At 63.7% G+C, this 56,884-nt stretch carries 55 protein-coding genes, 1 tRNA gene and 3 pseudogenes (2 of these 59 cut by a window edge); 45 read left to right on the forward strand and 14 right to left on the reverse strand.

The genetic code is table 11. The features are described 5' to 3' along the window. From RE429_RS29415 to RE429_RS29445, 7 genes are all read left to right on the forward strand, one after another. Positions 1 to 29, forward strand: the 3' portion of a protein-coding gene (locus RE429_RS29415) for an acyl-CoA dehydrogenase family protein (protein WP_414476488.1). Its footprint begins 1,051 nt before the window's first position; the window shows 29 of its 1,080 coding nt (coding positions 1,052–1,080); its start codon lies beyond the left edge, outside the window; its stop codon occupies positions 27 to 29. 41 nt (positions 30 to 70) lie between these two features. Next, positions 71 to 457, forward strand: a complete 387-nt coding sequence (locus RE429_RS29420; RefSeq protein WP_414476347.1) for a PaaI family thioesterase — start codon at positions 71 to 73, stop codon at positions 455 to 457. Next, positions 454 to 2,292, forward strand: a complete 1,839-nt coding sequence (locus tag RE429_RS29425) for an enoyl-CoA hydratase-related protein (protein WP_414476348.1) — start codon at positions 454 to 456, stop codon at positions 2,290 to 2,292. Before RE429_RS29420 ends, RE429_RS29425 begins: the two co-directional genes overlap by 4 nt. A gap of 104 nt (positions 2,293 to 2,396) precedes the next feature. Continuing rightward, positions 2,397 to 2,891 (forward strand): ATP-binding cassette domain-containing protein, encoded by a 495-nt coding sequence (locus tag RE429_RS29430; protein WP_414476349.1) that lies wholly within the window; start codon positions 2,397 to 2,399, stop codon positions 2,889 to 2,891. Beyond that, a complete protein-coding gene (locus RE429_RS29435) occupies positions 2,888 to 3,493 on the forward strand; it encodes a hypothetical protein (RefSeq protein WP_414476351.1) in 606 nt (201 codons plus the stop codon). The genes RE429_RS29430 and RE429_RS29435 overlap by 4 nt, the downstream gene beginning before the upstream one ends. 16 nt (positions 3,494 to 3,509) lie before the next feature. After that, entirely contained in the window at positions 3,510 to 5,150 is a 1,641-nt protein-coding gene (locus RE429_RS29440; protein WP_414476352.1) for an amidohydrolase, read from the forward strand. 50 nt (positions 5,151 to 5,200) lie between these two features. Further along, on the forward strand, positions 5,201 to 6,145 hold the full coding sequence (locus RE429_RS29445) for a CobW family GTP-binding protein (protein WP_414476353.1): 945 nt from the start codon (positions 5,201 to 5,203) through the stop codon (positions 6,143 to 6,145). Positions 6,146 to 6,170: 25 nt separating this feature from the next. On the opposite strand, the gene RE429_RS29450 is transcribed toward RE429_RS29445, so the two are convergent. Then, on the reverse strand, positions 6,171 to 6,923 hold the full coding sequence (locus tag RE429_RS29450) for an IclR family transcriptional regulator (RefSeq protein ID WP_414476354.1): 753 nt from the start codon (positions 6,921 to 6,923) through the stop codon (positions 6,171 to 6,173). Positions 6,924 to 7,115: 192 nt separating this feature from the next. Between RE429_RS29450 and RE429_RS29455 the strand changes: the two genes are divergently transcribed. The 17 genes and pseudogenes from RE429_RS29455 (at position 7,116) to RE429_RS29535 (ending at position 26,647) form a co-directional block, all read left to right on the forward strand. Next, positions 7,116 to 8,489 (forward strand): aspartate aminotransferase family protein, encoded by a 1,374-nt coding sequence (locus tag RE429_RS29455; protein WP_414476355.1) that lies wholly within the window; start codon positions 7,116 to 7,118, stop codon positions 8,487 to 8,489. Positions 8,490 to 8,556: 67 nt separating this feature from the next. Then, positions 8,557 to 9,984 (forward strand): NAD-dependent succinate-semialdehyde dehydrogenase, encoded by a 1,428-nt coding sequence (locus RE429_RS29460; RefSeq protein WP_414476356.1) that lies wholly within the window; start codon positions 8,557 to 8,559, stop codon positions 9,982 to 9,984. 89 nt (positions 9,985 to 10,073) lie between these two features. Further along, entirely contained in the window at positions 10,074 to 11,255 is a 1,182-nt protein-coding gene (locus RE429_RS29465) for a CaiB/BaiF CoA transferase family protein (protein ID WP_414476357.1), read from the forward strand. 29 nt (positions 11,256 to 11,284) lie between these two features. Beyond that, complete coding sequence (locus tag RE429_RS29470; protein ID WP_414476359.1) at positions 11,285 to 11,869, forward strand: cysteine dioxygenase; 585 nt, start codon at positions 11,285 to 11,287, stop codon at positions 11,867 to 11,869. Next, positions 11,866 to 12,657: an enoyl-CoA hydratase/isomerase family protein gene (locus tag RE429_RS29475; RefSeq protein ID WP_414476360.1), complete on the forward strand. Its 792-nt coding sequence runs from the start codon at positions 11,866 to 11,868 to the stop codon at positions 12,655 to 12,657. The genes RE429_RS29470 and RE429_RS29475 overlap by 4 nt, the downstream gene beginning before the upstream one ends. A gap of 29 nt (positions 12,658 to 12,686) precedes the next feature. Beyond that, on the forward strand, positions 12,687 to 14,786 hold the full coding sequence (locus RE429_RS29480) for an acetate--CoA ligase family protein (RefSeq protein ID WP_414476361.1): 2,100 nt from the start codon (positions 12,687 to 12,689) through the stop codon (positions 14,784 to 14,786). A 47-nt stretch (positions 14,787 to 14,833) separates the two neighbouring features. Further along, positions 14,834 to 15,571: an enoyl-CoA hydratase/isomerase family protein gene (locus tag RE429_RS29485; protein WP_414476362.1), complete on the forward strand. Its 738-nt coding sequence runs from the start codon at positions 14,834 to 14,836 to the stop codon at positions 15,569 to 15,571. 130 nt (positions 15,572 to 15,701) lie between these two features. After that, positions 15,702 to 16,739, forward strand: a complete 1,038-nt coding sequence (locus RE429_RS29490) for a histone deacetylase family protein (RefSeq protein ID WP_414476364.1) — start codon at positions 15,702 to 15,704, stop codon at positions 16,737 to 16,739. Positions 16,740 to 16,772: 33 nt separating this feature from the next. After that, complete coding sequence (locus RE429_RS29495) at positions 16,773 to 18,347, forward strand: ABC transporter substrate-binding protein (protein WP_414476365.1); 1,575 nt, start codon at positions 16,773 to 16,775, stop codon at positions 18,345 to 18,347. Between the two features lie 63 nt (positions 18,348 to 18,410). Then, a complete protein-coding gene (locus RE429_RS29500) occupies positions 18,411 to 19,388 on the forward strand; it encodes an ABC transporter permease (protein WP_414476366.1) in 978 nt (325 codons plus the stop codon). Continuing rightward, positions 19,385 to 20,224, forward strand: a complete 840-nt coding sequence (locus RE429_RS29505) for an ABC transporter permease (RefSeq protein WP_414476367.1) — start codon at positions 19,385 to 19,387, stop codon at positions 20,222 to 20,224. Before RE429_RS29500 ends, RE429_RS29505 begins: the two co-directional genes overlap by 4 nt. Then, positions 20,221 to 21,870 carry a dipeptide ABC transporter ATP-binding protein gene (locus RE429_RS29510; protein WP_414476368.1) on the forward strand — a complete coding sequence of 550 codons (1,650 nt, stop codon included), beginning with the start codon at positions 20,221 to 20,223 and terminating at the stop codon, positions 21,868 to 21,870. Before RE429_RS29505 ends, RE429_RS29510 begins: the two co-directional genes overlap by 4 nt. 125 nt (positions 21,871 to 21,995) lie before the next feature. Then, complete coding sequence (locus RE429_RS29515) at positions 21,996 to 24,290, forward strand: molybdopterin guanine dinucleotide-containing S/N-oxide reductase (protein WP_414476369.1); 2,295 nt, start codon at positions 21,996 to 21,998, stop codon at positions 24,288 to 24,290. 242 nt (positions 24,291 to 24,532) lie between these two features. Beyond that, positions 24,533 to 24,751 (forward strand): annotated as a pseudogene (locus tag RE429_RS29520) (IS110 family transposase); the annotation flags it as partial. A 106-nt stretch (positions 24,752 to 24,857) separates the two neighbouring features. Further along, positions 24,858 to 25,794: pseudogene (gene panC / locus RE429_RS29525) on the forward strand (pantoate--beta-alanine ligase). After that, positions 25,791 to 26,423 (forward strand): hypothetical protein, encoded by a 633-nt coding sequence (locus RE429_RS29530; protein ID WP_414476370.1) that lies wholly within the window; start codon positions 25,791 to 25,793, stop codon positions 26,421 to 26,423. Before panC ends, RE429_RS29530 begins: the two are co-directional and overlap by 4 nt. Continuing rightward, entirely contained in the window at positions 26,420 to 26,647 is a 228-nt protein-coding gene (locus RE429_RS29535) for a hypothetical protein (RefSeq protein ID WP_414476371.1), read from the forward strand. The genes RE429_RS29530 and RE429_RS29535 overlap by 4 nt, the downstream gene beginning before the upstream one ends. 776 nt (positions 26,648 to 27,423) lie before the next feature. Here RE429_RS29535 and nadC read toward each other — a convergent pair. From nadC to RE429_RS29555, 4 genes are all read right to left on the reverse strand, one after another. Next, positions 27,424 to 28,299 carry a carboxylating nicotinate-nucleotide diphosphorylase gene (nadC, locus tag RE429_RS29540; RefSeq protein ID WP_414476372.1) on the reverse strand — a complete coding sequence of 292 codons (876 nt, stop codon included), beginning with the start codon at positions 28,297 to 28,299 and terminating at the stop codon, positions 27,424 to 27,426. Beyond that, a complete protein-coding gene (locus tag RE429_RS29545; protein ID WP_414476373.1) occupies positions 28,296 to 29,897 on the reverse strand; it encodes an L-aspartate oxidase in 1,602 nt (533 codons plus the stop codon). The genes nadC and RE429_RS29545 overlap by 4 nt, the downstream gene beginning before the upstream one ends. A 9-nt stretch (positions 29,898 to 29,906) precedes the next feature. After that, positions 29,907 to 30,905: a quinolinate synthase NadA gene (nadA, locus tag RE429_RS29550; RefSeq protein ID WP_414476374.1), complete on the reverse strand. Its 999-nt coding sequence runs from the start codon at positions 30,903 to 30,905 to the stop codon at positions 29,907 to 29,909. A 158-nt stretch (positions 30,906 to 31,063) separates the two neighbouring features. Next, complete coding sequence (locus RE429_RS29555) at positions 31,064 to 32,053, reverse strand: NUDIX hydrolase (RefSeq protein WP_414476375.1); 990 nt, start codon at positions 32,051 to 32,053, stop codon at positions 31,064 to 31,066. Positions 32,054 to 32,684: 631 nt separating this feature from the next. Between RE429_RS29555 and msuE the strand changes: the two genes are divergently transcribed. The 14 genes and pseudogenes from msuE (at position 32,685) to RE429_RS29625 (ending at position 43,095) form a co-directional block, all read left to right on the forward strand. Beyond that, positions 32,685 to 33,293, forward strand: coding sequence for an FMN reductase (gene msuE / locus RE429_RS29560; RefSeq protein WP_414476376.1), 609 nt, complete (start codon positions 32,685 to 32,687; stop codon positions 33,291 to 33,293). Further along, positions 33,290 to 34,096 carry an ABC transporter permease subunit gene (locus RE429_RS29565; protein WP_414476377.1) on the forward strand — a complete coding sequence of 269 codons (807 nt, stop codon included), beginning with the start codon at positions 33,290 to 33,292 and terminating at the stop codon, positions 34,094 to 34,096. Before msuE ends, RE429_RS29565 begins: the two co-directional genes overlap by 4 nt. A 3-nt stretch (positions 34,097 to 34,099) precedes the next feature. Further along, positions 34,100 to 34,951: an ABC transporter ATP-binding protein gene (locus RE429_RS29570; protein WP_414476378.1), complete on the forward strand. Its 852-nt coding sequence runs from the start codon at positions 34,100 to 34,102 to the stop codon at positions 34,949 to 34,951. Between the two features lie 15 nt (positions 34,952 to 34,966). Further along, on the forward strand, positions 34,967 to 36,070 hold the full coding sequence (locus RE429_RS29575) for an LLM class flavin-dependent oxidoreductase (RefSeq protein WP_414476379.1): 1,104 nt from the start codon (positions 34,967 to 34,969) through the stop codon (positions 36,068 to 36,070). Positions 36,071 to 36,082: 12 nt separating this feature from the next. Beyond that, positions 36,083 to 37,042: an ABC transporter substrate-binding protein gene (locus RE429_RS29580; RefSeq protein WP_414476380.1), complete on the forward strand. Its 960-nt coding sequence runs from the start codon at positions 36,083 to 36,085 to the stop codon at positions 37,040 to 37,042. Positions 37,043 to 37,146: 104 nt separating this feature from the next. Next, entirely contained in the window at positions 37,147 to 37,653 is a 507-nt protein-coding gene (locus RE429_RS29585; RefSeq protein WP_414476381.1) for a cupin domain-containing protein, read from the forward strand. 109 nt (positions 37,654 to 37,762) lie between these two features. Further along, positions 37,763 to 38,335 carry a HupE/UreJ family protein gene (locus RE429_RS29590; RefSeq protein WP_414476382.1) on the forward strand — a complete coding sequence of 191 codons (573 nt, stop codon included), beginning with the start codon at positions 37,763 to 37,765 and terminating at the stop codon, positions 38,333 to 38,335. Positions 38,336 to 38,494: 159 nt separating this feature from the next. Then, on the forward strand, positions 38,495 to 39,904 hold the full coding sequence (locus RE429_RS29595) for an LLM class flavin-dependent oxidoreductase (RefSeq protein ID WP_414476383.1): 1,410 nt from the start codon (positions 38,495 to 38,497) through the stop codon (positions 39,902 to 39,904). 42 nt (positions 39,905 to 39,946) lie between these two features. Beyond that, complete coding sequence (locus tag RE429_RS29600; protein ID WP_414476384.1) at positions 39,947 to 40,777, forward strand: MetQ/NlpA family ABC transporter substrate-binding protein; 831 nt, start codon at positions 39,947 to 39,949, stop codon at positions 40,775 to 40,777. An 18-nt stretch (positions 40,778 to 40,795) separates the two neighbouring features. Beyond that, positions 40,796 to 41,081, forward strand: a pseudogene (locus RE429_RS29605) (GTP cyclohydrolase); the annotation flags it as partial. 288 nt (positions 41,082 to 41,369) lie between these two features. Beyond that, the gene (locus RE429_RS29610) at positions 41,370 to 41,825 is read left to right on the forward strand and encodes an HU family DNA-binding protein (protein ID WP_414476385.1); all 456 of its coding nucleotides are present in this window, start codon (positions 41,370 to 41,372) and stop codon (positions 41,823 to 41,825) included. 315 nt (positions 41,826 to 42,140) lie between these two features. Then, positions 42,141 to 42,216 (forward strand) — tRNA-Ile (locus RE429_RS29615). Between the two features lie 40 nt (positions 42,217 to 42,256). Continuing rightward, a complete protein-coding gene (locus RE429_RS29620) occupies positions 42,257 to 42,733 on the forward strand; it encodes a hypothetical protein (RefSeq protein WP_414476386.1) in 477 nt (158 codons plus the stop codon). A 128-nt stretch (positions 42,734 to 42,861) separates the two neighbouring features. Further along, complete coding sequence (locus RE429_RS29625) at positions 42,862 to 43,095, forward strand: hypothetical protein (protein WP_414476387.1); 234 nt, start codon at positions 42,862 to 42,864, stop codon at positions 43,093 to 43,095. Between the two features lie 90 nt (positions 43,096 to 43,185). On the opposite strand, the gene RE429_RS29630 is transcribed toward RE429_RS29625, so the two are convergent. After that, positions 43,186 to 43,677, reverse strand: a complete 492-nt coding sequence (locus RE429_RS29630; protein ID WP_414476389.1) for a flavodoxin family protein — start codon at positions 43,675 to 43,677, stop codon at positions 43,186 to 43,188. Between the two features lie 196 nt (positions 43,678 to 43,873). On the opposite strand from RE429_RS29630, the gene minD reads away from it, so the two are divergent. After that, the gene (minD, locus tag RE429_RS29635; RefSeq protein ID WP_414476390.1) at positions 43,874 to 44,737 is read left to right on the forward strand and encodes a septum site-determining protein MinD; all 864 of its coding nucleotides are present in this window, start codon (positions 43,874 to 43,876) and stop codon (positions 44,735 to 44,737) included. Between the two features lie 881 nt (positions 44,738 to 45,618). Here the strand turns inward: minD and RE429_RS29640 are convergent. After that, positions 45,619 to 47,922: a 2OG-Fe(II) oxygenase gene (locus RE429_RS29640; RefSeq protein ID WP_414476391.1), complete on the reverse strand. Its 2,304-nt coding sequence runs from the start codon at positions 47,920 to 47,922 to the stop codon at positions 45,619 to 45,621. 250 nt (positions 47,923 to 48,172) lie between these two features. Between RE429_RS29640 and RE429_RS29645 the strand changes: the two genes are divergently transcribed. From RE429_RS29645 to RE429_RS29670, 6 genes are all read left to right on the forward strand, one after another. Next, on the forward strand, positions 48,173 to 48,805 hold the full coding sequence (locus RE429_RS29645) for a hypothetical protein (protein WP_414476392.1): 633 nt from the start codon (positions 48,173 to 48,175) through the stop codon (positions 48,803 to 48,805). A 13-nt stretch (positions 48,806 to 48,818) separates the two neighbouring features. After that, the gene (locus tag RE429_RS29650) at positions 48,819 to 49,073 is read left to right on the forward strand and encodes a WGR domain-containing protein (protein ID WP_414476393.1); all 255 of its coding nucleotides are present in this window, start codon (positions 48,819 to 48,821) and stop codon (positions 49,071 to 49,073) included. 49 nt (positions 49,074 to 49,122) lie between these two features. Continuing rightward, entirely contained in the window at positions 49,123 to 49,350 is a 228-nt protein-coding gene (locus RE429_RS29655; protein WP_414476395.1) for a hypothetical protein, read from the forward strand. Between the two features lie 253 nt (positions 49,351 to 49,603). Then, entirely contained in the window at positions 49,604 to 50,503 is a 900-nt protein-coding gene (locus tag RE429_RS29660; RefSeq protein WP_414476396.1) for a DNA/RNA non-specific endonuclease, read from the forward strand. After that, on the forward strand, positions 50,500 to 50,754 hold the full coding sequence (locus tag RE429_RS29665; RefSeq protein WP_414476398.1) for a hypothetical protein: 255 nt from the start codon (positions 50,500 to 50,502) through the stop codon (positions 50,752 to 50,754). Before RE429_RS29660 ends, RE429_RS29665 begins: the two co-directional genes overlap by 4 nt. A gap of 71 nt (positions 50,755 to 50,825) precedes the next feature. Beyond that, a complete protein-coding gene (locus RE429_RS29670; protein ID WP_414476400.1) occupies positions 50,826 to 51,089 on the forward strand; it encodes an excalibur calcium-binding domain-containing protein in 264 nt (87 codons plus the stop codon). Between the two features lie 344 nt (positions 51,090 to 51,433). Here RE429_RS29670 and RE429_RS29675 read toward each other — a convergent pair whose 3' ends face one another. The 7 genes from RE429_RS29675 to RE429_RS29705 all read right to left on the reverse strand — a co-directional run. Next, complete coding sequence (locus RE429_RS29675; RefSeq protein ID WP_414476102.1) at positions 51,434 to 51,682, reverse strand: hypothetical protein; 249 nt, start codon at positions 51,680 to 51,682, stop codon at positions 51,434 to 51,436. A gap of 18 nt (positions 51,683 to 51,700) precedes the next feature. Then, positions 51,701 to 53,388 (reverse strand): IS66 family transposase gene (gene tnpC / locus RE429_RS29680; protein WP_414476101.1). Its coding sequence is split into 2 segments (ribosomal slippage): positions 51,701 to 52,486 and positions 52,489 to 53,388, totalling 1,686 coding nucleotides; the frame shifts between segments, so codons are not numbered across the junction. Between the two features lie 45 nt (positions 53,389 to 53,433). Further along, on the reverse strand, positions 53,434 to 53,781 hold the full coding sequence (tnpB, locus tag RE429_RS29685; protein WP_414470660.1) for an IS66 family insertion sequence element accessory protein TnpB: 348 nt from the start codon (positions 53,779 to 53,781) through the stop codon (positions 53,434 to 53,436). Continuing rightward, positions 53,778 to 54,203 (reverse strand): IS66-like element accessory protein TnpA, encoded by a 426-nt coding sequence (tnpA, locus tag RE429_RS29690; RefSeq protein ID WP_414476486.1) that lies wholly within the window; start codon positions 54,201 to 54,203, stop codon positions 53,778 to 53,780. The genes tnpB and tnpA overlap by 4 nt, the downstream gene beginning before the upstream one ends. 238 nt (positions 54,204 to 54,441) lie before the next feature. Further along, positions 54,442 to 55,248 (reverse strand): ABC transporter ATP-binding protein, encoded by an 807-nt coding sequence (locus tag RE429_RS29695; RefSeq protein ID WP_414476402.1) that lies wholly within the window; start codon positions 55,246 to 55,248, stop codon positions 54,442 to 54,444. Then, the gene (locus RE429_RS29700) at positions 55,245 to 56,306 is read right to left on the reverse strand and encodes a dihydrodipicolinate synthase family protein (RefSeq protein WP_414476404.1); all 1,062 of its coding nucleotides are present in this window, start codon (positions 56,304 to 56,306) and stop codon (positions 55,245 to 55,247) included. Before RE429_RS29700 ends, RE429_RS29695 begins: the two co-directional genes overlap by 4 nt. Before the next feature lie 29 nt (positions 56,307 to 56,335). After that, positions 56,336 to 56,884 carry the 3' portion of a GNAT family N-acetyltransferase gene (locus RE429_RS29705; RefSeq protein ID WP_414476406.1) on the reverse strand. It continues 237 nt past the right edge of the window, so only the last 549 of its 786 coding nucleotides appear in the window; its start codon lies off the right edge, out of view; the stop codon is at positions 56,336 to 56,338.

Raw genomic sequence — 56,884 nt, forward strand, 5'->3', positions numbered from 1 at the left:
CCGCCATGCCGCGAAAGGCCGGGGCGTGACGGTGGGCCCGGGGCACGATCGGGCAGCCGACGCGGCCGACATGCTGCCTGTGGATCACTCAGGCGCACGCGCCCTTGTCGGCTACCGCTCGACTATGTCCCAGGGCGAAGGCGGCGAATGCACCCTGTCCGTCGAGCCGCGGCATCTCAACAGGATGGGCGTCCTGCACGGGGGCTTCGTCTCCATGCTGCTCGACAATAGCTGCGGCGTCGCCGTGCGCAACGCGCTTGGCAATCCCGACGCCGCGCTGGTCACTGCCACGCTGACCGTGAACTTCATCGCCGGCGCGCGTGGCGGCCGGGTCACTGCGACCGGCCATGTCACTGGCGGCGGCCACAGCCTGAAGTTCGCTGAGGCGAAGCTGCACGATCAGGACGGCCGCCTGCTCGCGACCGCCATCGCCACGTTCAAGATCATCCGCAAATGACGAAAGGCAACGCAGCGACCATGGCGGAGCCTGTCCATGACCCCGTATCGGCCGATCTTGCCGGCCGGACCCTTGTGCTGACGCTGAAGACGCCCGGAAAGCCCAATGTGCCCGGCGTGCCGATGTATCGCCGGCTGACGGCACTGCTCGGCGACGCGCGAAGCGATCCCGACATCGCCAATGTCATTCTTCAGGGTGCGGAGGGCTCCTTCTGCGCCGTAGACGATTTGCGCATCCTGTCCGAGGGGGGCCCGCTTTCCGTGTCGCAGCGCGGGGAAGGCATCGAGGAGCTGCACCGGCTGGTGCGACTGCTTCGGGCATTTCCCAAGCCGGTGATCGCCGCGATCGAGGGCGGCGCCGTCGGCGCCGGGGCCTCGCTCGCTTTTGCCGCCGACATGATCGTCGCCGCCGAAAACAGCTACTTTGCGCTCTCCAACGCGAAGGCCGGCCAGGTGCCGGATGGCGGCGTCACGGGTTTCCTCGACCCAGCGCTGCCACCGCAATCCGCCGCCGAAATGGCCCTGCTGGGCGAGCGCGTCCCAGCGGCCAGGCTGGCCGCCATGGGCGTGGTCAATCGTCTGGCCCCGGCAGGGCGCGCGCTTGACACGGCCCTCGATCTGGCGGCCGAAACGGCGCGCGGGGCGAGAGAGGCGCAATCGGGAATGCTGGCGCTGCTCGATGCGGCGGGCCGGGGGGATCTTGAGGCGCAGCTCGACCGCGAGAAACGCGCCATAACCCGCGCGCTCGGATTCGTTGAAGCCGCCGCCGGAATTGCCGCCTCCAAGGAGAAATGCGTACCGACTTTTCCGACCCCGGCTGCGTCCGAACCGCCAAGCCGGGCGGCGGTCGAAACCGATGTGACGCGACTGTTCGGCACCCGCCTCCCCATCGTCGCCGGTGGCCTGATGTGGCTTGCCGATGCCGGCTATGTCGCTGCGGCCGCCAAAGCGGGCATCACAGGCTTCATCACCGCCGCAAGTTTCGCCGATCCCGGCGCTCTGCGCGCCGAGATCCGGCGCTGCCGCGACATGGCGGACGGCCTGCCCTTCGGCGTGAACATTTCCATGCTGCCCAAGCTGGTCGAGGGCGAGCGCACCCGGCAAATCTTCGAGCTGGTGGCAGAGGAAGGCGTCGCCTTCATCGAAACCTCCGGGCGCAGCCCAGAAACCTATCTGCCGATCGCCCGTGCTGCCGGCATCAAGGTCCTGCACAAGGTGTCGAGCCTGCGCCATGCCGTGAAAGCCCAGAGCATTGGAGTGGACGCCGTTTCCATCGTCGGCGCGGAATGCGGCGGCCATCCCGGCGTCGAGATGATCGGCAGCATGGTGAATGCCGGCCTCGCCGCCTCACGTCTCACGATTCCATGGCTGATTGGCGGCGGCATCGGCACGGGCGCGCAGGTGGCGGCCGTGCTGGCGATGGGCGGGGCGGGCGTGGTGATCGGTACGCGCTTCCTTGTTGCCGACGAGGTCCGGGCTCATCCGGATTACAAGCAGGCGCTGATCGACGCTACGGAACGGGATACGGAGCTGGGCATGCACACAGTGCGCAACACCGTCCGGGCGCTGGCCAACGATACGATGCGGGAGCTGCGCCAGATCGAGACGGAACGACCCGATGTGACCATTCAGGATCTGCTGCCGCTGGTGAGCGGCAAGATTGCACGCCAGGCTTATGAGACGGGTGATATCACCCGCGGCGTCCTGTCGGCGGGCCAAAGCCTGGGCGCCATCACTGGAACCGCTCCGCTGAGCGGCATCGTGGGCGAGCTCGAAGAGGATATGGTTGCCGCGCTGCGGCGCGCAGGCGGGCTGCTTTCGGCTTCCACGTCCTGATCCGCTTTTCAGACGCGCATAGCCTTGGACTTGCTTCAGACATGGGACTGCTTGCGAATTCATCGTGCTGGGATGGGAGGCATCATGAGGTTGGTGTTTGCGCCATGACGGCCTGCCTGCGCCAGGTGCGCGGCAATGAACGCGCGATGACCGCCCATGAGCCGATGACCTCGCTCAATCCGGTGTTCCGGATCGGCGAGCGGATCGTCGCCCCCCTGCTTCAGCACCGAAAGGCGCGCAACCGTGCCGAGGCGCGCGAGCTGGAGCCTATGCTCATGGTGCAGCTACCGTCGCCAAAACGGCGCGTGGACGCCTATCTGCACCACTTGTCGGGAGGAATGCGCCAGCGCGTCATGATCGCCATGGCGCTGGCTCGCGAGCCAGTCCTGCTGATCGCGGGCCTTCCGAGGGCGTGCGACGCGACCGTGCAGGCGCAGAGCTTCGATCTTTTGCACGACCTGAAGAAGGCCATGACCTCGATCGTGCTCATCACCGACGATATGGGCACGATTGCGGAGATGGCCGGCACTGTTGCAATGGCGCATGCCGAGCGGCAGCGCACGGCCTGCTGGCTGATGGAGGAGGGGGGCGGGGCATGAGCACCCCGGCAAAAAAGGAAGTGCCGCGCGTCGAACATATGCATGGACGCTTTGACATCGGCCGCAAGGGCCTGCTCGCCAAGCCGTCGCTGGCCTCTGCGGTGGACGGGGTCAGCGTCCACACAGGCAAGGGCACGACCTTCGGCATCGCCCCCGCGCTGTCCCGCCAACCCGACTTCATCATTCGCGACGAGCCCGTATCGGCGCCCGATGTCGCGATCCGGGCGAAGATACTCAATCTCCTGCGCCGGCTGCAGGACGAGTTCGGCCTGATCGATCTCTTCATCGCGCCCAATCTCGGCGGCGCCCAGCATATAGGCGGCGAGGTCGCCGAGATGTATCTCGGCACGATCGTCGAGCAGGCGGACCGCGTCCGGCTGTTTTCGCGCCTGCGCCGTCCCTGTCCCCATGTGTCGATCTCGGCCGTTCCGCGCATCCGCGGCGGCCGCGAGCGCGTGCCGCTGCCCTACGCCCAGCCGGTTTGCCGCAGCCGGGCGCAGGAACTGCGCCCCAAGATGGGCGGGCGCAGGGCCGCCTGCCACCTGATCGGCGACGGCGGCGGCGCCCCTCACGAGAAAGAGCCCGCGGCTCTATCCATCTGACGGGAGTTTCAAGGCTATGACCCAGACCACGACGATCTACCGCGCACGGCGCATCCGCACGATGAACCCGTCGAACCCAGTTGCAAGCCACGTAGCGGTGCGGGCGGGCCGGATCGTCGGCGCGGGCAGCCTTGAGGAACTGAAGACCATCGGTCCCTTCGTGCTCGACGATCGGTTCGCTGACAAGGTGCTGCTCCCGGGTTTCGTGGAGGGGCACTGCCATGTCAGCGAGGGCGCCTTCTGGCGCTATGTCTATTGCGGCTATTTCGACCGTAGCGACCCGGACGGGAAAATCTGGGAGGGCCTGAAATCGCTCGATGCCGTCGTGGCCCGGCTCCGCGACCGCGCAGGCGAGCTTGGCGACAGGCCCGCCCCCATCCTCGGCTGGAGCTTCGATCCGCTCTATTTCGGCAGCGAGCGCTGCACGCGCGCCGATCTGGATCGCGCTTCGGCAATCCGTCCAGTCGGCATCCTGCACGCCAGCGGCCATATCATGAACGTGAATACGCCGGCGCTTCAGGCGGCGGGGCTTATGCGCGAGGGAATCCGCCATGACGGCATCCCGCTTGGCGCCGACGGCCTGCCGACGGGCGAGATGAAGGGTCCGGAAGCGGTCGGCCTGGTCAGTTCGCATGTCGGCTTCGACCGCAACGTCATGTCGACCGACGAGGCCGCCATCCTTGCCTTCTCTCGCCTGTGCGTGCGCAGCGGTGTCACCACCGCGACGGACTTGGCTGCGCCGCTTCCGCCCGAGGCTGTTGAAATACTGCTGCGGGTGACCGGCCGGGCCGATTTTCCGACGCGGATTGTTCCCTTGCGGCGCTTCGGTACAAGCACGCCAGCCGAACTGATCGAAGCGGCGGTCGGCTTGCGCAGCCGCGCCACCGACCAGTTGCGCCTTGGCGCGGTCAAGATCCATGTCGATGGTTCGATCCAGGGCTTTTCGGCGCGGCTGCGCCAGCCCGGTTATCACAATGGCGCGCCCAACGGCATGTGGTACACGACACCGGAGCATCTTGAAGAGGCGTTGAGCCTGGCTCTCCGACACGACATATTGGTCCATCTCCACACCAATGGCGACGAAGCGACCGAACTGGTGCTCGACAAGCTGGAACTCGCCCTTCGCCGGCATCCGAGCCCGGACCACCGCTTCACGCTTCAACATTGCCAGCTTGCCGACACCGCACAGTTTCGGCGCATGAGGCGGCTGGGCTTATGCGTCAATCTGTTCTCCAATCACCTCTACTACTGGGGTGAGCAGCATTATGCGCAGACGGTCGGCCCCGAACGAGCAAGAAGGATGAATGCCTGCGCAACGGCGCTGCGCGAAGGGGTCCCGATGGCGATCCATTCGGATGCGCCGGTGACGCCGCTCGGGCCGCTCTTCACCGCCCAATGCGCAATGCTGCGCGAAACGCCGACCGGCCGCGTGCTGGGCGAGCATGAACGCATCGGCCGGGAAGAAGCGCTCCATGCCATAACGCTCGGCGCCGCCTTCACCCTGAAGCTCGACGGGGAGATCGGCTCCATCGAAGCCGGCAAGAAGGCGGACTTCGCGGTCCTCGAACAGGATCCGATGGAACCGGACGGGCAGCGGCTCAGCGATATAGCCGTGTGGGGAGTGGTGCAGGGAGGGCGCGTTCTCGCGGCCGCTTGATCGGTCGCGTGCGCAATGCAATATCGGCCTGCCGCGGCCCACAAGCCGCAATGCAGCTCCGGATCAAGGGCTTCGCCATGTCCACACTGCCCGTTATCGTCATCGGCGGCTATCTTGGCGCCGGCAAGACGACGCTGATCAACCGGCTGCTGCGCAACGCAGCTGGGCGGCGAATCGCGGTCCTGGTCAACGAATTCGGTGAATTGGCGATCGACGCCGATCTGATCGAGGGTGAGGAGGACGGCGTCATCGGCATCGCGGGCGGGTGCGTTTGCTGTTCCTATGGCTCCGATCTGGTCGAGGGGCTGCGGGCATTGCAGCAAAAATTCAAGCCGAATATCCTTCTGATAGAGGCGAGCGGCGTCGGCCTGCCGGCCGCCATCGCGCAGACCGTGGAACTGGTGCCGGGCTATCGCGTGCGCGGCGTTGTCGTTTTGCTGGATGCCGGGCGCATCCTGGCCCAGGCCGCCGATCTCTATCTGGCTGATACGGTGCGAAACCAAGCGCGCGCGGCCGATCTTCTGTTGCTCAACAAGGCGGACGTGGTTGACGGCGACACGCTGGACTGGGTGCGCCTCTGGGCCGCGGAACATTGCCCCGGCGTTCCCGTCGTCGAAACGACGGACACGGATATTCCAGTGGCGCTTCTGCTGGATGGCGGGCCCTCCGGCGACATGTGGCGGCAGGTCGGCGCGCATGGAGCGCATGGCGCGCATATCCGCCATTTCAGCCAAGCTTGCCGGCTGGCCTTTCCCATCGAGCCCGAGACGCTGGCGCGCGAACTGGCGAAGCCGGACCTCCAGCTGGCCCGCGCGAAGGGCATCGCCACGGCAGCGTCAGGCCAGCGATGCGTCATCCAGGTGACCGAGGGCCGCTGGCAGATCGCGCCGGCCACGAAGGCGCCGCAGGTGCCGGACGGCCTGGTTTGCATTCGCCGCGATGAACCGCCGGATCCGGACGAGATCGAGCGGCGCATCCATTTGGCGCGGACATAGAGCAATTCCCGGCGGCCGAACCGCTTTACGCGCCCCGATAGCCGATTCTGCCGGATATTTCGCGGCCGGCCCGCATCACCATTTCCGCAAGCGCCTCGCAGCGACCTTCCTGGTCGAAATGAAATTCCGGGCCGGAAACGCCGATCGCCGCGATGACGTTGGAGGAGGCCCCGCGGATCGCCGTAGCGATGCCCCAGACATTGTCGCGCCATTCGCCGCGATTGAGGGTGTAGCCGCGCTGGCGCGACGTCATCAGCTCGCGCCGCAACTCTTCCGGATCGACAATGGTATTTTTGGAATGGCGATTGAGATGAGCCAGGATCGGCCTGAGCTCGTCTTCCGGTAAATAGCAGAGCATCGCCTTGCCGGTCGCGACGCAATAGGCCGGCGCCCGGCCGCCTATGCGCGTATAGGCGCCGATCGCCGCCGGACTGTCGATCTTGTCGATGTAGATCACCTCGCCGTTTTCAAGGACGGACAGGTGAACCGACTCGCGCGCCTCATTGGCCAGCCGGCGAAGCACGTCGGAAGCATGCGTCCGGATATCCATCCGCCCGACGATGGCGGAGCCGAGTTCCCACAGTTTCAGGCTCGGACCGTATTCGCGCGATTTCGGATCCTGACGCAGATAGCCGGCATGTTCGAGAGTCTTCAGCACGCGGTGAGCGTTGCTTTTGGTGAGGTCGAGCTCTGCGGCGATATCGGTGATGCGAACGCCGCCTTCGCGCGCAGCGACGTGTTCCAGCACATTCAGCCCCTTCAGCAAGGTCTTGTCCATCTAGGTTCTCCCCGGTCTTGCAAACACGGATCGTCATATTCCCAAAGTGAGACTTGACATCGGGCATGTCCGATGGTCATCGTATCATCATTCGGCATCAAGTTCTGAATAATAGGATTACCTCTGATCGAGGCCGAAAGAAAGAAAAATCTTACCCTTCGGACTGCCACTGAAGGGCCTTGAGGAACCACGATGAACGCGCGCAGCAATTCCAACTCCGTCAACGATATCGCAAGTCTCATCCACCCCTATTCCAACTTGGCGCGCCATGGCGAAGTTGGGCCGGTGATCATGACGCGCGGCGACGGCGTGTTCGTCGAGGACGATCAGGGCCGCCGCTATCTGGAGGGCATGTCCGGCCTGTGGTCTGCCTCGCTCGGCTTCAGCGAGCGCCGTCTGGTCGATGCCGCGATGCGCCAGCTGGAAAAGCTGCCCTATTATCATCTGTTCAATCATCGCTCGGTGGAGCCGTCGATCGAGCTTGCCGAGCGGCTGCTCGACATCGCGCCCAAGGGCCTCGGCAAGGTGTTGTTCGCCAATTCTGGCTCCGAGGCGAACGACCAGGCGATCAAGCTGGTCTGGTATTACAACAATGCGCTGGGACGGCAGCAGAAGAAGAAGATCATCTCGCGCTGGCGCGGCTATCATGGCGTGACCATTGCCGCAGGCAGCCTGACTGGGCTGCCCGCCAACCATGCCGATTTCGATCTGCCGATCGCCAATATCCTGCATACGGACGCCCCGAGCCATTTCCACAATGCGCTGCCCGGCGAGAGCACCACGGAATTCGCCGCCCGCCTGGTGAACAATCTCGAGCAGCTCATCCTGAAAGAGGGGCCGGAAACAGTTGCGGCCTTCATCGCCGAGCCGGTATGCGGTTCGGGCGGGGTGATCGTGCCGCCGGAGGGCTATTTCGCCGGCGTCCAGAAGGTCCTGAAGAAATACGACATATTGTTTATCGCCGACGAGGTGATCTGCGGTTTCGGCCGAACCGGCAACATGTTCGGCTGCAAAACCTACGATATCAGGCCCGACATCATGACGGTGGCCAAGGCGCTTTCCTCATCCTACCTGCCGATTTCGGCGACAATCGTCAGCGACGAGATCCACGCCGCTATGATCGAGCAGAGCCGCAAGCTTGGCGGCTTCGCGCATGGCGTGACCTATTCGGGCCATCCCGTCTGCGCCGCCGTCGCGGTCGAGACCCTCAAGATCTATGAGGAGCGCGACATTGTCGGCCATGTCCGCCAAGTGTCGAAGCGGTTCCAGCAGCGCCTCCAGGCGATGGCCGAGCGGCCCTATGTCGGCGAGGCGCGCGGCATCGGTCTCATCGGCGCAGTCGAGCTCGTCAGCGACAAGAAGGCCAAGACGCCGTTCGATCCGAAACTGGCGATCGGCGCGGGCCTGCAGGCCAAAGCCATGGAAAACGGCGTGATCGTGCGGGCGCTCCGCGAATGCATCGCTTTCTGTCCGCCGCTCATCATCGACGAGGCACAGATCGACATGCTGTTCGACGGCATCGAGAAGGCGTTTGACGCTTTCGAGCGCACGATGCAGGCGGCTTGACGCCTGCGCGCGCACCTTACCGGCAAAAGCGCCGATAGCTCCCAAGCAGTGCGGAAGGAACGACCGAATGGTTGAGCATGGACTCTTTATCGACGGAAGCTGGCGCAGAGGCGGCGACCGCGCCCTGGTCGAGGTTCTGGACCCCGCCACCGAAACCGTCGTCGCGACCGTGCCAGCGGCGACGACGGCTGATCTGGACGAGGCGCTGCAGGCGGCTGAGCGCAGCTTTCCCGCATGGGCGGCGCGCCCGGCGATAGACCGCGCGAAGATCCTGCACGATGCGGCGTCCGCGCTGCGCAGCCTCCGGAACGACATCGCCGCCATTCTGACCCGCGAGCAGGGCAAGCCGTTGGCAGAGGCCGCCGGCGAGGTGGCCAATGCCGCCGACATCATGGACTGGTTTGCCGAAGAGGCGCGCCGCTCCTACGGCCGCATCATTCCGGCGCGGGGAGCCGGTGTCAGCCAGCAGGCGTTGCGCGAGCCGGTTGGTCCGGTCGCGGCCTTCAGCCCCTGGAATTTCCCTGTGTCGCAGGCGGTGCGCAAGATCGGCGCGGCGCTTGCCGCCGGGTGCACCATCATCATCAAGGGCCCAGAGGAAGCGCCGGGCGCCGTTTGCGAGGTTGCGCGCATTCTGTCCGAGGCCGGCGTTCCGGCGGGCGCGCTCAACCTGGTTTTCGGCGATCCGCCCGCGATCTCGTCTCACCTGATCCCGGCTCCGCAGATCCGTAAAGTGTCTTTCACCGGCTCCGTTGCGGTCGGCAAGCAGCTTGCGGCGCTGGCTGGCCTGCATATGAAGCGCACCACGATGGAGCTTGGCGGCCATGCGCCGGTCATCGTGTTCGACGATGTCGAACTCAGCAAGGTCGCCACGCAGCTCGCCACTTACAAATACCGTAATGGCGGTCAGGTCTGCATCTCGCCGACCCGCTTCTTCGTGCATGAAAAAGCCTATGACGGATTTTTGGAGGCTTTCGTTGCCAAGGCGAAGTCCATCCGCGTCGGAGCGGGTGCCAGCGATATCGACATGGGCCCGCTGGCGACCCGACGCCGCGTAGAGGCCGTCGACGGCCTGATCCGTGAGGCCGTGCAGGACGGCGCGAAGCTTCACGCCGGCGGCCAGCGTCTCAACAATGTCGGTTATTTCTATGCCCCGACGGTGCTCGGGGACGTGCCGGCGCAAAGCCGCATCATGAATGAGGAGCCCTTCGGTCCGGTGGCGCTGATCAACCGGTTCGAGGACGAGGAAGAGGTCATCGCGCGCGCCAACGCCACGCCGTACGGACTTGCCGGCTATGCCTTCACGGAGTCCTCGCGCCGCGCCGCTCTCGTCAGCGCGCGCGTCAGAGTCGGCATGATGTCGATCAATCATCTCGGGCTCGGCCCGATCGAGACGCCCTTCGGCGGCGTCGGCGACAGCGGCCATGGGCGCGAAGGCGGCTCAGAAGGGCTGGACGCTTATCTTGAGACCAAATTCGTCAGCCATTTCGCGGGCTGACCGCTTTGGCCGGAATCCGATGCGGGGCCGGCAAGGCGGCCTGGAAGGGCCGCGGGCCGCGCAGCAAAGCAACACTGCAGAATAGGGACTTGGAGAGGAAATTGACAGATAGCAAACCCAGCGCGACCGCACCGCTTGCCGGCATACGGGTCGTCGAGTTTTGCCATGTAGCCGCCGGCCCCTTCTGTTCCATGCTTCTGGCAGACATGGGCGCCGACGTTATCAAGATCGAGTCGCCGGGCGGGGACACGATGCGGCAATGGCCGCCGCTTACCGAAGGTTTCAGCGAAAACTTCGCCTCTTTGAACCGCAACAAGCGCTCGATTGCGCTGAACCTGAAAGATCCGGCCGACAACGCGGCCGCAGTCAAGTTGGTCGAAAGTGCCGACGTGGTGGTCGAGAACAACCGGCCGGGCGCGATGAAGCGTCTCAACCTAGGCTATGAGCGCTTCGCCGCAACCTCGCCGAAGCTGATCTATTGCTCGCTTTCCGCATTCGGCCAGCAAGGGCCGCGTTCTTCCGAGGGTGGCTTCGACCTCACCGTGCAGGCCATGTCGGGCATCATGAGCGTGACGGGGGAGGCGGACGGCGAGCCGGTCAAATGCGGCATCCCGATCTCGGATTTCGCAACCGGCCTCTATGGCGCCTTCGCGATCAGCTCGCTTCTGGCGCGCGTGCGCGCCGGCGGCAAAGGCGGGCATATCGACGTCTCGATGCTCGGCGCCAGCCTGGCGGTGGGCGCATTGCAGACGAGCGAATATTTCGGCAGCGGCAAGGACCCGCGCGCATTGGGGGCGGCCCATCCGCGCAACGCCCCCTATCAGGCCTTCAGCGCGTCCGACGGAAATTTCGTCCTCGCCGCCGGCAATGACGGGCTTTGGAAATCCGTCTGCGAGGTCGTGGGCAGGATGGACCTTTTCGAGGATGCGCGCTTCCGCTCCACCATCGATCGCGCCCGGCACCAGGAAGCCTTGGCGATCATCCTCAATGGTGAGTTCGCGCGCGAAACGGTAGACAGCGTTCTGGACAAGCTCCGTCGGGCCGGCGTTCCCTGCAGCAGCATCAACACCTATTCACAGGCGCTAAACGATCCGCAGGTCGCCTTCATGGGATTTGTCGAGGCGCTCGAATTGCCGAACGGAGCCATGACGCAAACCTTTGGCAGTCCCATCCGCATCGACGGCGAGGCGCCGAAGATCTACCGGCGTCCCCCCTTGCTGGGCGAGCACGGGGACAGCGTGCTGGGCCCGCTCTCTGCGGCCGCCAAATAGACCTAACGACAATGAATGAAGGTGACGCAATGAGCGCTAACCCTGCGAGACTGAGAACCTTTCTGGCGCAGATGAGCAAGCTGATGGAAGAGGCCGGCAATGACGAGGCCGTCCTACTCAATCGCGGCAAGGAACATCTCGAGGCGCTGGTGGCGCACGACGACTGGCTGCCGGAGCAGTATGCCAAGCCGAATCCGGATCGCTACCAGCAATATCTTCTCTATTGCGATCCGCAGGAGCGCTTCTGCGTGGTCAGCTTCGTCTGGGGGCCGGGCCAGGAAACGCCGATCCACAACCACACGACATGGGGTCTTGTCGGCATGCTGCGCGGGTCTGAGATCTCGCAGTCCTATTCGATGCAGGACGACAGGCCGGTCGCCGGTGAAACCGAGCGGCTCGATCCGGGCGAGGTCGTCATGGTTTCTCCCGATATCGGCGACATCCACAAGGTCTGGAACGCCCGCGAGAACGAGGCCTCGATCAGCATCCATGTCTATGGCGGCGATATCGGGGCGATTTCGCGGAACGTCTTCCCGCCCGAAGGCGGCATGAAGACCTTCATCTCGGGCTATTCCAACACAGTCCTGCCCAATGTCTGGGGCGTCCAGGCGTGAGCAAGCCGCTTGTCGTCAGCGAGCGCGGCGGCCGTTGCAACCTGGTGCTGACGCGCTCCGAGCGCGGCAACAGCCTGTCGGTCGATCTCGTGGAGGCCATGCATGAGGCGCTCGACAGCACAGCGCGCAACGGCGTCAAGCTGTTGGTCATCGAGGGAGAAGGTCGCAATTTCTGCACCGGCTTCGATCTCGCCGGGTTGGAGGATACGGCCGATGGGGAGCTTCTTGCGCGCTTTGTGCGCATAGAGGAGCTTTTGGCGCGCATCTGGTCGGCGCCCTTCACGACGCTGGCGGTGGCGCATGGCCGCACCTTCGGCGCGGGGGCCGACCTGTTCGCCGCCTGTTCGGTGCGGTTGGCCTTGCCGGATGCGAGCTTCAGCTTCCCCGGCGCCGCCTTCGGCCTGGTTCTGGGCACGAGACGGCTGGCGCAGCGCATCGGCGAGGACGCGGCCCTCTCGGTCATCACCGGAGGCGACGTCATCGATGCCGAGCGGGCGGCAAGGCTCGGTCTGGCGACCCGTATCGTCCAGCCGGAGGATCTGGACGCGGCACTGGCAAGCATCGAGCGCGCCGCGGTGCGGCTCGACGCCCATACGATCGCCGCCCTCAGGCAGGCAGCCGGCGGAAGCGGGATCGACCTTGATCGCGATCTCGCCGCGCTGGTGCGCTCTGCCGCCCGGCCGGGACTCGTGCAGCGGATCATCGCCTATCGCGCAAAGGCGCAGGACAAGAGCAAGACAGACCGGGCTGCGGCCGCGGCCACATCCCAGGAAGGGGCAGTTCGATGAATGCAGTTTCGCCAATCGCGAATGCTGGAGTGATTCTGGCGCCGCAATCCGTTGCCGTCATAGGCGCATCGGAAGACCTGACCAAGTTCGGCGGGCGCATCTATAAGAATCTGGTCCATCACGGCTTCAAGGGCCAGATCTACCCGATCAATCCGAAGCGCGAGCAGTTGCTCGGCATCAAATGCTATCCGGCAATCGGCGCCACGCCGACGCCGCCCGACATGGCCGTGATGGCGGTGCCGCGTGATGCGGTCAAGGAAGCGGTCGCGGCCTGCGCCGCCGCTGGCACCAAGGCCGCGATCGTCATCACCTCCAAATTCTCCGACGCCGGACCCGAAGGCGCGGCACTCGAACGCGAGATGGTTTCCGTCGCCAATGCCGCGGGAATGCGCATCATCGGCCCGAACTGCCTTGGCATCATCAGCCCGGCCAACGATCTCGTGCTTTGCGCGTCACCGGCGCTTTTCGTCGATAGCATGCCGAAAGGCGACATAGGTTTCGTCAGCCAGAGCGGTGCGCTGATGGCGACGATTTTCGACCGCGCAATGGCGCGCGGCATCGGCTTTTCGCATTGCTTCTCCATCGGCAACCAGGCCGACATGGACATGTGCGACTTCGTCGACTACCTGATTGCCGACGAGCGCACGCATGTCATCTGCACCTATGTTGAAGGCATCAAGGATGCGCGCCGCTTCATGGAGACCGCGCGCCGGGCCTATGCCGCCGGCAAGCCCTGGCTTGCCGTAAAGGCGGGCCGTACGGAGTTCGGCGCGGCGGCCGCCTTCTCGCACACGGCAAGCCTTGCAGGCAGCTATGAGGCCTTCGCGGCGGCCTGCCGCGACTGCGGCGTGCTGACCATGGACGACCCGGACGCCATGATGCTGCTGGCTGCGTCGCTCGGGCGTTTCCCGAAGGCCCGGCCGAACAGCGTCGCCATCGTCACGACCTCCGGTGGCGGCGGCGCCATTGCCGCCGATCGGCTGACCGACCGCGCCATTCCGCTGGCTTCGTTCTCCGACGCGGCGAAGGCGGACCTCGCCGAGCACTATGCCGACAATGTCGCGGGCGCCAATCCGATCGATATGGGAACCGCCAAGCAGGGAGGGTCGATGGTCGTCGGCGGCGTGACGATCAAGACTGTCATCAAGGACACGGCCACCGACCTCATCCTATCGGCGATAACCACGGCTCCCGATGTGGAGCTGTTGTGCCGCAAACTCGACGAAGGAACCAAGGAGGCCGCCGCCGAGGGCTTCTCCAAGCCGCACATTCTCGTGCTGCAGCAGGGCCATTCGGCGGATGCCGCGCGCGCCTTCCTGCGCAGAGAGGGCATCGTCTACACCGACAGCCTGGACGATGCGATCCGCGCGATCGAAGCCTGGCGCAGGATGGCGGATGCGGCGCCGACGGAGCCGCCTGCGCGGCCCGCGGGCGTGCCGGACGATGCGCTGACGGCCGATCTCAAGGGCAGTGTCGGTGAAGCCGATACCAAGGCGATCCTTGCGGCGCATCGCATCTCCACCAATCGTGGCGAAGTCGTTTCCGGCCCCGAGCAGGCCGAAGCAATGGCCGCAAAGCTGGAAAAGCCCTTTGTCGTCAAGGTCGTTTCGCCCGATATTGTCCACAAATCGGATGTCGGCGGCGTAGTGCTCGGGCTTGAAACCCCGCAGGCGGTGGCAAGCGCCGTCAGCGCCATGGCCAGCTCCATCGCCAGGCTGAAGCCGGATGCCAAGATCGAGGGCTATCTCGTTCAGGAAATGCGTTCGGGCAAGGCCGAGCTGCTGATCGGCGCGCGCAACGACCCACAATTCGGACCGATGGTGATCGTCGGTGCCGGCGGCGTGCTGGTGGAATTGCTGAAGGACGTTTCGGTGGCACTCGCCCCGGTTTCGCCGGCCAAGGCACGGACGATGATCGAAAGCCTGCAGATCGCTAAGCTGATGCGTGGCTTCCGCGGCGGCGCCGTGCTGGATATCGAGGCCGCGGCGGACATCATCTCGCGGGTGAGCTGGATGGCCCACGATATCGGCCCGCGCTTCAAGGAGCTCGACATCAATCCGCTGCTGGTCGGCGAGGCCGGTAAGGGCTGCGTCGCGGTGGACGGCCGCATGTTGCTCGAGGATGACTGACGACACAGTGCGTCGCCGATAAAGACGAAATTCAAGGGAGAAATGGAATGTCCGCGCTCGAGGTCCGCAACGACGGCAAGACGACAATCTTCACGATCAATCGTCCCGAAAAGATGAACGCGATCAATGCCGAGGTCGCCAACGAGCTCCAGCGCCGCTTTGAGGAATTCGACCGGTCCGATCAGGCCGTCGCGATCATCACCGGCAGCGGTGACCGTGCCTTCTGCGCGGGTGCCGATGTGACCGACCTGCCTGAATTGTGGCGGTGCATCCCCACGATCGGCATCGTCACAGAAAAGCCGATCATCTGCGCCGTCCATGGCTGGTGCGTCGGCGGCGCGCTGGTGATGGCGGCGATGGCAGATCTGTGTGTCGTTTCCGAAGACGCGCGCTTCTCCTATCCCGAGGGCAAGGTCGGGCTCACCGGCGGCATGATCGCCACGCTTGCCGCGCGCATTCCCCACAAGCTGGCCATGGAGATCATGCTGCTTGGACGGCCCGTATCGGGACGGCGCGCCTATGAAATAGGCCTCGCCAACGAGGTTGTCGCGAACGGCAAGCATCTGGAGGCGGCGCTGGCGATGGCGCGCGAGCTTGAGGACATGGCGCCACTGGTGCTGAAGACGCTCAAGCGTTTTGTGGTCGAGCATACGCTGGTGCAGACGCCATCGGAGAAGCTTGGACGCTATGCCCGCGACCTCGGGGTCGTGCGCGCCAGCAGTGATCTCAAGGAAGGCGTCGCAGCCTTCAAGGAGAAGCGCAAGCCGGTTTTCACCGGACGTTGAGAGGCAACGGGCGCAGCGTAGAAACCACCCAAAAGCCGCAATGCGCGCTTGACGGGTCTTTGTGGACGTGGTCCACTGTTCCAAAATTTAATCTTGCATTCTAAATAATGGGACACAGAGGGAGGTTAGAGTGCGAGCCATATATTCCGAAACGCACAACCTGCACGCGCCATCGGAGATTGTCGTTCGGGGCAAGGTATCGCCGAATCTGGAAGTGCCCGGCCGCGTTGCCCATCTTCTCGACGCGCTCAAGGCCGGCGGCCACGAAATCGTGGCGCCGCGCGATTTCGGCATGGAGCCAATCCTGGCCATTCACGACCGGGCTTATGTGGAGTTCCTGCAAAGCGCCTATGAACGCTGGCACCAGGCCTTCCCCAAGGGCAAGGCCGGACCTTACGCCTGCGCTCATGCCTCGGCCAATCGCCATCGCGCAGCGCTGCCGGCCAGCATTCAGGGGCAGGTCGGCTATTATCTGTCGGGCGGCTCGGCACCGATCGACGCCGGCACCTTCGAGGCCTCGGTCGCCTCAGCGCATTGCGCGCTCGAGGCCGCGGCGCTGCTCGAAGAAGGGCATTACGACGCCTATGCGCTTTGCCGTCCTCCTGGCCATCATGCCTATGCCGACATGGCGGGTGGCTTCTGCTATCTCAACAATGCCGCCATCGCCGCCCAGGCGCTGCTTGCAAAGCACAAGCGCGTGGCGATCCTCGATTTCGACGTCCATCACGGCAACGGAACGCAGGACATCTTCTACGATCGCGACGACGTTCACTTTGTCTCGATCCATGCCGACCCGCATCAGGTCTTTCCCTTCTATGCCGGCTATGCCGACGAGAGGGGCGAAGGAGCCGGCGAGGGCTTCAACCTCAATCTGCCGGTCCTGGTCGGCTCCGCTGATCCCGTCTATCTCGAAGCCATCGAGGCCGGCGTGAAATCGGTCAAGGAATCGGGCGCGACAGCCCTTGTTGTGTCGGTCGGGTTCGACGCCTTCAAGGGTGATCCTTCGGCCGAGATGAATGTATCGACGCAGGGCTTCGCCGAGATCGGGCGCCTGCTTGGCTGCGCCAGCCTGCCGACGGCCCTCATCCAGGAAGGCGGCTATCTCGTCGCCGACCTCGGCCTCAATCTCGGTGCCTTCATGGATGGCTTCACGTCGGCGCGCAGATAAGTCCAAACACCGCAAAAGCCAGAGAGACACACGATGACCAAAGCGTCCTTGCTACTCGGATTGATACTGTCCGCCATTTCAGGCATCGTCCTGGCGCAGGAGCCGGAGCGCGGTGGCACTCTCAACATGGTGGTGCAACCCGAACCGCCCACGGTGATGCTCGGCCTCAACAAGCTCGGCCCGGTTTCCTTCGTGGGCAGCAAGATCTATGAGGGCCTGATCAGCCTAACGCCCGACATGAAGCCGCTGCCCGGCCTTGCCGAATCCTGGGAAATTTCCGAGGACGGCCTGAACTACACCTTCCATCTGCGCCAAGGCGTGAAATGGCATGACGGCAAGCCCTTCACCAGCGCCGACGTGGTCTATTCCTTCTCCACCTTCCTGCCGGAAGCCTTCGCGCGCACGCGCTCGGTCATGGCGCGGACCGAATCGATTACCGCACCGGACGACCACACGGTCGTCTTCAAGCTGAAGGCCCCCTATGCCGCCTTCATGATGATCTTCGAGGTAAGTGGCGGTACGATCGTTCCGGCCCATATCTATGAAGGCACGAAGATCTTCGAGAACCCCGCCAACGAAAAGCCGGTCGGAACCGGGCCGTTCCGCTTTGAGAAATGGGCCAAGGGCCGTTACATCCATCTCGTCCGCAACGATGACTATTGGGGCAAGGGGCTGCCCTATCTCGACGCGATCTATTTCCACATCATTCCCGACGCCAACAGCCGCGCCATCGCCTTCGAACAGGGCCAGGTTGATGTGCTGCGCGGCGGCGACGTCGAGAATTTCGAGGTGCGCCGTCTCGCCGAGACGCCGGGCGTCGCGGTGAGCGAGGCTGGCTGGGAGTTCTACGATCCGCTTGCGATCATCAACGTCAATCTCCACAAGCCGCCGCTCGACAATCTGAAGGTGCGCCAGGCAATCTCCTACGCGCTCGACCGGCAGTTCATGATCAACGCCATTTTTGGCGGCTTCGGCAAGCCCGCCTATGGTCCGATGACGGAGCGCACCCCCTTCTATGACGGATCGGTGCTCACCAACTATGCCTTCGATCTCGACAAGGCCAAGGCGCTGATGGCCGAATCCGGCCTGAAGCCGGACGCCAACGGCGTCTATGCGAGGCTGGACCTGATGCCGCTGCCCTACGGCGAAACCTGGCAGCGCCAAGCCGAGTATCTGCGCCAGCAGCTGAATGAAATCGGCATCGCCACCAATGTCGTGTCGGTCGACGTGCCGGGCTGGCAAGAACGCACCACGACCGGCAAATTCGATATCACCACCAACTTCATCTATCTGCTGGGTGATCCTGCGATGGGCGTGTCGCAGACCTATGTCTCCGACAACCGGAACCGGGGCACGGCCACGAATGTGGACGGCTATGTGAATCCGGAGATCGACAAGCTGTTCGCGGAAGGAGCGGCGGCGAACGATCCCGCTGCGCGGCAGAAGATCTATTCGGAGGCACAGAAGGTGATTTCCGCCGATGTGCCGGTGATTTGGTCGCACCAGATGTCGTTCCCGACCGTATACCGGTCCAAGCTCAAGAACCTCATCACCACAGGGCTTGGCCTGAACGCGAACTTCGCCGACGTCTGGATCGCGAAGGAGTAAAAGCCGAAGGGCTTGCGGCCCTGCCGCAAGCCTGTCCGACTTACCCATCCTCCAGGGGAACCCATGGCTCAGATACGTTTCCTACTGCTGCGCTTCATGAAGGCGATCTTCGTGTTGCTGGCGGTGACGATTTTCAGCTTCGCGCTCATTCGCGCGGCGCCCGGCGACCCGGCAATGATCATTGCCGGCGACCAGGGCGCAGTGGATGCGGAGTTCCTCGACAGTGTACGCACCCGTTACGGCCTGGACCGGCCGGTCTATGAGCAGCTCGCCCTCTATATAGGGCAGGTGGCGCGGCTCGATTTCGGGACCTCCTATCGGTTCAACCGGCCAGTGATAGAGCTGATCGCCGAACGCCTGCCGGCGACTCTGCTTTTGACCATGTCGGCCTTCGGTATCGCAGTGGCCGCGGGCGTCGGTCTTGGCGCATTTGCCGCGCGGCATGTCGGGAAATGGCAGGATGCGCTCATCACCATATTCGCGCTGCTGTTCTTTGCCCTGCCGCTGTTCTGGGTCGGCCTGATGGGTATTCTGGTGTTCTCGGTCTGGCTCGGCTGGCTTCCGGCCTTTGGCATGTCCACAGTCGGCGGAGCCCTGTCGCCATGGGGGCAGGCGATGGATGTCGCTCTCCATCTCGTGCTGCCCGCAATGACGCTGGCGCTGGTCTATCTAGCGACCTATACGCGCATGACCAGGGCTTCGGTCCTCGAAGTCATGAACCTCGATTTTGTCCGCACCGCCCGCGCCAAGGGCTTACCGGCAGGCCGAATATGGCGGCGGCATATCCTGAAGAACGCGATGCTGCCGATTATCACGCTGGCAAGCCTGCAAGCAGGCCACCTTGTCGGCGGAGCAGTGCTGACGGAAACCGTCTTCGCATGGCCCGGCATCGGCCGGCTGGCCTTCGACGCGCTGCTGCAGCGCGACTACAACCTGCTTCTAGCGATCTTCATCATCGCATCGGCCCTTGTCGTGCTCTTCAACTTCATCGCCGACATCCTCTATAGCCTTGCCGATCCCCGCATTGAGGTGACGACATGACGGATTTCCTCAAATCCTTCGCCGGGAGCCGTGCGGGCATGATCGGCGCGATCATGCTGCTGGCGCTCATCCTGATGGCGCTGTTTGCCGATCTGCTCTATCCGGGCAACCCGTGGCGCATGGCCGGCGCGCCGAACCTGCCTCCGCTGTCGCCTGGTTATCTATTCGGCACCGACCAGCTTGGCCGCGATCTTGCCGCTGGCATCGTGCATGGCGCACGCATGTCGCTCATTATCGGCTTCGTCTCCACCGTCGTATCGCTGGTGGTCGGTGTCATCGTCGGCGCGGTCTCCGGATATTTTTCCGGCTGGATCGACGACATGCTGATGCGTCTTACGGAATTCTTCCAGACTATCCCATCCTTCATGCTGGCCATCGTTCTGGTCGCGATCTTCTCGCCGTCGCTCGGCTCGATCGTTTCGGCGATCGCGATCGTCAGCTGGCCGCCAGTCGCGCGACTGGTGCGGGCGGAGTTCCTGTCCCTGCGCAGCCGCGATTTCGTGAAGGCGGCGCGCATCAGCGGCAGTTCGCATTTCAACATCATCTTCCACCAGATTCTGCCCAATGCCTTCTCGCCCGTCATCGTCATGGCCTCGCTGATGGTCGCGGCGGCGATCCTGATCGAATCCGGCCTTTCCTTCCTCGGGCTCGGAGATCGCAACTTCATCACTTGGGGCTTCATGATCGGCGCCGGCCGCACCATGATCCGTCATGCCTGGTGGCTGAGTGCCATTCCCGGCTTCGCGATCTTCACGACGGTGCTGGCCCTCAACCTTTTCGGGCAGGGCCTGAGCGACGTTCTCAACCCCAGACTATCGCGGAGAGTGCGGGCATGAACGCCAACGCGGATGTCATCGTCGAGATCCGCGATCTCGACATAGCCTTGCCGGCCGGTGCCGACCGGCCGCTAGCGGTCAGGAACCTGTCCGTCGAGCTGCGCCAGAACGAGATCCTGTGCGTCGTCGGCGAATCGGGCTCAGGCAAGTCGTTGCTCGCTGGTGCGATCATGGGACTGCTGCCGGCCGGCGTGCATGTCGCGGGCGGCTCGATCCGCTATGACGGCCACGAACTCTCGACGCTAGACGAGGCCGGCTTCCGCTCGATCCGGGGCCGGCGCATCGCCATGATCTTCCAGGAGCCAATGACGGCGCTCAATCCCGTGCTGACCGTGCATGAGCAGATCGACGAGGTGTTGCAAGCCCATGGCATGACAGAGAGGGCAAAGCGGCAGCAGCGCATTCTGGAATTGCTGGAGGCAACCGGCCTTCCTGATCCCGCCAGCTTGCAGCATGCTTATCCTTTCAGGCTCTCGGGCGGCCAGAGGCAGCGCGTCATGATCGCCATGGCGCTGGCCCTTCAGCCGGACGTGCTGATTGCGGACGAGCCCACCACTGCGCTCGACGTGACAACGCAGAAGCAGATCCTCGCGCTGTTGCGCGAGGTGCAGCAGCGCAGCAACCTGGCTGTCCTGTTCATCACGCATGATTTCGGCGTCGTCGCCGATATCGCTACCCGCGTGGCGGTGATGCAGCACGGCGAACTGGTTGAATATGGCGGCGCGCGCGACGTGCTTGACCGGCCGCAGCATCCCTACACGCAGCGGCTAATCGATGCCGTGCGCGGCCTCTCACGCGAGCCGCTGGCTCCGCACGAGGCCTCGACCGCGACGGTTCTCGACGTCGCCAATGCCACGAAGACCTATATCACGCGCGTGAGCCTGTTCTCCTCGCAGATGCGCGAAGTCCACGCCCTGAAGAATGTCAATTTGAAGCTCGAGCATGGCGAGACTGTCGGGCTGGTCGGAGAATCCGGTTCCGGAAAATCCACCCTCGGCCAGGTCGTGGTGCAATTGCTCAAGGCGGATGCCGGGGTGATCCGGTTCAACGGCGAAGATCTCTCGACCATGAATCGCAAGCGCTTCGCCGAGGTGAGGCCGCGCATCCAGATGATATTCCAGGACCCCTATGCCTCGCTCAATCCGCGCCACAAGATCGGAAGGGTGCTGACCGAAAGCCAGGTGTTGCACGGCGCGACGAAGCAAGAGGCGCTGAAGCGAGCCGAGAGGATGCTCGAAATGGTCAGTCTCGATCGCAGCGCATTGGGGCGCTTCCCACATGAATTCTCCGGTGGCCAGCGTCAGCGCATCGGCATTGCCCGCGCGCTCGTCATGGAGCCGCAGCTGATCGTCGCCGATGAGCCGGTGTCGGCACTGGATGTGTCGATCCAGGCGCAGGTGCTGGACCTGCTTCTCGAGCTTCGCCGCAAGCTCAAGCTGTCGATGCTGTTCATCACCCATGATTTGCGCGTGGCGGCGCAGCTCTGCGACCGCATCGCGGTAATGCGCAAGGGCGAGATTGTCGAGCTTGGCGCAAGCGAAAGCGTGCTGCGCAATCCGCAGCATGATTACACCAAGCTGCTGCTGCATTCCATGCCAGGGCATGACTGGCTCGCGGGAGCGGGCACCAAGGCAAGCGCGACTTAGGGCAATTTCAGGGAATCTGTCCGGAATTGCGTTGAAACGAGGGATCGGAGCGGCTCGACGATTCTGTCGCGGGACGGCCGCTCCAGGCCGGCTAGCCGGCGCAATTGACGGAGGATGTGGACCGCATGACAACCTATACGTCCGCCCATTGGGGCATCCGCGAAGTGTACGACGCCGGCGGAGGTGGGCTGCGGCTGGAGAATTTCGCCGGCGATCCCGATCCAACACCGATCGGCCTCGATCAGCATGGCGAGCGCGTCGAGGCGGTTCGTGTGCGTCACCCAGCGGTGCGGCGTAGCTGGCTGGAAAATGGCCCCGGCGCCGCGCCCGAGCTGCGCGGCAGCGATCCCTTCGTCGAGGTCGAGTGGGACGAGGCGCTCGACCTCGTCGCCGCCGAATTGCAGCGGGTGCGCGGGAAGCATGGCAATGAGGCAATATTCGGCGGATCCTATGGCTGGTCCAGCGCCGGCCGCTTCCATCACGCTCAGAGCCAGGTCCACCGGTTCCTGAACAGCGTCGGCGGCTATGTCCGGCATCTCAATTCCTACAGCCTCGGCGCAGCGCGCGTCATCATGGGCCGCATCATCGCGCCGATGGAAAGCCTGATGGCGAACCACACCTCATGGGATGTGGTCGCACAGAACACCCGCCTCTTCGTCGCGTTCGGCGGCGTGCCGTGGAAGAACGCACAGATATCGGCCGGCGGCATTGCCCGCCATCGCGTGCGGTCCGGGCTGAAATCGCTCGGCGAGGCCGGCATACGCGTGGTCAATATCGGGCCGGTCGGCGACAATCTTGAGGCCGAGGGCGTCGAGTGGATCAGGCTTCGTCCCAACACCGACACCGCATTGATGCTGGCCATCGCCTGGACGCTGGTGGACGAGGACCTGGCGGATCGCGCCTTCCTCGAGCGCTATTGCGTCGGCTTCGAGCGCTTCGAAGCCTATCTGATGGGCCGCAGCGACGGCCAGCCGCGCAATCCGCAATGGGCCGAGGCTATAACGGGCGTTCCCGCCGCGACCATCGCAGCGCTGGCCCGCGACATGGCCGCCACCCGCACCATGCTGAACATGGCATGGTCGCTGCAGCGCGCCTCGCATGGCGAGCAGCCCTGCTGGATGCTCGTAACGCTAGCGGCCATGCTCGGTCAGATCGGCCTGCCCGGCGGCGGCTTCGGCTTCGGCTATGGCGCCACCAATGCACTGGGCAGCGATGAGCGGTTGCTGTCCGGCCCGACCCTGCCGCAGGGCAGGAACCCAGTTTCCGCCTTCATTCCGGTCGCGCGTATCGCCGACATGCTGCTTGATCCGGGCGGCAGCTTCGCCTATGACGGAGCCGTGCACCGCTATCCCGACATTCGGCTGGTCTATTGGGCGGGCGGCAACCCCTACCACCACCATCAGGACCTGAACCGCTTCGTCAAGGCCTGGAACAAGCCGGAAACGATCGTCGTTCACGAGCAATACTGGACTGCGACCGCTAAACGGGCCGACATCGTCCTGCCGGCTACAATCAGCATGGAGCGCAACGATATCGGCTATTCGACGCGCGAAGGTCATCTCGTCGCCATGAAGCGGGTCAAGGCGCCGTTGGCGCAGGCCCGCGACGATTACGAGATTTTCGCCGCCCTTGCAGCGCGGCTCGACGCGCCGGACTATACCGAAGGCCTCTCATCTATGCAGTGGCTGCATCGTCTCTATGAGGAAAGCCGCGGCAAGATGGCGGCGCATGGTGTTGACCTGCCCGATTTCGAGACGTTCTGGAAAACCGACCTGATCGATCTTAGCGAGCACAGCCGTCCGGTCATCATGCTCGAGGATTTCAGGAACGATCCCGCGGCCAATCCGCTGGTGACGCCTTCCGGGCGGATCGAGATATTCTCCGAAACCATCGACGGTTTCGGGCTTGAGGATTGTCCCGGCCACGCCGTCTGGCGGGAGCCGCATGAATGGCTCGGGCAGTTGCAGCCCGGCGACAAGCGCCTACACCTGATCTCCGACCAGCCCCAGCGGCGGCTGCACAGCCAGCTCGATGCCGGCAGCTACAGCCTCGAAGGCAAGATCGCCGGTCGCGAGCCCGTCTATCTCAATCCGCAGGACGCCGCGGCACGCGGGATCGCGGATGGCGATGTCGTCGAACTCGCCAATGAGCGCGGACGCTGCTTGGCCGGCGCGATACTCAGCGACGACATCATGCCGGGCGTCGCCCGCCTGGCAACGGGCGCGTGGTACGATCCGGAACCCGAAACGGGCCTGGAAAAGCACGGCAACCCCAATGTGTTGACGCTGGACCTCGGCACGTCGAGCCTGGGGCAGGGAAGCGTGGCTCAGACGTGCCTGGTGGAGGTGAAGGGCCCGGTCTACGACGCGCCGCCGGTCACGGCCTTTGATCCGCCGGCCTTCGTCAGCCGCGGGTCATGACAAAAGGCATTCAACCGAACTTCGGCGGTTTAGTTTGAGATAATACAGGCAGGCAGACTCATAGTGGCATCGCCATGTCGGGTGGCGCCCGTTTGGCATTGTGATTAGTGATGGCGTTGGGCTTAGGGTGACGGGTGCTTGTAGGGATGGACAGATCCCTTATGGCAGCGGTGTGCCAGGATAAGGTCGTTGCAGATCTCAGAAACAGGGGACCGTCCATGGTCTAGATTGTTCGTATCGGAATGGATACATCAAAACACGTGTTCCAGCTGCATGGTGTGAGCGCCGCCGAGGAGCTGATCCGCCGCAAGAAGCGCCGGAGCCTGATCACCTTCTTTGGCAAGCTCCTACCTCCCGTGGTTGCACTCGAAGCCTGTGGTGCCTCGCACCACTTGGTACGCCTGCTGCAGGCGCTGGGTCATCACGTAAAGCTGATACTGGGCCAGAGGCGTGCGCCGTGGCGCCTTCCCGTCCGCAAGTGAGGCCTACGCCCTCCCGGCCGGTGTCCAGGCGGCGGTTGCCGCCTGGACACCGCATTCCTCCACGACCAGCGCATGAGATCCGCCGATGCAAACCTTCCGCACGATCAAATCCCTCGACCAGTGTCTGAAAGGCTACCGCGCCTTGGGCCTGCGGGTCGGCTTTGTGCCGACCATGGGCTTCCTGCATGAGGGCCATCGCGCACTCATCACCGATGAGCGTCGCCCGCTGTGACATCACTGTAGTGAGTATCTTCGTCAATCCGATCCAGTTCGGCCCCAACGAGGATCTCGACCACTATCCGCGTGCCCGGGAACGGGATCACGAGCTCTGCCGTAAGGCCGGGGCGGGCCTGCTCTTCGTGCCGGATTCCAGTGAGATCTACCCACCAGGTTTCGAGACGTACGTCGACCCAGGTCCGATTGCCGAGCCGCTGTGTGGCGCCGTCCAGCCCGGGCATTTCCGCGGGGTCGCCACCGTGGTTACCAAGCTGTTCAACATCGTGCAGCCGCATGTCGCCTTCTTCGGCCAAAAGGACTTCCAGCAATGCGCGGTGATCCGGCAGATGGTGCGCGACCTGAACTTAGCCGTCGAGATCGTCAGCGTGCCCACCGTGCGCGAGCCGGATGGCCTCGCCATGAGCAGCCGCAACAGCCACCTGAGCGCTGCCGATCGGCAGAGGGCCTGCTGCCTCAGCCGAGGCCTGCTGGCCGCTCAGGCCGCGTTCCGCAAGGGCGAGCGGGACAGCCGACGTCTGATCGAGCTTGCTCGGGCTCACATGACGGAGGTCGATCAGCTACAGTACCTGCACGTGGTCGATGCCACGGCGCTCGAGCCGGTCACAGGTTCGGTCGAGCGTCCCGCTGCCCTGTGCGTGGCCGCCTTTCTCGGCACAAACCGCCTGATCGACAACGTAATCCTGACCCCTCCGCCGATCGCCCTGTCCAACCACGAGCTCGAATTGGCCTCGCATGCGATCGGCCGGCAGGCCACGGCCGCCCCAACAGGGCCTCAATCGTCATGACAGCTCCATCAGGCGTCAATCTCCTCATCCGGGATCTCAGTGCCCGGCTAATTGCCGGGGCAACGGCGACGGAAACCCTCCTCGCCTGGTGCGAGGAACACGGCCTCGCAGAGGGGCCGATCACGGTCGAGCGTCAGCAGCAACTCGTGCTCTCAGCCGTGCCTTACGAGGTGAGGGCGGCTTTGGGTCCAGCCTCGAATGAGGCCGTTCACTATCGGCAGGTCCGGCTTGTGCGGGGCTCCGTTCCCCTAGCGGTCGCGGAGAACTGGTTTTTACCCGACCGCCTGACAGCCAACATGAACGAGGTCCTGAACCAGTCAACGATTCCGTTCGGGACCGTCATTGCGCCGCTTCGCCCGTCCCGGCGCACACTTATCGGACGCCCCCAGCCGTTGACCGTTGATCCTTCTGAGGATCCAGAGCGGCCCAGGGGCTCAACCGGCCAGCGGAGCCCCGAGATCATCCTGGAGCATGTCGCGGTCATTCTCGGCGGGTCCGGGACGGTCTTGGCGCTCGTCAAGGAGCACTATCTTGCCGACCTTATTGCGGTCGCGTCATCGCTGTGCTGCCGGGCATGCAAGGGACAGCCCGAAAAAGCAGCAGCGCGACCTGTGAGGCTTGAGCAGTGACATCCGAGCACGATCCGGCCTCTCAGGCTCTCCATGACCCTGACCTGATCGAGGAGGTGCAGTTCCTGGATCACCGGATCCGGTTTGGACCGACGCGATCCGCTTGGGTGTCCTTCGTGGCGCGGCAGGGACAACGTCCCACGATCGTGCTCGCAACCGATCGCGCGACCCTGATGGCCGAGGCGCGCAGGCTGATCAGGCGCCGAGTTGAAGAGGGAAGGTGAGGCGATCGGCAGTCATCTCCGCAGCGTTGTCCGTGATCGTGCAAGGAGCAAGAGCACCACATGGATTGTCGAGTTTCTGGGCAACAGTCCGTCGGCACGACGCCCATCGTTCATGGCAGGAGAGTTTAGAATGCTGGAGGAGGAGTGCCGGTGGTTGGGAGGCACTCCGACAGAAAGTCTCAGCGAGAGTGATGAACGAGTTGCAGTTCGCATCCAATGATGACAACGCGTTGAGATCAAGCGCTATTGAGCCGCCCGGAGAAACGCTGTCGTTTTGCGTTCTCTCTTGATCATACCATGCCTCGCGGTCAAGAACCTGCGGACCATGGTGGGTGGCAAGCGCCCGCAAACCTCATGCCATGAATGGTCGTGGGACTGGGAGCGATTGGAAGGAGACTTGCTGTCGTAAGATCCACGTCGGTCCAATTCCGGCCGCTGTCCCTGAAACGACAGTATGAGCTGTATGAGTGATCTCATGCAGCCAATGCAGCCCTTTCATGAGGCATGTTGCATTGCAAATAAGTCGGATGCGGCCGATATGAGCAGCGGCCGATTTCGACGAGGCACCGCTTTCTTCCTCCCGGCGCTGCCGTGTCGGCCGTTCCCTCTGGAAGGTTTTGACTGAATTGTCGGACCTCACCTTATGCCGAGCCTTTGGCCCGGCTTTTTTCCGTTCAGGCGCCTTTCTCCACGGCCTTTCGCAGTTTGCCAGTATGATTCTTAGGCTGATCTGAAGGCGGCCGTTGCTTACTGGTCTGAGGCCCCGCAACTTCGCTCTAGGCGACGTCGAGCCCTAAGTCGAGGATCGGTGCGCTGTGCGTGATCCAGCCCGTCGAGATCAGATCGACCCCTGTGCCGGCGATCGCGGGGGCCGTTGCAGCCGTGATCCGGCCTGAGGCTTCTGTGATGGCCCGTCGGTTCACCCGCCGCACAGCCTGTGACAGCATGTCTGGGTTCATGTTGTCGAGCAGGATCGCATCGGCTCCGAGTTCCAGCACCTCCTCCAGCTGCGCGAGGGTGTCGACCTCGATCTCGATCTTGACCAGATGCCCGATGGCTGCGCGGGCCCGCTCCAGCGCCGGCCGGATACCACCGGCGATGGCGATGTGGTTGTCCTTGATCAGAACGGCATCATCGAGCCCGAAGCGGTGGTTGGCGCCTCCGCCGGCCCGGACAGCATGCTTCTCGAGCGAGCGCAGTCCCGGTGTGGTCTTGCGCGTGCAGACAATCCGGGCATGGCCGTGAGGCCGAACGGCTTCAACGAGCGCCGCCGTCGCCGTTGCGATCCCCGACAGCTTGCAGAGCAGATTGAGAGCCACGCGCTCCGCCGCAAGAATGCTCCGGGCCGAACCCTCAACCCGGAGAACAGTCTCTCTTCGTTTCACGTGACTGCCGTCAGGCTGGTCAACGGTGACCACGACGGCAGGGTCAATCAGGGTGAACGCCGCCAGCGCTGCATCGACGCCCGCGACCACACCGGGCTCGCGCGCCACAATGGCCCCACGCAGTTTGGCATCTGCAGCAACGACGGCATTGGTCGTGATGTCGCCAGCGCGGCCTAGGTCCTCGAGCAGCGCCGCACGCACGATGGATTCTACCAGCAGGCGCGGGAGTGGGGCTAGAGCATTTTGTGTGGTGAGGATCGGTGTCATGCAACTCTCCTGACGGGTGCGGTTGTCTCATTGTCGATCTCCGCCGCGATGCGCAGCGCCTGATCGAGGGTCATCTCGGTATGCTGTTCCGGCATCAGCTGAGTATGGTCCAGCCGCTGATGAGCGCCCCGACTCTCGTTCCGCTTATACGCTGATACGGCGATCATCAGACTCACCAACGCAGCGTCGCGCTCACCTGTCGATTGCACCTCATGAACCAGCACACTGAAGTGACGAACAGCCTGCTGCAGCCCAGGCGCGTTCCGCAGCACACCAACCTGCCGATCCATGGCCGGCCGGATCTGCTGCCGGACTGGTGACGGATGATCCATCGGACCCGACTGGAGTGGCGACGTGAGAGGAGGTGAGGGCAGGGGGCCTGTGGATGGCTGGTGCACCAACCCTCTGATGTCGTCTGCGATCCAGGCCGCATAGGCCAATGCCTCCAACAGCGAGTTGCTCGCCAAGCGATTGGCGCCGTGCAGGCCCGTTGACGCAGCCTCACCGCACACCCAAAGCCCCTCAACCGAGCTGCGACCCCGCTCGTCCACTTTGATCCCGCCCATATGGTAATGCGCGGCCGGCCGCACCGGAATCTGCTCACGCACCGGATCGACGCCCGCGGCCCGGCACAGCGCCGTCACGCCGGGGAATTTCCTGGTGATGTGCTCACCGAGCACCTGTCGGGTGTCGAGGAAGACCCGCTCACCGGCACAGATCTGGGCAAAGATTGTTCGGGCCACCACATCCCGAGGCGCCAGTTCCGCGCCGGAGACCTCTTGCATGAAGCGCTCGCCGCTGCTGTTGACGAGGGTCGCTCCTTCGCCACGCAGGGCCTCGGTGGCGAGCGGCATCGGATCAAGGCCGGCCGCAATGGCCGTCGGGTGGAACTGAACGAACTCGAGATCGCGCAGGGCGGCTCCCGCCCGGGCCGCCAGCGCCAGTCCGCTGCCCAGCGCACCGAGAGGGTTGGTTGTGTGGGCGTAAAGACCGCCGATCCCGCCTGTTGCCAGGACCACCGCCTGGCCCCGGATCAGGAGAGGGTCACCGCCGCCTTCGGCTCCTGTCGGCAGGCAGGACACGCCGATCACCGCACCATTCGCGTCCAGCGCCAGGTCGGTGGCCCGATGGTTCTCCAGGATCTGGATCGAGGGCGCGGTCCTGACGGCCTGGATGAGGGCCTCGAGAGCACGGCGACCGGTTCGGTCTCCATCCGCGTGAACGATCCGGCGGCGCGAGTGCGCGGCTTCCAGCCCCAGGATCAGGTCATCACCCTGCGTGGTCCGATCGAAGGAGGTGCCTTGAGCGACCAGCCATGCGATGCAGGCGGGGGCAGCGGCGGCCACGCGGGCGGCCACCTCAGGATCACTGAGACCGGCCCCGGCCCGAACGGTGTCGGCCGCGTGCAGGGCCGGGCAGTCGTCGACTCCAAGAGCGGCCGCGATCCCGCCCTGTGCCAGAGGCGTGGACGCCTGCTGCCCCAGAGGCGAGGCCACCAGCAGGGTCACGGGCAGCGGCGCTAGATGCAGAGCGGTCGCCAGCCCGGCGATGCCGGCGCCCACGATCACGACAGGGTCTTGCGGATGGGTTGGTGTCATGATCGGCCCTCAACGCACGGCGAGCATGCGCTCAACCGCCCGCCGCGCCCGCCCGGCCACCGCCGGATCAATCCTGACCTCGTGCTGACGCCGTTCCAAGGCCCGCCGGATCTTGGGCAGGGTGATCCGTTTCATGTGCGGGCACAGGTTGCAGGGCCGCACGAACTCGACCTCCGGATACAGAGCCGCCACGTTGTCGCTCATCGAGCACTCGGTCACGAGGGCGACCCGGGCCGGGCGTTTCTCGCCGACAAACTCGGCCATCCCTGCCGTCGATCCGGCAAAGTCGGCGGCCGCTACCACCTCCGGCGGGGCTTCCGGGTGGGCCAGTACGACCACGTCCGGATAGCTCTCGCGCACCGCGCGGATATCCTCAGGCGTGAAGCGCTCGTGCACCTCGCAATGACCCGCCCAGGTGATGATCTCGATGCCGGGCACCTGGGCGGCGGTGTTCTGAGCCAGGAACTCGTCCGGCAGCATGATCACCCGGTTGACCCCAAGGGATTCAATCACCTTCTTGGCATTGCCTGAGGTGCAGCAGATATCCGATTCCGCCTTCACGGCCGCGGACGTGTTCACATAGGTGACCACAGGAACACCCGGGTGGCGCGCTCGCAGCCGGCGCACATCCTCGGCCGTGATCGACTCGGCGAGCGAGCAGCCGGCCTCGGCATCGGGGATCAGCACTGACTTGGTCGGATTGAGGAGTTTGGCGGTCTCGGCCATGAAGTGCACGCCCGCGAGCACGATCACAGCGGCGTCCGAATTCGCCGCCTCACGCGCTAGGGCCAGGCTGTCACCGACGATGTCGGCCACCGTGTGGAAGATCTCGGGCGTCTGATAGTTGTGGGCCAGGATGACGGCATTGTGCCGGCGCTTGAGGGCCAGAATCGCCTCGATGTCGCAGGCATGGATGGGCCATTCCATCGCCGGGACATGGTGCCGGACGCGGGCGTAGAGATCAGGCAGGGGCAGGGATGGGATCACCGTTGACGCGGCAGCGGACATGGCGGCCTACTATGCTCAGATCGAGCATTATTAGATCGCAGTAATGCTCACCATGAGCATTATTATGGGATAAGAAAACCGGCTGCGGAGCCGGCGAACGACTTATGCTAGACACGAGTATAACTGCGCGTCAACCCACAATCGGCTCTAGTAGAGGATCACCTCAAGCGGGGCAGACGCACGCCAGGGGCCGGCCGTTCGACCAGCACCTCGCGCCGGAAGCGCACGAGCCGGGCCGGGCGCCCGCCGGTCTCGGTTGTGATCTCGCCGGTTTCCTCGACCAGGCCCTGCATCTCGACGAGGCGGCGGAAGTTCTGCTTGTGCAGGCGCACGCCCGACAGGGCTTCGACCGTTCTCTGGAGATCGAGCAGGGTGAAGGAGGCGGGCATCAGCTCGAAGATCACGGGACGGTATTTGATCTTGCCACGCAGGCGGCCGATGGCGGTCGCCAGAATGCGCCGGTGGTCGAGCGCCATCGGCTGGCCGGGGGCGAGCCGCATCTTGGATGAGGAGGCAGGCTGCTGTGTATCGCGGAGGGCCTCGGGCACGAGACCAGCCTCAAAGAGCAATTCGTAGCGCTCCAACACCCGCTCGTCGGCCCAGGTTTCGGCCTCGAACCCGAAGGTGAGCTCAATGCGCTCCTCGCGAAACGAGCGGAGGGGCTTGCCCCCGGCCTTGGCCCAAGCCTTCAACCGCGGCTCAATGAGGTCGAGTGCCTTCGGGTGCCCATCACGCCAGTCCTCCCAGGGGAGGAACGAGTACCAGTTGCGCCAGGCCGCGTGAGCCAGTCCGGCGGGGCGGGCCTCCCGCACAAGCGCCAGATAAGCAATTGACAGAGAATGCCCCTTACCCTGGACATCAGCCTCTGCCCGGTCCCGGTCGCCGAAGGTGTAGAGCTGCTCGACATAGCCCAAGGTCAGCTGGGTCTGTTCGGCCACCCACTTTCGCAAGCCCACCTCCAAGGTGCGATGCTGCGACTGAAGGGGGCCGGAGGGCAGGGCATCAAGCCGCTGCGGATCGAAGTGGACGGTGAGCACCCGAGGTTCGTCCGGCGTGGCGGCCATGATGACGGCGCTGAGATCGACCGACAAATCAGGATCGGACTTGGAAGAAGACTTCGTTCGCCGGGGGGAGGGTGCAGACGCCATGGATACTCGATAAGGCACAAAGTGACGGATTCAACCAAATGCTCCAGTAACATATCAGCCGCGCTTTGCCCTACCAACCACCCGTATCAGGACTGGATCCCGCTTGCCCATTCCGGCTCAAGTGCGGTCTTGGACATGCTGCGGGCACGCCCATGTCGTGCGGTATAAAGAACAATCAATTCTTGGATCCGGCCAGGCCAGCGACAATCCAGGGCAGTTTCAGCCGTGAACAGTGAGTTTCTTCTCCTGATTGGCGTACAAATAGAGGTTTCTTGTCGTATCGTCCGTTCTAAAAAAAGAACGTTCTCGTTGACAGGCTGCGGTTTTGAGGCGACCCTTCCTGTCATCACAAGGCAGTGCTGACCCGGTCATTTCGCGATCACTCAGCATTCGCTCCTTACCCGGTCGTAGGGCAACCGCATCGCAAGCTTCATTGAAGGAAGGTTGAAGGCATGACGACGTCTTGCTCCAGGGTCATTGCGGCCCCAGAAGCCTCTTAGCTTCGCCTCACCCGTGCGCACGTGCTCTGAATGAGCGCAGGCCTCTTCAGGTCTCGCTCAACACTGCGCTTCTCCCGACCCTGATTGATCAACGCCGCGGGCTTTAAGCCGGCGGAAGGAGAATTTGCGTCATGAGTCTGCCTCACATTGTTGGCTTCTCCGGCAGCCCGCGTCGTCCCTCCAAGACCCGCAGGCTCGTCGAGACGGTCGCCGCCGAGGTGGCGAGCCACCATCAGGCGCGCCTTGACATCTTCGACCTGTCCGATGCCGGTCCGGGCCTGGGCGCTGCGCTGCAGCGCCAGGACTTGTCCCTTCCGGCCGCTCGCATCATCGATGCCATCGAGCAGGCCGACGCGCTGATTGTCGGCACACCGGTATACAAGGGTACCTATACCGGGCTGTTCAAGCATGCCTTCGATCTAGTTGATCCCCGGGCGTTGCTCGGCAAGCCGGTGCTGCTCACCGCCACCGGAGGGGGCCCGCGTCATGCTCTCGTCCTGGAACACGCCCTGAGGCCGCTCTTTGGCTTCTTCGAGGCTCTCACCATTCCGACAGCCGTCTACGCCAGTGATGCCGACTTTGTGGATGGACAGCTGGCCGAGGCTGGCGTGCTGGAGCGGGTGAGCATCGCCGCACGGCAGCTCGCAGGTCTGATCGGCACCGATACTTCCAAAGCCGGTACGGTCTCATCGCTGTCTTCGGCAAACCTTCAGATTGTTCGTCGAGGAGTAGCCCGATGAGCGCGGCTGTCGCCTTTACGACCGCACCGGGCACTGGCTCAGGCCGGTGGCTGCGCTATCGCAGGTATCTCCCTCCGCTTCTCATCGTCATTCTCTGGCAGGTGGCAGCCAGTAGCGGCCTTATTCCGACCCGCACACTCGCCTCCCCGGTGATGATCGCCGGTACCTTTGCCGAGCTGATCACCTCTGGCGAGTTGCCCCGGCACCTCCTGGTGTCGCTGGGCCGCGTGGCGACAGGGCTGGGCATCGGCGTCGTTGTGGGCACGACATTTGCCCTCATCGCAGGTCTCTCCCAACGCGGCGAAGACCTGCTCGACGCCACCCTGCAAATGTTGAGGACACTGCCCTTTCTGGCGCTCGTTCCTTTGTTCATCCTGTGGTTCGGCATCGGCGAGACACCGAAGATTGCGCTCGTGGCGCTGGGCACGATGTTTCCGATCTATCTCACGCTGTTTGCCGGCATCCGCAGCGTGGACGCCAAGCTGCTCGAGGCTGGGAGCACCCTGGGGCTGACCCGGCGCGAGCAGGTGTTCCACGTCGTGCTGCCCGGAGCCCTGCCGTCGGCCTTGGTTGGGCTTCGCTATGCGCTCGGTGTTGCCTGGCTCAGTCTTGTGGTGGCCGAACAGATCAACGCCGATTCCGGCATCGGCTTTCTGGTCATGACCGCCCGCGACTTCCTGCGCACCGACATCATTCTCGTCGGCCTGATCGTCTACGCCATGCTTGGACTGAGCGCTGATCAGATCGTCCGTGCTCTCGAGCGTCGGGTGCTCGCCTGGCGACCAAGCTTCCTGAAGGACTGACCCATGAACGCTCGTCCTGTCCTGGCGGCGCGCCAGCACCCCGTGGTGCACGTCTCAAACCTCGTGCGCTCCTTTGGCCACGGCCCCAACATTCTCAACGGTCTCGATCTGGCCATCCGGTCCGGCGAGTTCGTGGCGCTGCTCGGCCGCTCCGGCTCGGGTAAGTCGACGCTCCTGCGGACCCTGGCGGGTCTCGACGAGGCTCCGGCCGGCACCGTCACAGTGCCGGCAGAGCGGGCCGTGGTGTTCCAGGAGCCGCGCCTCATCCCATGGAAGAGGGTGTGGGCCAATGTGGCGCTGGGCTTGCGCACACCTGACGCCCGCGAGCGTGCCATTGCCGCCCTCTCCGAAGTGGGCCTGAGCCACCGGCTCGAGGCCTGGCCGCTGACCTTGTCCGGCGGCGAGGCTCAACGCGCCGCGCTCGCCCGGGCGCTGGTTCGGGAGCCCAAACTGCTGCTGCTCGATGAGCCGTTTGTGGCCCTGGATGCGCTCACCCGGCTCAAGACCCAAGGCCTGGTTGCCTCGCTCTGGCGCGCCCACCGGCCGGCCGTTCTCCTCGTAACCCATGACGTGGACGAGGCGCTGCTGCTCGCCGACCGGGTGCTGGTGCTGGACCAGGGCCGGATCGGCTTCGATCTCCACGTCAATCTGGAGCGCCCACGCCGTCATGCACAGCCGGCCTTCTCGAGCCTGCGGTCGCGCCTCCTGCGCGAACTCGGCGTCGAAGACGAGGGCCCGAATGAACCGGGTGCAGAGACGACCGCCCCCGTCAGGACCCGAGCACCCGCAGCCTCTGCCAGGCGGCTGGACGATGCCGTCTGGGCTGCCTCAGCCGATGCCCTCGCCCGATCGTAGAACCAGGAGACCACCATGAGCAGGGACGTCGAGTTCATTGGCTTTGTCGGCACGCATTACGAGTCGGAAGCCCATCCCGCCGAGGGACCGGTTATCGACCGCGACTACATTCGCGCCCTGGCCCAGGCACAGGAATATGGCGGCTTCGACCGCTTCCTTGTCGCGTTCCACTCGACCTCGCCTGAAAGCCAGCACATTGCGGCCTATGCCGCCTCGGTTACCGAGCGCATCAACCTGATGATCGCGCATCGGCCTGGGTTTACGGCGCCGACGGTGGCCGCCCGCCAGTTGGCGACCCTCGATCATCTCACCAGCGGCCGTGTCGGGGTTCACATCATCACCGGCGGCAATGACCAGGAACTCCGGCAGGACGGCGACTTCCTCACCAAGGACGAGCGTTATGCCCGCACGAGCGAATATCTCGATGTGGTGAAAGCGTCCTGGACCAGCGAGACGCCGTTTGACTATGCCGGGCAATATTACCGTTTCGAGGGCGCCTTCTCGACCGTGAAGCCGATCCAGAAGCCGCACCTGCCGGTGTACTTCGGCGGCTCGTCCGAGGCGGCCATCGAGGTCGCCGGCAAGCATGCGGATGTCTATGCCCTCTGGGGCGAGACGCATGCTCAGGTGCGTGAGACCATCGCCCGCGTCCGCGCGGCCGCAGCCCGGCACGGGCGCGAGCGCCACGTGCGCTTCAGTCTCTCCTTCCGGCCGATCCTCGCCGAGACGGAGGACCGCGCCTGGGCCCGGGCGGAAGCGCTACTCGAGCGCATCAAAGCGGTGCGTACGGCCAAGGGGCTGGGCGCGGCTGCACTGGCACCGAACGAAGGGGCACGCCGGCTGCTCGCGGCAGCGGCCCAGGGCGATCGGCTCGACAAGCGCCTGTATACCGCCATTGCGGCCGTCACCGGTGCACAGGGCAACTCCACCGCCCTGGTTGGCACGGCCGAGCAGGTCGCCGACGCGCTGCTCGACTACTACGATCTTGGCGTCACCACTTTCCTCATCCGGGGCTTCGAGCCCCTGGAGGACGCTGTCCAGTACGGCCGTGAACTGATCCCGGCCTTCCGCCGACTGCTCAACGCGCGGTCGAGCCAGCGCGCCGTGGCGGCTGAATAGAGGAGACTTTCCATGAAACGCATATCCGTTCTGGCTGCCGCGGCCGCTCTTGCCCTGTCGTGGGGGCCTGTCTGGGCCGAGACCGTTCTGAAGGTGGGCGATCAGCGCGGAGGCTCCCGCGCTCTCATGGAAGCCGCCGGCGTGCTCAAGGACCTACCCTACAGGCTCGAATGGAGCGAGTTTCCGGCTGCGGCCCCCTTGCTGGAGGCCCTGAACGCCGAGGCCATCGACACCGGGATCGTGGGTGATGCCCCCTTCACCTTTGCGGCGGCCTCTGGCGCTCCGATCAAGGCGATCCTGGCCACCCGGTCGGACCAAGGGGGGCTCGCCGTTCTGGTGCGCCCCGACTCTCCCGTGAAGACCTTTGCCGATCTCAAAGGCAAGCGCATCGGCACCGGCCGCGGCTCAATCGGCCATCAGCTCGTACTGGCAGCCCTTGAGGATGCCGGACTCGGTAAGACAGACGTGAGTTTGAGTTTCCTTCTGCCGGCGGAAGCCAAAGCCGCGCTGACTAGCGGCAGCCTGGATGCCTGGTCGACCTGGGAGCCGTACACCTCACAGCTGGTGCTCTCAGGCGAAGCCCGCATCGTGCGTGACGGGCAGGGCATCACACCAGGTCTGGGATTCCAGGCCGCGCACGTCGAGGCGATCCGCACCAAACGACGCGAACTTGAGGATTTCGTGCGCCGCCTTGCCAAGGCGCGGGTGTGGGAGGCAGCCAACCGCGATGCCTATGCCGGAACCTGGGCGAAGCTCATCGGCTTGCCGAAGGAGATCCCACTGCGCTGGTTCTCCGGAGCGAATGCCCGTCCGGTGCCGATCGATGCCGAGGTCGCGGCGGCCGAGCAGCGGACCATCAACCTCTATGTTCGTAATGGCCTAATCCCAAAGCCTCTCAAGGCTGCCGATGTTCTCGACCCGTCATTCAATGCGGCGGTGCTCAGCGGAACTCAGGAAGCCGCGGCGCAGTAGAGGCGGCCCCAAACTCGCATTCGCCATACGACCTTCCATCAACCCCAGCCTGGAATCAGGGGCTGGTGCTTGCCTCCCCATCAAACTTTCGAGTCAAAGCCCCCATGAGCGCACATCATCACCACGAGCATGACGAGCACTCCCACCATGAGCACGAGCACTGGAAGCACGAGGGCGTCCGCGTGATCAAGGGCGACCAGCTCGACGCCAACACCGCCCAGACACCTGGGATGTTCCGTCAGGCGGCCATCAATCATGCCCGGGTGGGGGCCCAGAAGATCTGGGCGGGCACGGTATCGATCCAGCCGAACGCCAAGACCGGCGTTCATCATCATGGCGAGCTGGAGAGCGTGATCTACGTTGTGCGCGGCAGGGCCCGCATGCGCTGGGGCGATCACCTCGAGTATGTGGCCGAGGCCGGGCCGGGGGATTTCATCTATGTGCCGCCATTCGTGCCGCATCAGGAGATCAACGCCAGCCCGGACGAGCCGCTGGAGTGTGTGCTCGTGCGCTCGGACAACGAAGCGGTGGTGGTGAACGTCACCGATGTGGATCCGGTCGAGCAGCCAGAGGAAGTGTACTGGGTCGATCCCATTCACAAGCATCCGTAGCGACCAACCGCCGGTCAGTGACAGTGCCTGAACTCAATCCACTGGTCTGTCCCAACGCTGACTCAAGACACGCCAGCCGCCTTGTGCACTCCCGTTAATTGGATCCAGTATGAAACGATACCTTGTCCCCGCGCTCGTTCTCGCAGCTTTGTCCTCTTCCGAAGCATGGGCCCATACCGGTCATGGCGTGGCCACCGGCTTTACATCCGGGTTTGCCCATCCCCTCAGTGGGCTCGATCATGTGCTGGCCATGACCGCAGTTGGTCTCTGGGCCGGAAGTCTCGGCCAGCGGGCGATCATTGGACTGCCGGCCAGCTTCCTGGCCGCCATGGCGCTCGGCTTCTGGGCTGCCCTGATCGGATCCGAGCTCCCGATGATCGAGCTTGGGATCACCGTATCGGTTCTGGGGCTGGGGCTTGCCGTGCTGCTCAACCTGCAACCGTCCCGCATTCTCGCCGCCGGCGCCTGCGGGATCTTCGGGATTTTCCATGGCTATGCGCACGGTGCTGAGATCGCACCAGCCGTGAGCGCTGTCGACTATGGGGTCGGGTTCCTTCTTGCCAGCGCACTCCTTCTCGGCTGCGGGCTTGGGCTGCAAAGCGCTGTCCGGAGGGTTCCGGCCATGAGCCGAATCCTTGGGGGTGGCGTTGCTCTGGCCGGAGCGGCTCTGTTCCTCGTTTGAGTGCAGACGAGAATGCCCCGGCTGTCGAAAAGGTTGCCTCATAACGCGCCGCCGAATGGGTGGCCTATCCGGCGATCGTCCCACCCTCCCTCACTGCGGCTCGCTCCGACGCTCCGATGACGACGCCCTTTCACGAGACTAGACAGGAAACGCCTCTCAATGACAAAGCAGATCCGGCTCAATGCCTTCGACATGAACTGTGTCGGCCATATCCAGCACGGCATGTGGGCTCACCCGCGCGATCGGTCGACAGCGTACAACACGCTCGAGTACTGGCAGGATCTCGCCCGCACAGCCGAACGCGGCAAGTTCGACGGGATTTTTCTCGCTGACATCGTCGGGGTTTATGACGTCTACAAGGGCAACCCTGATCCATCGATTGCCCATGCGGTTCAGGTGCCGGTCAATGATCCCCTCCTGGTTGTGCCGGCCATGGCGGCCGTCACGACGCACATCGGCTTCGGCGTGACGTGCAATCTCACCTATGAACCGCCCTATCTTTTCGCCCGCCGCATGTCGACGCTCGATCATCTCACACACGGGCGAATCGGCTGGAATATCGTCACCGGCTATCTTGACAGCGCCGCACGCGGGATGGGCTTGGCCAAGCAGGCGAAGCACGATGATCGCTACGAGACGGCCGAAGAGTACATGGAGGTCGTCTACAAGTTGTGGGAAGGCAGCTGGGAGGACGACGCGGTTCTGCGCGATCGCGAGCGCGGGATCTATGCCGACCCAAGCAAGGTGCATCGGATTCAGCATGCAGGCCGGTACTACCGGGTGGATGCCATTCATCTTGCGGAGCCGTCGCCGCAGCGCACGCCGGTTCTCTATCAGGCCGGCGCGTCCTCCCGAGGCAAGGACTTTGCCGCCAGGCATGCCGAATGCGTGTTCCTGGCCGGTCCAACGAAGGAAAACACCCGCGCGACAGTCGCGGATCTCAGGCGGCGGGCGGCGGAGCAGGGGCGGGATCCCGCTGATATTCTGGCTTTTCTCGGCCGCGCCGTGGTCGTCGGGCGGACCCGCAAGGAAGCCGAGGAGAAGGTCGAGGAGTACCATCGCTACGCCAGCATCGAAGGGGCGCTGTCGCATTTCTCCAGCATCACGGGTGTGGACTTCTCCCGCTATGACCCTGACGAACCGCTCCGCCACGAGGAGAACGATGCCACGAACTCCATCCTGAGGGCCTTCACCGTCGACAGCCGCGAGACATGGACGCTGCGCAAGATCTTCGGGGAGAAAGGCCTCGGCAGCCGCAACGAGCCGCTCGTGGGCTCGGCCGAGGAGATCGCCGACGAGTTGCAGAGTTGGGTCGAGGACACCGACATCGACGGATTCAATCTGAGCCGGGTGGTGATGCCCGAAGGATTGGAAGACTTCGTCGATCTGGTGGTGCCGCTTCTGCAGGAGAGGCGCGTGTACAAGCGCGACTACGAAGAAGGCACCCTGCGCGAAAAGCTCTTTGGCCGCGGACGCGCGCGCCTCGCCACAAGTCATCCCGGCGCATCGTTCCGCGCGATCGGGTCCGCAGCTGCTTCGTCCCGGACCATGTCCCCAGCCGCCGAATAGGGCAGCTTGTTGCCCGTCAACCTCCGATCAGAGGACGTCCCCATGACCTCAGTGTTCACCCGATCGTGCTCCATCTCCCGTCGAAGCCTCAGTGGCCTTCTTGCAGGTATCGTCGGCCTCGTGCTCCTGGTATCGGATCCCGGCGCCGCGTTGGCCAAGCCCTTGAAGGTTGGCACGAGTGGCGGGCCGGTGGCCGACATCATGAACTTTGCCGCTGAGCGGGCCCGGCAGCAGGGGATCGATGTTCAGGTGGTGGAGTTTTCCGACTGGGTGACACCGAATGAAGCGCTGGCGAACGGCGAAATCGACACCAACCTGTTCCAGCACCTTCCCTTCCTCAATGCCGCCATCAAGGGGCGTGGATACAAGCTTGCGCCGATTGCCCCGACTTACGTGATGCCGGTGGGCCTGTTTTCGAACAAAGTTACGAGCTTCGACCAGGTGCCTGATCGTGCAGTCGTGGCCATTGCCAATGACCCGGTGAATGGCGCGCGAGGCCTGCAACTGCTGCAGAAGGCCGGCCTTATCACCCTCAAGCCAGGTGCGGGCGATGCCGCGACTGTCCTGGACATCGTCTCCAACGCCAAGAACCTGCGCTTCCGGGAGTTGGAGGCCGCGCAATTGCCCCGAGCCCTTGATGATGTCGTCCTGGGCCAGGTCAGCATCAGCTATCTGTTGCTGTCGGGTGGCAATCCTGAGAAGGCCCTGATTGCCGACGGGTTTGGCGATGCCCACTACGCCCTGCAGTTCGTTGTGCGAGAGGACCGGAAGGATGACCCGCAGATCGCAAAGTTCATCGCGATCTATCGCTCGCCCGAGGTCAAGGACTACATCGCCAAGAAATATGGGAAGTTCTTTGTGCCAGTCTGGTAACGGATGGAGCACGAGAGCGGCGGCGAGGGCCTGCGGGATCAGGTGGCGATCATCGTCGGAAAGCCTGATCTCTCGAAGCCCGTGATCGTGCGGCTCCATTCCGCCTGCCTGACGGGGGACCTGTTCGGCAGCCTCAAATGCGATTGTGGCGATCAATTGCGCGAAACCGTGCGGTTCATGGCCGAGAACGAAGGCGGCGTCCTGCTTTATCTCGATCAGGAGGGGCGGAAACGGCATCGCCAACAAGATCCGGGCCTACAAGCTTCAGTCCCAGGGCTACGATATCTACGAAGTCCTTGGCTTCGCGGGCTGTTAAAGCGCGAACGCCCCAACTGAAGTCTCTTCCAAACTCCAGTCAGGGCGTGTGCGATGCCGGGTGCAACAGCGCACCGACATCCTATCCTGCCCCTGGTCAGCGTCAACGATGGTCGAAGCAGGTGCTGATCTGGCGAGAAATCCACCGCAAGATCCTGTGAACTCTTTCCAGATGGGATATTGAGGAGACAGCCCTCTGGTGATTTCAATCTAGGGTGCAAGCCCGTTGCTGATCGAGTGACTGCTCGGTTCATCGTTCATCAGAAGGATCTCACCCATGGCGAAATCTGCAACCACGACCACCGCCAAGAAGGCGCCGACTCGCAAAGCCGCCGCGTCGCAATCAATCCCGGCCCAATCGGCAAAAGCTGCCAGCACAGCAGCCAAGAAGCCAGCGAAGGCCGCGGCTCCTAAGACGGTTAAAGCAGCGAAGAAGTCCGGCGGCACCTCGGCGAGCCCGATTCTGACCCTGCGGCACATTGCCGAGCAACTGTCGGAAGCGCATGAACTGCCCAAGCGTCAGGCGAACGAGATGCTCACCCAGGTGATCGAGATGATCGCCAAGAGCCTGAAGAAAGGCGACAAGATCCGCCTGACCGGCCTCGGCATCCTGCAGGTCCGCAAGCGCGCCGCCCGCATGGGCCGCAACCCACAGACCGGCGAGCCGATCAAGATCAAGGCTTCGAAGAAGATCGCCTTCCGCGCCGCCAAGGAGCTCAAGGAAGCGATCTGACCAGCCATACAGCGGCAGGAGCCAGTCCCGCATTCCCGGTCTCGGTATAGGGTCCGATGCACGCGAGGACTCGACTTCGGCAGATCCATGGCTTCCACAGCTCTTCGGCTGTGGATTTCACGATCAGACGTTGGAAACAATGTCGTCGGGCCTCAGAGACCAGGCCACAGGACTACGGCTCTTCCGTGTAGCATGCGGAAGGATCATCCGCATTCTATGCAGCAGTAATGGGCACGGCACTGCGCACTCTCGCCGTTCGCTGTGACCCTGATGATACAGCCAAAGCCGTGACGATTTGACAAGATCGGCGTGCGTGGGCCTGTAGCTCAATGGTTAGAGCCGGCCGCTCATAACGGTCTGGTTGGGGGTTCAAGTCCCTCCAGGCCCACCACAGACCAGCCCATGCCGGCACAATATCTAATACCCCGACCATGACCGATCCGTATCCCCGTCCAGACACTGAACTCGTGGAGCACAACGGCTACCAGATCCGCTTCAGCCCGAGCGGCCTGGAGTGGCTGGCCTTCGCGGCGCTGCCGAAGCAGCGCCCGACCCTGATCCTGGCACCGGGCCGTGACGCGGCCCTCGCCAAGGCGTATGAGTGGATTGATCGGCAGCCGGCCTCTGAAAAGCACCCCCAAGTGACTTACCGCCTGATTCAGCTGGCGCCCGGCGCCTATGATCTGCTCCTACATGGGGAAGTGGTCGGCAGCGCCGTGCGCAGCGGCTCGCGCCAACCCTATACCCGGACGGCCGAACTGCTGGAGGACCTGCCACGGAGCCGGGGCCTTCGCCGTTCCGGGAGATCGAGCCCGCCTTCCCGTCCCTCGATCTTCGACGCAGTGATTATGACCCTTTGGCGAGTAGCTCGGGCGAGGCGGTTTTTGGATAGGCGCAGCCCATTTTAGCACGAGCAGTCTCCTCGTCACGGCAGCTCGCCCGCACCCCGCTTCTTGGCGAGACAGCTCCTACAAGCCTTGCTAAAGCGGCATCGTGCGCAGGCTGGATCCGACCCGCTGCCAAAGAGGAAAATGAGATGTCCGACTGTTTGCACTGTGAGATCAACCAACTCGTGCAGGAGCGCTTCGAGCGCGGCGACACCGACCTGGTCGAGATGGCCTCCATGGTAGTCGAGAGCCTCGCCGACCTGATCCTGCTCGCGCCCGCCAGCGACCGGTCCAACTTGATGGCGCATGCGCTCGCGGCCTTTGGGCAGATCGTCCTGGAAAAAGGTGGTGCACTCGAAGGCGGCTCCAACGCCACGCATTAGGGGACAGCCTTGCCGTCGGGTCCTCGTTCAGCCCCGCCCGGCTCCTCGCCCCAGGGAATGCCTGCTCCGATTGGCCCCTGCTCAGGCTTCCTAGAACATCCCGATGCTCATCCCTGCCGCGAGGGCTGCCCCAACCTCTTCGCAGCCCTTCAGGTCGTCTGGGCCAATAACCTTAGGCGCTAAGATCGCTTCCGGGGTCTGGGCGTGGGTGCAGACGATCAGCGGATCCGCAATGGCTTTGAGCCGCCATCCGGTCGCGATGCGCTCCACTTGCCGCGCCGAGTTGTGGCCGTCGCTGCCAGCGCAGATCAGCGTCGCGTAGGGGTGCCCGCTGATACGATCAAGCGCCAGAGAGTAGGTCCGGTCGAAGAAGTCCTTCATCAGGCCGGCCATGGCGGCCAGGTTCTCGGGCGTGCCAAAGAGATAGCCGTCCGCCTCGAGGAGGTCGGCGGCCTGAGCATCCGGTGCCGGAAGCAGACGCACGCGAACGGTCGGCTCCAAAGCTGCGCCCCGGGCCGCAGCCTCGACCATCTGACGGGTGCCTCCGGTCATCGACTGATACACGATCAAAAGGGTTCTCATCGTGCCTGGACGTAATGGGTTAGCCATCTTAACGGTCTGGTAACCGTTCTGGGCGCCGAATAGGTTCGCTGATCGGGGGCATGGCCGTTGCCGCCCCAGTTCGTTCCGGCCCCGTTCCGGTTTGCCGCTACTTGAATCCGTCTGTGCTTGCGTGGGTGCCGTGCCTCCTCACGGTCTCTCCTGAAAGATGCCAGCGATGAAGAAGCCAAGGCCAAAGCATTCTAAGGCAAAGACAAAGCCCAGGCAGGGCAGGGTCCTGGTCGTGACCTCCGGCAAGGGCGGTGTCGGCAAGACCACCTCGACGGCAGCCTTGGGCGCGGCCCTGGCTCAGGACGGCCAGAAGGTTGTTCTGGTCGACTTCGATGTTGGGCTGCGCAATCTCGATCTCGTCATGGGGGCCGAGCGCCGGGTGGTCTTCGATCTCATCAACGTCATCAAAGGCGAGGCCAAGCTCGCGCAGGCTCTCATCCGCGACAAGCGCCTCGAGAATCTCTATCTGCTTCCGGCCTCGCAGAGCCGCGACAAGGACAGCCTGACCGAAGACGGCGTCGCCCGCATCATGGCCGAGCTGCGGGCGCTGTTCGACTGGGTTATCTGCGACAGCCCGGCCGGGATCGAGAAAGGCGCGACCCTGGCCATGCGGCATGCCGATGTGGCCGTGGTCGTCGTGAACCCGGAGGTATCGTCGATCCGCGATGCGGATCGCATCATCGGCATGCTCGATGCGAAGACCGCACGCGCCGAGACCGGACAGCGCATCGAGAAGCAGTTGCTCCTCACCCGTTACGATCCTGTTCAGGCCCGGCGTGGGGAGATCATGACGGTGGAGACCGTGTTGGAGATCCTATCCCTTCCGCTGCTCGGCATCATTCCGGAGAGCGGGGACGTGCTGCGCTCGTCGAATGTTGGAGCGCCGGTGACCTTGGGCCACCCCGGCGGCGCACCGGCTCAGGCCTATCGTGACGCAGCGCGCCGGCTGAAGGGTGGGGCGGTCGAGATCATCACACGAAAGGACAAGCCCGGCCTGTGGCATAGGCTGTTCACCCGGCGCGCTGCGTAGACGGACGCCGATGCAGAATTGCTTCTGGACTGAACTCTCTAAGAGTTTGGATGAACAACAGCGTGCGTCCTCGAACTTGAACTCGGGCAAGCAAGCCCTTAGGTCATCGTTATTCAAGCTCATAATCAGCATCTGTGATGAAGCGAAAACCAAAACCTTTTTCTGTTGAGATCAAGAAGTCCCGCGTTCATGGACAGCGTCACCAACTCGCACCAAGGCGTCTGTTCGCGCTGACGCCGGCTCAAGCCCCAATGATCGTCCAGAAAGAAGAGCCGCAAGCGATCGCTCAGCCAGCGGCTGCGCCACGCATCCTGCCCAGCATCCTTGAGCCGGTGTGGAGCAGCTCTGAAGTCGTCGAGCCTATCTGGCGCGAGAGTTCTGCAATATCACCTGTTCCTGAGGATTCAGTTCACGAGCCTGAGAGCACAAAGACAAAGCCACGAAAGCCCCGGAAGAAGACCTCGAAGATCGTCGAACTGATGACGGTAGCCGAGTCAGAGACACCATCGGAGACGCTAGGGGATGAAGCTCCACCCATGAATCGACCGCGATGGGCGGATCAGCGTAGGTTCTCCAGGCGTCAGGCCGCCGCGGCTCAACTGCCGCGCCAGGAGCGCTGGAAACGGCGCCTTCCCGCCGCAGCTTGGTAAGAAGCCTTACAACACAAGACGTTCCCGTCCTCGGCCGCTCGGAGTCAGGTTCCATAATCTTTGTTTCAGACGTTTCGCAAATTTGCATCAAACGAGGAGTAGGTATTCTCTCCTTCTAACAACCATCAGAGTTTGCACACAGCTGAGCGTGAGATCATCACTGGTGATGCCTCAAAATCTGCTTACATAGTGAGCGGTCCAATCAACCTTCTTGTATGAAGATCTCTTCGGCTAATTTTGCGAGATGTCTCCGCCCCTCAGGTGGATCACATCCTCCAAATCCTTCCTGCGCTGCATTGCCCGGCGCTCAGAGCTCGCCTGGTTCTTGGTGCACACCAGCGTGTAGGGCCGACCGCGACGATCAGTGGTAAAGTCCACATCACAGTGAGCCCGCTCGATCGTTTGCTCAACATGATAGCGATCTGCTTCGACGGCTTTGAAGGCCCATGCCTTGCGCTCAGGATCGGCAAGGAAGCGGCTCAACTCCGCACAGTGGCGGCATTGACAGGGGAGCACACTGGCCCGGCTCCAGTCCCGCGGCGGCGCCAATGGCTCGGCAATCCGGGCGCGCAGGTGTGCAAGACAGGCATCACGCAGCCGCTGGACCGCCGACTCTTGGACAATCCTCGACCGGGCCAGGTCCCGCATGGCTGGGACAAGAACGGTGTCCAAGCTATAGGTCTGGGGCCACGTCAGCATGTAATCTGCTGTGTGCTCGGCCAGTCGCGCATCAATCCGGCCGAGAGCCTCTAGAAGATCAATGACGAGACGGGGGGTCACGCTCCGATCCTGCCACCACGGCCTCTCAGCCGATGCGTGCTGCGGATCACCTGGCAAGGCTTCGACCAAAGCCGTCGCGGCCCCTCTGAGGTCACCCTCGCGGCCATGCCCCCCTGAGGCCGCCAGCCGGGCGAGCAGATCTCCGCAGGCCGTCAGGGAGGTCGCCGCATTCCCAGCGATGATCTGCCGGGTCAGGGCTGCGGCTCGCCGGGGCGGCAGGAGACCGAGTGCCTGCACGATGGCATCATTGTCGCCCGCGGCGTAGAAGCCGTCGCCGATCGCGAGGGTCGCCAGAAATGCCTCAAGGCGGGTCTTATCCCTGAGTTGGATCAAGAGGCTCAGCATCCGGGTGGCGTCGGTGGGAGCCTTCTCCCGCGATGGGTATCTCTCCTGCCCGTCCCACGAGGAGATCATATGGCCGGCGAGTTCATGTGCCTCACGCCACAGGGGTGACATGTGATCCTCACCGCCGCTCGACCAGCGCTCGGTCAGGTCGGCCAGATAGGGGAGGGTGACCGCCACGCCGGCCTGACACAAAACGGCGAAGAGGCGCTGGCGCGGCCAGAGCACGAGAGCCGCCCGGTGGTAGGTTCGCTCGAAGGAGGCACCCTCGTTGCCAGTCGCCTCATGAAAGTGCTCCTCGTCAGGCTCCAGGTCGTCGAGCGCATCAGGCGGGCAGAGTTCATCCTCTCCGACGGGAATTTCGCCCAGCGCCGAGGGCTGTCCATCGGGCCGCCGCCATGTCGATAGAGCAATGGAGCGGTCGAGGACCTCAATCTCCTCGAATTCGTCTTCGTCCGGCTCCGACCAGCGGCGGTACGAGGAGCCGTAACCTGTGTACTCGGCACTGCCGCTCTCCTGGACCGAGATCAGCGCCAGGTGGAGATCGCAATCGGCCATCTGAGCCGCGGCCATGAGAACCGCCGCCGCGGCCGCATCGGCGCCTTTCAGTGCCTCGAACCCGAGCTCAGCGGACGTATAGGCATGCTCGAGTGGAAAGATGAGCTTGTCTGGCGCGTCAGTGGTTGAACGGCTCAGATCAGCGCCCCAGGCCTGCAGGAGTGCCGCAATCCGGGCCCGTTGGCCGACATAGCTGGGAGGCTCGGGCGGCCGCCCCGGCCCAGAACGCAGCAGGTTGTAGATCAGAACCAGCCGAACCCCCGACGTGACGGGCAGGACCTCGTGCACGCAATCGGCATAGAAGGCGGCAAACGCCACCTCCGATGGATCAGGGGAGCGGAGGTCGAGCCGAACCTCACGGTCCTTATGGCGGACCAGGAGTTCACCGCCGGTCGAGGTCGAGGGCAGCACCACCACCAGCGTGGCGAACATCCCAGGTGCCTTCTCGGTATCACGGTGGCTCGCGAAGAAGCTGCCTTCATCGTAGATCAGCAGCTTGTAGAGCTCGGCCTGCACAGGCTCGGCGACCCCAAGGCCGTCACACACGCGGGCCAGAATCGTCCCCAGCGTCCGCGCCCAGCCCCGGCCCTGGATCCGAACCTGATCCGGGCCGATCTGCCAGGTTCGACGAACCGCGGTGTCGACCCGGGTCTGCTCTCCCCGTCCGTAGGGCGCCCGCTCGGCTGCTGCGATGAGCTGCTTGGCTTGGATCGGGAGAAGCGGCAGCGCGATTGGACCGATGCCTTCCACCTCCAACTGCGGCGCAAGGAACCCAATCGTGCCGGAGGCGAAGAAATCGCCGGGGCGACGAACTGTGGCTAGCACTGCAGCCAGTTCGCTCGTGAGGGAGGCCATTGATGCAGTCCCTTTTGCACGCGGCGCCATGAGGCTGAGCATACAGCGTGCTGTGCTCAACCACCAAGGCAACGGCCGCGGACTCCTTGTCGAAATGTCTGATGCAGCGGCAGATCGGCGAGACCGGACCGTCTTGGGCTTGAGGCCAGCGCTTAAGTGGAAACCTATTCTGGCGTTCTGACTTGCCTTGCTCATCCTCCGCCCTGTACGACAGACAGGTGCCCGCAATCCCTGCCACTCCTGGGGGTTCATGACCGTTCGTCGTCGCTTTCTCCTTGCCCCGTCCTTCGCCCGCCTGATCCGGCGCGAGAGGGGCGGGCCACGCCACGTCGAGGGCTTCTTCCCTCAACAGCCGGAGCGGTCCGCCTGGGTGCGCCTCGAGGAGGACAGGGGCCTGCTAGTCCTCACCACGGCCAGCCCTGACGGCGAGGTCGAGGACGAGACCGAAATCCCAGGGGCCCAGGCCCAGGCGCTGCTCGCGGCCTGCGCCGGCGCGGTCGACTACACCCGGACTATCCTGCCGCTCGGGGACAGGCATGTCCTGGTCGATGAGATCCCCCGGCCCGGTGTCCTGCACCTCGTCACCGTGGCGTTTGCCACCGAGGCGGAGGCGAGGGGGTTTGGTCCACCTGAGTGGTTCGGCCCTGAGGTGACAGGAGATCCGCGCTATACCCATCGGTCCATCGCCCTGCGAGGGCTCGATAAGGTTCCGGAGATCCCGCTGTCCGATGCCGCACTCAACCGCCTGATCGATGCTCTGGACACTCGCGTCCCCGCCCCGGCGCAGACCCGCGGGGACGCCGTCGGAGTCAATCTCGACGAGATTGAGGAAGCCATGCTGCGCGACATGGCGAGGATACGCCCGAAGGGCACACCTGCGTAAGGGCCGCTGGGAGATGCCCGATGCCCGCTCACCCATCCGGCACCACCTGGTGCTCTATCGGCGTGCGTCGGAGCAGGGCAGGGCGCGGTTCTTCAGCCTGATGATCGAGCGCGATCTGTTCGGCACGATCCGCCTGGTGCGCCACTGGGGTTTCGTGGGCGCGAAAGGCCAGGAACAGGTCGAGATCTTCCCCGATGAGACCGAAGCCGCTCAGGCGCTGGAGGCGTGGGCGACAGCCCAGCGGTACAGGGGCTATACGGACCTGTGAGCGCGCATCGTTGGCTCTTGTTCGAAACGTATGGCAAATCGGAAGGCACATGATCGTGCGAAACCACGGCTCGCACGACGCCGTCGTGCTCGGCCCGCAGGTGAGCAATGCCGATGCCGGCTTGCGAACAGGCCTGCCGGAGTTTTCCAGGAAGACCGGATCGCTTGACCAGAGCCTCGGCGCGCTCGCACTCTCGTTTGGGCGTGTTGTCCTCGTCAGCAAAGCGCCCGGAAGGGATGCGCTCCTCGCATTGAACCCGCCGCTTCCGAGCCTATGAATATGGGCCACGTAGGGGGTACGATGGGCCAACGTCAGAACAATCCTCTTAGGCCTCGTTGGAAGCGTCGGGAGCAGGCGATGTTCAGCGCATCGGACTTTCGAAAATACGGTTTGCGACAGGACGAGCGTTCGGTCGGTGAGAGGCCCCCGGGGCGCCGACAAGTTGCAGTGGTGCTCAGGCGCCGACTGGCCCTGATCTGGAATGGACCATGGCTCATCCTGTCCCGTTTTGCTGGGCTGTCAGATCGTCCATGAGACCGGTCGCTTTCGCCATCGGCCTCATCCTTGCCACTTGTTCTTGGGCTCCCCAGGCGAACGCGCAAAGCTGCCCTCAGCACTTCTTCAGCGGGGTCGCGCCGCAGCTGCTCAACCCGAAGCTCGCGCCCAAGACCCGGCAGATCTGCTATGCCGAATTCGCGCTACTGCACTCTGGCCTGACGCGGACCCCACTCTGGGTGGCCGAGCATCTCACCCCTGAGCGCGTCGCCGGCGCTCGGGAGTTGAACCGGGTCAACAACTTCCATCCGGATTCCAACCTGCCGACCAGCGAGCGGGCTGACCTCTCCGACTATGCCCGCAGCGGCTACGATCGCGGCCACATGGCCCCCTCCGGAGACATGGCCACGCCGCAGGGCATGGCGGAGTCGTTCTCCCTGGCCAATATGGTGCCGCAGGACCGGGACAATAACCGCAATCTCTGGGAACGCATCGAACGGGCTGTCCGGCAGTACTCCGAGCGGCACGAGATCTATGTGGTGACAGGGCCGATCTTCCAGGGGGAGAACGTCCAGAGCCTCAAGGGGCGCGTTCTGGTTCCCACGCATCTGGCCAAAGCCGTCTATGACCCGCAGCAGAATGCCGGGGCGGCCTATCTGGTGCCGAACCAGGCCGGAGATGACTATAGGATCATCTCGCTTGCCGACTTGCAGCAGCTGACGGGCATCGACGTTTTTCCGCAAATGGCGGCATCCGTGAAGCAGACCGCCATGGAGCTGCCCGCACCGCAGCTGCGCCGCTCTCGGCGCAGTGCCGGCCCAGCTCCCAGATCACCTTCCAGCCAAGAGCAGCCGACACCAAGCCCGGGAACCCAAAATGGTGATTTCCTCGGTGAGATCCTCGATGCCATTGATAATTTCGGACGCCGCCCATGACGAAGTTTCAGCCCTTTGCAGACGACAGCGCCTCGCTCAGGATCAATGATCTGACCGTGGAGAACGGTACAGACAAAGTCTCAATCTACGGCTCCTTAGATCTCACCAGGGACAAAGAGGGGCTTCAGAAAGCCCGTGCGTTGAAGGGGCTGGCGGATGCCGTCGTGAAGGCATTGTCCCAAGACAAAGACCTGCCAGACAAGGTCCAGCCGGACGAGGCGACGCAGCAGGTCAAGAATCCATTTGCCTAGGCATAATTTCCGACCGAACATGCTCCTGAAGCTCGGGGGTAAGGAAGGTCCGGGTAATCGGGGGCAAGATCATGCGGACGTTCGCAGTGGTTGTACTCGCGGCCGTGGTCGCCAGCGGGATCGGTTTATCGGCAGAGGCGAGCAGCCAGCGGGCCAAGGAATGGCTGATGGCCCGGGGTGGGACCTGCAAGTCGGTGAGTACCTGTGAAGAGGCGGTCGAGCTCTGGTGCGGCGGCTACAGCCGAGCAGACGGCGACGGTGACGGGATCCCGTGTGAGAATGTCTGCCGCTCCAAGTCTCAGGTTGATGCGATCAAGCAGCGGGTCGGCTGCTGATCCTCGGCAGCGTCCTACTTCGGCCAGAGCGCACTCCAGCCCGTCGTGGACAAGCTGAGGCTAACGGTGTCAACGATGAGGGGCACACACCGTAGAGTGGTACGTGGATGACGTCGTTGACATGACGAAAGATCCTACAGCTAGTTCCATAATGTTTGTTATCAGCCACAGGACTTGTAGGCGCAAAGTCAAAACGGCACTGTTTGCAGGGCGCTGGCTGAACTGATCGGACGCAATGTGAGAAGAGGACTTTATCAGACGTCTCCTATAAGGTACGCATCCGAGGAAGACCGCAGGATCAGGCCTCGCGCGTCGATGGGATCGTGGCTAACGTTGGTGCAGGTTTAAGGGGCGGCTTTTTGTGATGCGACGGTCCTGCGAGCCTCGATGATGTACTTGAGGTTCTCGATGCCATCCTCGGTGAAGAGGACAATGTGCTCTGTCAATTCGGAGGCTGGGTAGGTGTCGTAGGCACTGAGGCGGCCGTCTTCCGGGAACATCTCGATGGAGCACTCGTGCAGGAAGTCCTCGTCTTCACCGAGCATGTCAGCCACGTATTTCAGCGTGTACAGCGTTGAGTTGCGATATCCCACTCGTCGGTCCCTTTTCTGTCACGCGGCCAACTGAGAAGCCGGGTTCTCGGCCAGCCGTCGACTTTTCCATTCCCAGGGAAGCAATTCGTGCAGGCGGGCGACAGGAAGATCGGCGATCCGGGCCAGCACGTCGGCGAGCCAGGCTTTTGGATCGACATCGTTGAGACGACAGGTCGTGATGAGGGTGAGCATGACGGCGGCACGATCCGCCCCGCGCTGGGAACCGGCGAAGGTCCAGTTGCGGCGCCCTACGGCGATCCCTCTCAAGGCCCGTTCGGCGACATTGTTCGTCAGACAAGCCCGGCCATCCTCCAGGAAGCGGGCAAAGCCATCCCAGCGCTTCAGCATGTAGTCGATGGCGCCGATCACCTCGGACGATCGGGTGAGCGTGGCACGCTCCCGCTTCAGCCACTCGTGCATGTCATCAAACAGCGGCTTGCTTTTCTCCTGCCGCACCGCCAGTCGTTCCGCGGCGCTCAAGCCGTTGATCTGACGCTCGACGTCAAACAGCGCGTCGAACCGCTTGACGGCCTCCAACGCGATCGGGGAGATCGGCTTGCCGTTTCTTTTGCGATCCCGAGCCCTTTTCTCGATATCGGCCAGTTCAAAGAATTTCCGTCGCGCATGCGCGTGGCAGAAGGCAAAGGTAATCGGCACTGTTTTCTGTTCGGCAACACTGATCGGCTCGAAGCCATTGTAACAGTCACTCTGCAGAATGCCGCCATACCCGGCCAGGTGTTTCTGCGGATGTTCGCCGCGGCGGTCACCTGAGGCGTAGTAGACCGCGGCTGGCGGCGCAGGCCCCCACCAAACGGCTGGTCGTCCCGCACGTAAGTCCAGATCCGTCCGGTCGTGCACTTGCTTTTGGCTCGGATAGGGATGGTCGTATCGTCGCCGTGAAGGCGCTTGGCCGCAAAGACATGCTTCTCGATCAGATCGAAGACCGGCCTGAGAGCGGAGGTTCCAAACCCAACCTGATCGGCCAGTGTCGAGGTCGACAACGCGATGCCTTCGCATGTAAACCGGGCGCTCTGGCGATTGAGCGGACTGTGCATGCCAAACTTGTCGAAGAGGATCGTCGCCAGCAGATGAGGGCCGATGAAGCCGCGCGGCGTGGCATGGAACGGCGCCGGCGGCTGGCTGATCGCCTCACAGTCCCGGCAGCTGAACTTTTCCCGCACCGTCTCGATCACCTTGAACCGACGCGGGATCTCCTCCAGCGTCTCGGTGATGTCCTCGCCCAGTTTCGCCAGGCGCGAGCCACCGCAGCAGGCACAGGTCGCCGGGGGATCAAGCACCACGCGTTCGCGCTCGATATCCTCCGGCCAGGGCTTTCGGACTGGCCGCCTGCGCACAAAAGAGCGCCCGTTTGAGTTCCTGGCGGCGGCCTGTGCCGCAACCTCATCCTCGGTCGCGGCCATCACCAGTTCTTCGAGTTGCAATTCCAGCTGGTCGATCAGCCGCGCCGCGCGCTCGGAGCGCTGGCCGCGCAGTTCGCGCTTCAGCTTTTCGATCGCCAGTTCCAGACGGGCGATCAGGGCCTCGCTGTCGGACAACAGGGCTTGGGCCTTGGCGGCTTGCGCCACAGCCCTGTCCCTCTCGGCGACAACGACATCCCGTTCAGCCTGCAACACCTCACGCTCGGACAGCAGCGCCAGATAGGCGCTTGCAAGGTCTTCTGGACGATCGTCAGGCTTTGAAGGCATGACACCATTCGATCAGAATTTCCCTGTCTTTTCAATCAAATAATGCTACCCGACCCGTGTCGGACGCCAGGTTTCCTGAGGGGCACGCCAGTCGATTCCGGACAGCAAATAAGACAGCTGCGCCGGCGAGATTGTCACCACGCCATCGGCGGCTGACGGCCAGATGAACCGGCCGCGCTCGAGGCGCTTCGTAAACAGGCATGCCCCCTGGGAATCGTGCCAAATCACTTTGATCAGATCGCCTCTGCGGCCCCGGAAGCAAAATAAATGACCACTGAGCGGGTCATGTTTTAAGACTTCCTGCACCTGCAGGGCCAACGATGGAAAGCCCCGTCTCATATCGGTATAGCCCGTCGCCAGCCAGACCCGAACGCCGGTTGGGATGGGGATCATCGCAGCGCCTCGAGGCCCCGGATGATCCGCAGCAGCGCATCGACGTCGACATCCCGGTCGACGATCACATGCCGCCCGTTCGCGGTGACAACGTCCATCCGACCGAGGCCGCGTGGGGGATGCTGGACCGGCGTCGTCGGCACGGAAGGCTCCAAGGGCGTGCGAGCGTCCGGAACGACCAGGGCGGGCACAAACCCCTCCCAGGAACCAGCGCCAAGCCGTCCTTCTCTGTGAGCCTTGCGCCAGCTGTTCAATTGAAAGCGGGTGATCCCGTGCCGGCGCGCCGTGGCCGAGACCTGCTTTGGCCCGCGATAGCTCTCGGCCACAATCGCAAGCTTTGCTTCATCGCTGAACCGGCGACGACGGCCAGTGTCGACCACATCCAGGCGGCTGACCGGCCCACGATCCCTGATAATGTCCATGGCTACAACACCGTCCATATCGACGTCGATAGAGCCAGTGGTCTTCCATGTGCCTCAATCCCACAAGGCGGCCCTGCCCGGATGCGTACCCTATAAGTGAGCACAGGTTTGTTGTACAATCCTGTGCTCACTTTCTTCGATCGCCTTGGACGTAGCCCCAACCTTTTGGTTGCCGCCGATTGAATACTGCAAGGGTGTGAGCCCAAAGCAATCAAAAGAAATGTTGTTTTCGAAATGGTCAGTCCATTCCGAGAAGGTGATAAATACGCTTAGTATAGGTGCCGAACTGCTCCGTTGTTTTGACTTCGAGCGTGCGTGGCAATGGCAGCACAATGTCGAAATAATCCGCCATGCGAGCCGGCCCAGCCGTTAAAACCGCACAGCGTGAGCCGAGGAATACAGCCTCCTGAATGGAGTGCGTCACGAAGATGATCGTCTTCGAGCTTTTCTGCCATATCCGCAGCATCTCAAGGTTCATCTTCTCGCGGGTGAGGGCATCGAGCGCCCCGAAAGGTTCATCCATCAATATGAGTTTGGGATCGTGCACCAGAGCTCGCGCGATGGATGCGCGCTGCTGCATGCCCCCCGACAGCTCATACGGATACTTGTTTTCGAAGCCCTGCAGCCCGACCATATTGAGCAGGTCACGAGCGCGTTCCTTCGCTTCCCGGTTGGGAAGGCCGAGAATTTCCGCAGGCAGGATCACGTTCTCCAGAATGGTTCTCCATTTCAGCAGGAGCGCCTGCTGGAAGACCATGCCCACGTCGCGTCCCGGCGTGAAGGTAGAGGCGCTCGTCCCGATCCTTACCTCGCCGTCGTCGGCATCGTGAAGCCCGGCGAGAATCCTGAGGAGGGTGCTCTTGCCGCATCCGCTTGGGCCGACAAGGGAAACCATGTCTCCTTCCGCGATGTCCATCGTCACATCGGACACAGCGACGAATTCGTGCCCTCCTGTGCGGTAGACTTTGCGCACGTTGCGCAGGCGGATCATCGGATCGGCTTCGTTCCCGATCTGCGTCGGGTCCGGTGCAAGAGCGCTCATCATGCAAGCCACCTGTGCAGGTTCTCAGCAACGAAGGAATCGTCCGACAGGTCGGCATGGTCGCGGCTCACCCGGTCGATTTCCTCCAATTGTCCGGGGCTCAGACCCTCGTGCGGATCGATGCACCAGATGCCTTCGAGCAGGCCCTGGCGGCGCAGGATCTCATGGCAGCCGGCGATGCAACCATGAAAGTCATGAGCGACGTCGAAGAAGGCCGAGTTGCAATCGGTCACTCGGGCATCGAGCGCGAGGATCTCCGGTGAGAGGGGGCCCGCTTCGACGGCCTTTTGAAGCTGATCCAGCATCCGGACGGCGTTGCGCGTCCAGACGGACCAATGGCCGAGAAGGCCGCCCTTGAAGCGGACCGTGACGGGCATTCCGTCGCGAATGGCGGTGAACGGCGTCACGAGATCGAGCACGATGTGATCGTCGTTTCCCGTGTACAACGTCACACGCTCCTCGGCACGCGCCGCCACCACACCTCGCACCACGTCCAAGGTCCGATAGCGGTTGAAGGGTGCTACCTTGATCGCAATGACGTTCTCGATCGCGGCGAACTGTTCCCAGAACGCTGCATCCAACGACATGCCGCCGACGGCAGGCTGCAGGTAGAAGCCGACGAGGGGAATTTCCTCGGCGACGCAGCGGCAATGGGCGATGATCTCGTCGGTGCTCGCCCCCTTGAGGGCGGAGAGGCTCAGCAATCCTGCGTGGTAGCCGAGACGAACGGCGGTCTGCGCCTCTGTGACGGCCTGCTCGGTCTTGCCGCAGATGCCGGCTACCATCACGAGCGGGCGGTCCGCCCATGCCTTGCTGTCTTCCATGGCGGCGGCGAGAATCGGCTCATAGAGGCCAATCTCGCGGATGGCGAACTGGGTCGTGTGCACGCCCACCGCAAGGCCTCCGACACCTGAATCGACGTAGTAGCGGGTCAGCGCCCGCTGCCGTTGACGGTCGAACCGACGCTCGGCGTCAAGAGCCAGGGGATGCGCCGGGATGGCGACGCCCCTGCGGATCATGCTGAGAATCGCCGGTGGAAGTTGGGAGTGGTGCAGGGCCATGCGGGTCGTCCTCTCAGCAGGCGGAATGATTAGCCGAATTCGGGTCCGACGGCTGCAAAGAGCCGGCGGGGATCACCGAACGGTGTCGAACGGTTCTGCGCCATGCGCAGGAATGGCCGTTGGATCGAAAAACCTCTGTCCTTCAACACACGCGCGAGCTCCGGGTGAGTGTCAATCACGTCGATGAAGACAGGGCCATCGACCAGATCGAGCGCGGCCTCGAGAAGTTCTCCGGCCTTCATCTCGGACCGGGCGATGACGGGCCCCAGCTGCGTCGCCAGCCTTCCGGGCCGGGCCAGCACGCAGCCTAATCCGTCGTCCGTCGCGAGAGCGAGCCGTGGCGCTCTCCGAAGCAGAGAAGTCAGCAGGGCAGGGCGCTCGGCTCCGAAGGCCATGGCATCGGATGCGACGAGAGCCGCCACGTCGCTTTCGCGCAGCGGCCTTGTTCCCGGACGCATCCTGCCCGTGTTGCCGCCTTGTCCCTGCCAGCGCGACAGGCCGAAGTGAGACTCGAAGCCCAGGGGGCGATAGACGGTTTCCCCGGCAGGCGTCGCGTCCAGAACCGGCACAAGGCCTTT

It is taken from the genome of Microvirga sp. M2 (genome assembly GCF_047497095.1).
In the GTDB taxonomy this organism is placed as follows: domain Bacteria; phylum Pseudomonadota; class Alphaproteobacteria; order Rhizobiales; family Beijerinckiaceae; genus Microvirga.

Coding starts and splice junctions, on each gene's coding strand:
- RE429_RS29650 (WP_414476393.1), top strand. CDS start 48,819: ATGCCCGATGCCCGCTCACCCATCCGGCACCACCTGGTGCTCTATCGG.
- RE429_RS29595 (WP_414476383.1), top strand. CDS start 38,495: ATGACAAAGCAGATCCGGCTCAATGCCTTCGACATGAACTGTGTCGGC.
- RE429_RS29700 (WP_414476404.1), bottom strand. CDS start 56,306: ATGGCCCTGCACCACTCCCAACTTCCACCGGCGATTCTCAGCATGATC.
- RE429_RS29580 (WP_414476380.1), top strand. CDS start 36,083: ATGAAACGCATATCCGTTCTGGCTGCCGCGGCCGCTCTTGCCCTGTCG.
- minD (WP_414476390.1), top strand. CDS start 43,874: ATGAAGAAGCCAAGGCCAAAGCATTCTAAGGCAAAGACAAAGCCCAGG.
- RE429_RS29640 (WP_414476391.1), bottom strand. CDS start 47,922: ATGGCCTCCCTCACGAGCGAACTGGCTGCAGTGCTAGCCACAGTTCGT.
- RE429_RS29670 (WP_414476400.1), top strand. CDS start 50,826: ATGCGGACGTTCGCAGTGGTTGTACTCGCGGCCGTGGTCGCCAGCGGG.
- RE429_RS29545 (WP_414476373.1), bottom strand. CDS start 29,897: ATGACACCAACCCATCCGCAAGACCCTGTCGTGATCGTGGGCGCCGGC.
- RE429_RS29600 (WP_414476384.1), top strand. CDS start 39,947: ATGACCTCAGTGTTCACCCGATCGTGCTCCATCTCCCGTCGAAGCCTC.
- RE429_RS29445 (WP_414476353.1), top strand. CDS start 5,201: ATGCAGCTCCGGATCAAGGGCTTCGCCATGTCCACACTGCCCGTTATC.
- RE429_RS29425 (WP_414476348.1), top strand. CDS start 454: ATGACGAAAGGCAACGCAGCGACCATGGCGGAGCCTGTCCATGACCCC.
- RE429_RS29565 (WP_414476377.1), top strand. CDS start 33,290: ATGAGCGCGGCTGTCGCCTTTACGACCGCACCGGGCACTGGCTCAGGC.
- tnpB (WP_414470660.1), bottom strand. CDS start 53,781: ATGATCCCCATCCCAACCGGCGTTCGGGTCTGGCTGGCGACGGGCTAT.
- RE429_RS29515 (WP_414476369.1), top strand. CDS start 21,996: ATGACAACCTATACGTCCGCCCATTGGGGCATCCGCGAAGTGTACGAC.
- RE429_RS29665 (WP_414476398.1), top strand. CDS start 50,500: ATGACGAAGTTTCAGCCCTTTGCAGACGACAGCGCCTCGCTCAGGATC.
- RE429_RS29510 (WP_414476368.1), top strand. CDS start 20,221: ATGAACGCCAACGCGGATGTCATCGTCGAGATCCGCGATCTCGACATA.
- RE429_RS29630 (WP_414476389.1), bottom strand. CDS start 43,677: ATGAGAACCCTTTTGATCGTGTATCAGTCGATGACCGGAGGCACCCGT.
- RE429_RS29470 (WP_414476359.1), top strand. CDS start 11,285: ATGAGCGCTAACCCTGCGAGACTGAGAACCTTTCTGGCGCAGATGAGC.
- RE429_RS29585 (WP_414476381.1), top strand. CDS start 37,147: ATGAGCGCACATCATCACCACGAGCATGACGAGCACTCCCACCATGAG.
- RE429_RS29440 (WP_414476352.1), top strand. CDS start 3,510: ATGACCCAGACCACGACGATCTACCGCGCACGGCGCATCCGCACGATG.
- RE429_RS29460 (WP_414476356.1), top strand. CDS start 8,557: ATGGTTGAGCATGGACTCTTTATCGACGGAAGCTGGCGCAGAGGCGGC.
- RE429_RS29660 (WP_414476396.1), top strand. CDS start 49,604: ATGAGACCGGTCGCTTTCGCCATCGGCCTCATCCTTGCCACTTGTTCT.
- tnpA (WP_414476486.1), bottom strand. CDS start 54,203: ATGGACATTATCAGGGATCGTGGGCCGGTCAGCCGCCTGGATGTGGTC.
- RE429_RS29485 (WP_414476362.1), top strand. CDS start 14,834: ATGTCCGCGCTCGAGGTCCGCAACGACGGCAAGACGACAATCTTCACG.
- RE429_RS29590 (WP_414476382.1), top strand. CDS start 37,763: ATGAAACGATACCTTGTCCCCGCGCTCGTTCTCGCAGCTTTGTCCTCT.
- RE429_RS29435 (WP_414476351.1), top strand. CDS start 2,888: ATGAGCACCCCGGCAAAAAAGGAAGTGCCGCGCGTCGAACATATGCAT.
- RE429_RS29645 (WP_414476392.1), top strand. CDS start 48,173: ATGACCGTTCGTCGTCGCTTTCTCCTTGCCCCGTCCTTCGCCCGCCTG.
- msuE (WP_414476376.1), top strand. CDS start 32,685: ATGAGTCTGCCTCACATTGTTGGCTTCTCCGGCAGCCCGCGTCGTCCC.
- RE429_RS29620 (WP_414476386.1), top strand. CDS start 42,257: ATGACCGATCCGTATCCCCGTCCAGACACTGAACTCGTGGAGCACAAC.
- RE429_RS29655 (WP_414476395.1), top strand. CDS start 49,123: ATGATCGTGCGAAACCACGGCTCGCACGACGCCGTCGTGCTCGGCCCG.
- RE429_RS29420 (WP_414476347.1), top strand. CDS start 71: ATGCTGCCTGTGGATCACTCAGGCGCACGCGCCCTTGTCGGCTACCGC.
- RE429_RS29500 (WP_414476366.1), top strand. CDS start 18,411: ATGGCTCAGATACGTTTCCTACTGCTGCGCTTCATGAAGGCGATCTTC.
- nadA (WP_414476374.1), bottom strand. CDS start 30,905: ATGTCCGCTGCCGCGTCAACGGTGATCCCATCCCTGCCCCTGCCTGAT.
- RE429_RS29625 (WP_414476387.1), top strand. CDS start 42,862: ATGTCCGACTGTTTGCACTGTGAGATCAACCAACTCGTGCAGGAGCGC.
- RE429_RS29610 (WP_414476385.1), top strand. CDS start 41,370: ATGGCGAAATCTGCAACCACGACCACCGCCAAGAAGGCGCCGACTCGC.
- RE429_RS29455 (WP_414476355.1), top strand. CDS start 7,116: ATGAACGCGCGCAGCAATTCCAACTCCGTCAACGATATCGCAAGTCTC.
- RE429_RS29555 (WP_414476375.1), bottom strand. CDS start 32,053: ATGGCGTCTGCACCCTCCCCCCGGCGAACGAAGTCTTCTTCCAAGTCC.
- RE429_RS29695 (WP_414476402.1), bottom strand. CDS start 55,248: ATGATGAGCGCTCTTGCACCGGACCCGACGCAGATCGGGAACGAAGCC.
- nadC (WP_414476372.1), bottom strand. CDS start 28,299: ATGACACCGATCCTCACCACACAAAATGCTCTAGCCCCACTCCCGCGC.
- RE429_RS29570 (WP_414476378.1), top strand. CDS start 34,100: ATGAACGCTCGTCCTGTCCTGGCGGCGCGCCAGCACCCCGTGGTGCAC.
- RE429_RS29530 (WP_414476370.1), top strand. CDS start 25,791: ATGACAGCTCCATCAGGCGTCAATCTCCTCATCCGGGATCTCAGTGCC.
- RE429_RS29450 (WP_414476354.1), bottom strand. CDS start 6,923: ATGGACAAGACCTTGCTGAAGGGGCTGAATGTGCTGGAACACGTCGCT.
- RE429_RS29495 (WP_414476365.1), top strand. CDS start 16,773: ATGACCAAAGCGTCCTTGCTACTCGGATTGATACTGTCCGCCATTTCA.
- RE429_RS29430 (WP_414476349.1), top strand. CDS start 2,397: ATGACGGCCTGCCTGCGCCAGGTGCGCGGCAATGAACGCGCGATGACC.
- RE429_RS29505 (WP_414476367.1), top strand. CDS start 19,385: ATGACGGATTTCCTCAAATCCTTCGCCGGGAGCCGTGCGGGCATGATC.
- RE429_RS29575 (WP_414476379.1), top strand. CDS start 34,967: ATGAGCAGGGACGTCGAGTTCATTGGCTTTGTCGGCACGCATTACGAG.